The organism is [Clostridium] clostridioforme AGR2157, from assembly GCF_000424325.1.
In the GTDB taxonomy this organism is placed as follows: domain Bacteria; phylum Bacillota; class Clostridia; order Lachnospirales; family Lachnospiraceae; genus Enterocloster; species Enterocloster clostridioformis_A.
Genome location: NZ_AUJR01000026.1, coordinates 1 through 57,671 on the forward strand (window position 1 = coordinate 1; position 57,671 = coordinate 57,671).

General features: G+C 49.5%; 51 protein-coding genes and 5 pseudogenes (1 of these 56 running past the window's edge). 40 read left to right on the top strand and 16 right to left on the bottom strand.

Annotated features, from left to right (window positions below; all coding sequences use genetic code 11):
* From G614_RS32160 to G614_RS0111785, 5 genes and pseudogenes are all read left to right on the top strand, one after another.
* Positions 1-263, top strand: a pseudogene (locus G614_RS32160) (maturase); the annotation flags it as partial.
* A 278-nt stretch (positions 264-541) separates the two neighbouring features.
* Positions 542-1,174 carry a TetR/AcrR family transcriptional regulator gene (locus G614_RS0111770; RefSeq protein ID WP_027642102.1) on the top strand — a complete coding sequence of 211 codons (633 nt, stop codon included), beginning with the start codon at positions 542-544 and terminating at the stop codon, positions 1,172-1,174.
* Positions 1,175-1,209: 35 nt separating this feature from the next.
* Positions 1,210-2,430, top strand: a complete 1,221-nt coding sequence (locus G614_RS0111775; protein ID WP_027642103.1) for a TolC family protein — start codon at positions 1,210-1,212, stop codon at positions 2,428-2,430.
* Between the two features lie 30 nt (positions 2,431-2,460).
* On the top strand, positions 2,461-3,660 hold the full coding sequence (locus G614_RS0111780) for a TolC family protein (RefSeq protein WP_027642104.1): 1,200 nt from the start codon (positions 2,461-2,463) through the stop codon (positions 3,658-3,660).
* A gap of 241 nt (positions 3,661-3,901) precedes the next feature.
* Positions 3,902-4,156, top strand: coding sequence for an HPr family phosphocarrier protein (locus tag G614_RS0111785; RefSeq protein ID WP_027642105.1), 255 nt, complete (start codon positions 3,902-3,904; stop codon positions 4,154-4,156).
* A gap of 95 nt (positions 4,157-4,251) precedes the next feature.
* On the opposite strand, the gene G614_RS0111790 is transcribed toward G614_RS0111785, so the two are convergent.
* Positions 4,252-5,811 (bottom strand): BCCT family transporter, encoded by a 1,560-nt coding sequence (locus tag G614_RS0111790; RefSeq protein ID WP_027642106.1) that lies wholly within the window; start codon positions 5,809-5,811, stop codon positions 4,252-4,254.
* A 186-nt stretch (positions 5,812-5,997) separates the two neighbouring features.
* On the opposite strand from G614_RS0111790, the gene G614_RS0111795 reads away from it, so the two are divergent.
* Both G614_RS0111795 and G614_RS0111800 read left to right on the top strand, forming a co-directional pair.
* On the top strand, positions 5,998-6,546 hold the full coding sequence (locus G614_RS0111795) for a hypothetical protein (RefSeq protein ID WP_027642107.1): 549 nt from the start codon (positions 5,998-6,000) through the stop codon (positions 6,544-6,546).
* A gap of 24 nt (positions 6,547-6,570) precedes the next feature.
* On the top strand, positions 6,571-7,671 hold the full coding sequence (locus tag G614_RS0111800; protein WP_027642108.1) for a ComEC/Rec2 family competence protein: 1,101 nt from the start codon (positions 6,571-6,573) through the stop codon (positions 7,669-7,671).
* 79 nt (positions 7,672-7,750) lie between these two features.
* Here the strand turns inward: G614_RS0111800 and G614_RS0111805 are convergent, their stop codons facing one another.
* Complete coding sequence (locus G614_RS0111805; RefSeq protein WP_027642109.1) at positions 7,751-8,743, bottom strand: zinc dependent phospholipase C family protein; 993 nt, start codon at positions 8,741-8,743, stop codon at positions 7,751-7,753.
* A 171-nt stretch (positions 8,744-8,914) separates the two neighbouring features.
* Here G614_RS0111805 and G614_RS0111810 point away from each other — a divergent pair, with 171 nt between their 5' ends.
* From G614_RS0111810 to G614_RS27335, 3 genes are all read left to right on the top strand, one after another.
* Entirely contained in the window at positions 8,915-10,312 is a 1,398-nt protein-coding gene (locus G614_RS0111810; RefSeq protein WP_027642110.1) for an alanine/glycine:cation symporter family protein, read from the top strand.
* Positions 10,313-10,316: 4 nt separating this feature from the next.
* Positions 10,317-10,484 carry a hypothetical protein gene (locus tag G614_RS31725; protein ID WP_162142752.1) on the top strand — a complete coding sequence of 56 codons (168 nt, stop codon included), beginning with the start codon at positions 10,317-10,319 and terminating at the stop codon, positions 10,482-10,484.
* A 457-nt stretch (positions 10,485-10,941) separates the two neighbouring features.
* Positions 10,942-11,631, top strand: coding sequence for a hypothetical protein (locus G614_RS27335; protein ID WP_242828072.1), 690 nt, complete (start codon positions 10,942-10,944; stop codon positions 11,629-11,631).
* A 138-nt stretch (positions 11,632-11,769) separates the two neighbouring features.
* Here the strand turns inward: G614_RS27335 and G614_RS32705 are convergent, their stop codons facing one another.
* Positions 11,770-12,339 carry a tyrosine-type recombinase/integrase gene (locus tag G614_RS32705; RefSeq protein ID WP_330366865.1) on the bottom strand — a complete coding sequence of 190 codons (570 nt, stop codon included), beginning with the start codon at positions 12,337-12,339 and terminating at the stop codon, positions 11,770-11,772.
* A gap of 252 nt (positions 12,340-12,591) precedes the next feature.
* Between G614_RS32705 and G614_RS31730 the strand changes: the two genes are divergently transcribed.
* From G614_RS31730 to G614_RS0111860, 8 genes and pseudogenes are all read left to right on the top strand, one after another.
* Positions 12,592-12,948: a hypothetical protein gene (locus tag G614_RS31730; protein WP_162142749.1), complete on the top strand. Its 357-nt coding sequence runs from the start codon at positions 12,592-12,594 to the stop codon at positions 12,946-12,948.
* A 253-nt stretch (positions 12,949-13,201) separates the two neighbouring features.
* Positions 13,202-13,318, top strand: coding sequence for a putative holin-like toxin (locus tag G614_RS35020; RefSeq protein ID WP_420341525.1), 117 nt, complete (start codon positions 13,202-13,204; stop codon positions 13,316-13,318).
* A gap of 735 nt (positions 13,319-14,053) precedes the next feature.
* A complete protein-coding gene (locus G614_RS31260) occupies positions 14,054-14,197 on the top strand; it encodes a hypothetical protein (protein ID WP_155245043.1) in 144 nt (47 codons plus the stop codon).
* A 520-nt stretch (positions 14,198-14,717) separates the two neighbouring features.
* The gene (locus tag G614_RS0111845) at positions 14,718-15,020 is read left to right on the top strand and encodes a hypothetical protein (RefSeq protein ID WP_027642112.1); all 303 of its coding nucleotides are present in this window, start codon (positions 14,718-14,720) and stop codon (positions 15,018-15,020) included.
* Positions 15,021-15,491, top strand: a pseudogene (locus tag G614_RS0111850) (IS1380 family transposase); the annotation flags it as partial.
* Between the two features lie 225 nt (positions 15,492-15,716).
* A pseudogene (locus G614_RS29945) lies at positions 15,717-15,846 on the top strand (abortive phage infection protein); the annotation flags it as partial.
* Positions 15,847-15,995: 149 nt separating this feature from the next.
* Positions 15,996-16,911, top strand: a pseudogene (locus G614_RS34395) (PDDEXK nuclease domain-containing protein).
* Entirely contained in the window at positions 16,904-17,332 is a 429-nt protein-coding gene (locus G614_RS0111860) for a hypothetical protein (RefSeq protein WP_027642114.1), read from the top strand. Before G614_RS34395 ends, G614_RS0111860 begins: the two are co-directional and overlap by 8 nt.
* A 1,275-nt stretch (positions 17,333-18,607) precedes the next feature.
* Here G614_RS0111860 and G614_RS0111880 read toward each other — a convergent pair.
* From G614_RS0111880 to G614_RS0111905, 6 genes are all read right to left on the bottom strand, one after another.
* Positions 18,608-19,951, bottom strand: coding sequence for an amidohydrolase (locus G614_RS0111880; protein WP_027642116.1), 1,344 nt, complete (start codon positions 19,949-19,951; stop codon positions 18,608-18,610).
* A 15-nt stretch (positions 19,952-19,966) separates the two neighbouring features.
* Complete coding sequence (locus tag G614_RS0111885) at positions 19,967-21,682, bottom strand: adenine deaminase C-terminal domain-containing protein (RefSeq protein WP_027642117.1); 1,716 nt, start codon at positions 21,680-21,682, stop codon at positions 19,967-19,969.
* A 34-nt stretch (positions 21,683-21,716) separates the two neighbouring features.
* Positions 21,717-22,775 (bottom strand): ABC transporter substrate-binding protein, encoded by a 1,059-nt coding sequence (locus G614_RS0111890; protein ID WP_027642118.1) that lies wholly within the window; start codon positions 22,773-22,775, stop codon positions 21,717-21,719.
* A gap of 79 nt (positions 22,776-22,854) precedes the next feature.
* Complete coding sequence (locus tag G614_RS0111895) at positions 22,855-23,895, bottom strand: ABC transporter ATP-binding protein (protein WP_027642119.1); 1,041 nt, start codon at positions 23,893-23,895, stop codon at positions 22,855-22,857.
* Between the two features lie 13 nt (positions 23,896-23,908).
* Positions 23,909-24,691: an ABC transporter permease gene (locus tag G614_RS0111900; protein WP_027642120.1), complete on the bottom strand. Its 783-nt coding sequence runs from the start codon at positions 24,689-24,691 to the stop codon at positions 23,909-23,911.
* Positions 24,684-25,517 (bottom strand): ABC transporter permease, encoded by an 834-nt coding sequence (locus G614_RS0111905; protein WP_027642121.1) that lies wholly within the window; start codon positions 25,515-25,517, stop codon positions 24,684-24,686. The genes G614_RS0111900 and G614_RS0111905 overlap by 8 nt, the downstream gene beginning before the upstream one ends.
* Before the next feature lie 228 nt (positions 25,518-25,745).
* Here G614_RS0111905 and G614_RS0111910 point away from each other — a divergent pair, with 228 nt between their 5' ends.
* Complete coding sequence (locus tag G614_RS0111910) at positions 25,746-26,672, top strand: LysR family transcriptional regulator (RefSeq protein ID WP_027642122.1); 927 nt, start codon at positions 25,746-25,748, stop codon at positions 26,670-26,672.
* Positions 26,673-26,977: 305 nt separating this feature from the next.
* Here G614_RS0111910 and G614_RS31735 read toward each other — a convergent pair whose 3' ends face one another.
* Entirely contained in the window at positions 26,978-27,322 is a 345-nt protein-coding gene (locus G614_RS31735) for a winged helix DNA-binding protein (protein WP_162142751.1), read from the bottom strand.
* Between G614_RS31735 and G614_RS27355 the strand changes: the two genes are divergently transcribed.
* The 4 genes from G614_RS27355 to G614_RS0111935 all read left to right on the top strand — a co-directional run bounded on the left by G614_RS27355 (position 27,278) and on the right by G614_RS0111935 (position 30,639).
* Complete coding sequence (locus tag G614_RS27355; protein ID WP_242828077.1) at positions 27,278-28,210, top strand: APC family permease; 933 nt, start codon at positions 27,278-27,280, stop codon at positions 28,208-28,210. The genes G614_RS31735 and G614_RS27355 overlap by 45 nt on opposite strands.
* Before the next feature lie 97 nt (positions 28,211-28,307).
* Positions 28,308-29,252, top strand: a complete 945-nt coding sequence (locus tag G614_RS0111925; RefSeq protein WP_027642123.1) for a DMT family transporter — start codon at positions 28,308-28,310, stop codon at positions 29,250-29,252.
* A gap of 36 nt (positions 29,253-29,288) precedes the next feature.
* Positions 29,289-29,807 carry a peptidylprolyl isomerase gene (locus G614_RS0111930; RefSeq protein WP_027642124.1) on the top strand — a complete coding sequence of 173 codons (519 nt, stop codon included), beginning with the start codon at positions 29,289-29,291 and terminating at the stop codon, positions 29,805-29,807.
* An 82-nt stretch (positions 29,808-29,889) separates the two neighbouring features.
* Positions 29,890-30,639, top strand: a complete 750-nt coding sequence (locus G614_RS0111935) for a GNAT family N-acetyltransferase (protein ID WP_027642125.1) — start codon at positions 29,890-29,892, stop codon at positions 30,637-30,639.
* Here G614_RS0111935 and G614_RS0111940 read toward each other — a convergent pair.
* Positions 30,578-31,249, bottom strand: a complete 672-nt coding sequence (locus G614_RS0111940) for a hypothetical protein (protein ID WP_027642126.1) — start codon at positions 31,247-31,249, stop codon at positions 30,578-30,580. The two genes, G614_RS0111935 and G614_RS0111940, sit on opposite strands and share 62 nt — an antisense overlap.
* Before the next feature lie 184 nt (positions 31,250-31,433).
* Between G614_RS0111940 and G614_RS0111945 the strand changes: the two genes are divergently transcribed.
* From G614_RS0111945 to G614_RS0111960, 4 genes are all read left to right on the top strand, one after another.
* Positions 31,434-32,165, top strand: coding sequence for a YesL family protein (locus G614_RS0111945; protein ID WP_027642127.1), 732 nt, complete (start codon positions 31,434-31,436; stop codon positions 32,163-32,165).
* 158 nt (positions 32,166-32,323) lie between these two features.
* Positions 32,324-33,232 (top strand): 4-(cytidine 5'-diphospho)-2-C-methyl-D-erythritol kinase, encoded by a 909-nt coding sequence (gene ispE / locus G614_RS0111950; RefSeq protein WP_027642128.1) that lies wholly within the window; start codon positions 32,324-32,326, stop codon positions 33,230-33,232.
* Between the two features lie 22 nt (positions 33,233-33,254).
* Positions 33,255-33,962 carry a GntR family transcriptional regulator gene (locus tag G614_RS0111955; RefSeq protein WP_027642129.1) on the top strand — a complete coding sequence of 236 codons (708 nt, stop codon included), beginning with the start codon at positions 33,255-33,257 and terminating at the stop codon, positions 33,960-33,962.
* The gene (locus G614_RS0111960) at positions 33,962-34,165 is read left to right on the top strand and encodes a hypothetical protein (RefSeq protein ID WP_027642130.1); all 204 of its coding nucleotides are present in this window, start codon (positions 33,962-33,964) and stop codon (positions 34,163-34,165) included. Before G614_RS0111955 ends, G614_RS0111960 begins: the two co-directional genes overlap by 1 nt.
* 4 nt (positions 34,166-34,169) lie before the next feature.
* On the opposite strand, the gene spoIIR is transcribed toward G614_RS0111960, so the two are convergent.
* Positions 34,170-34,823 carry a stage II sporulation protein R gene (spoIIR, locus tag G614_RS0111965; RefSeq protein ID WP_027642131.1) on the bottom strand — a complete coding sequence of 218 codons (654 nt, stop codon included), beginning with the start codon at positions 34,821-34,823 and terminating at the stop codon, positions 34,170-34,172.
* A 120-nt stretch (positions 34,824-34,943) separates the two neighbouring features.
* On the opposite strand from spoIIR, the gene G614_RS0111970 reads away from it, so the two are divergent.
* Entirely contained in the window at positions 34,944-36,005 is a 1,062-nt protein-coding gene (locus tag G614_RS0111970; RefSeq protein ID WP_027642132.1) for a D-alanine--D-alanine ligase family protein, read from the top strand.
* A 17-nt stretch (positions 36,006-36,022) separates the two neighbouring features.
* Positions 36,023-36,448, top strand: a complete 426-nt coding sequence (locus G614_RS0111975; protein ID WP_002568234.1) for a DUF1934 domain-containing protein — start codon at positions 36,023-36,025, stop codon at positions 36,446-36,448.
* A 123-nt stretch (positions 36,449-36,571) separates the two neighbouring features.
* Here the strand turns inward: G614_RS0111975 and G614_RS0111980 are convergent, their stop codons facing one another.
* Positions 36,572-37,033, bottom strand: a complete 462-nt coding sequence (locus tag G614_RS0111980) for a hypothetical protein (protein WP_027642133.1) — start codon at positions 37,031-37,033, stop codon at positions 36,572-36,574.
* Between the two features lie 325 nt (positions 37,034-37,358).
* On the opposite strand from G614_RS0111980, the gene G614_RS0111985 reads away from it, so the two are divergent.
* Together G614_RS0111985 and rpoC are read left to right on the top strand one after the other, a co-directional pair.
* Entirely contained in the window at positions 37,359-41,243 is a 3,885-nt protein-coding gene (locus G614_RS0111985; protein ID WP_027642134.1) for a DNA-directed RNA polymerase subunit beta, read from the top strand.
* Positions 41,244-41,253: 10 nt separating this feature from the next.
* Positions 41,254-44,967 (top strand): DNA-directed RNA polymerase subunit beta', encoded by a 3,714-nt coding sequence (gene rpoC / locus G614_RS0111990; RefSeq protein WP_027642135.1) that lies wholly within the window; start codon positions 41,254-41,256, stop codon positions 44,965-44,967.
* 310 nt (positions 44,968-45,277) lie between these two features.
* Here rpoC and G614_RS34400 read toward each other — a convergent pair whose 3' ends face one another.
* On the bottom strand, positions 45,278-45,547 hold the full coding sequence (locus tag G614_RS34400; protein ID WP_080664503.1) for a helix-turn-helix domain-containing protein: 270 nt from the start codon (positions 45,545-45,547) through the stop codon (positions 45,278-45,280).
* Positions 45,548-45,628: 81 nt separating this feature from the next.
* Here G614_RS34400 and G614_RS34405 point away from each other — a divergent pair.
* From G614_RS34405 to G614_RS0112035, 7 genes and pseudogenes are all read left to right on the top strand, one after another.
* A pseudogene (locus G614_RS34405) lies at positions 45,629-45,975 on the top strand (hypothetical protein); the annotation flags it as partial.
* A 157-nt stretch (positions 45,976-46,132) separates the two neighbouring features.
* The gene (gene rpsL / locus G614_RS0112010; RefSeq protein WP_002568228.1) at positions 46,133-46,552 is read left to right on the top strand and encodes a 30S ribosomal protein S12; all 420 of its coding nucleotides are present in this window, start codon (positions 46,133-46,135) and stop codon (positions 46,550-46,552) included.
* Between the two features lie 201 nt (positions 46,553-46,753).
* A complete protein-coding gene (rpsG, locus tag G614_RS0112015; protein WP_002568226.1) occupies positions 46,754-47,224 on the top strand; it encodes a 30S ribosomal protein S7 in 471 nt (156 codons plus the stop codon).
* A gap of 48 nt (positions 47,225-47,272) precedes the next feature.
* Positions 47,273-49,390 carry an elongation factor G gene (gene fusA, locus G614_RS0112020; RefSeq protein WP_027642136.1) on the top strand — a complete coding sequence of 706 codons (2,118 nt, stop codon included), beginning with the start codon at positions 47,273-47,275 and terminating at the stop codon, positions 49,388-49,390.
* A 109-nt stretch (positions 49,391-49,499) separates the two neighbouring features.
* On the top strand, positions 49,500-50,693 hold the full coding sequence (gene tuf, locus G614_RS0112025; RefSeq protein WP_027642137.1) for an elongation factor Tu: 1,194 nt from the start codon (positions 49,500-49,502) through the stop codon (positions 50,691-50,693).
* A gap of 123 nt (positions 50,694-50,816) precedes the next feature.
* Positions 50,817-51,107 (top strand): hypothetical protein, encoded by a 291-nt coding sequence (locus G614_RS27365; protein WP_242828074.1) that lies wholly within the window; start codon positions 50,817-50,819, stop codon positions 51,105-51,107.
* A gap of 36 nt (positions 51,108-51,143) precedes the next feature.
* Entirely contained in the window at positions 51,144-52,025 is an 882-nt protein-coding gene (locus G614_RS0112035; RefSeq protein ID WP_027642138.1) for a YitT family protein, read from the top strand.
* Between the two features lie 65 nt (positions 52,026-52,090).
* Here the strand turns inward: G614_RS0112035 and G614_RS0112040 are convergent, their stop codons facing one another.
* Positions 52,091-52,639 carry a CDP-alcohol phosphatidyltransferase family protein gene (locus G614_RS0112040; RefSeq protein WP_027642139.1) on the bottom strand — a complete coding sequence of 183 codons (549 nt, stop codon included), beginning with the start codon at positions 52,637-52,639 and terminating at the stop codon, positions 52,091-52,093.
* A gap of 134 nt (positions 52,640-52,773) precedes the next feature.
* On the opposite strand from G614_RS0112040, the gene G614_RS0112045 reads away from it, so the two are divergent.
* On the top strand, positions 52,774-53,628 hold the full coding sequence (locus tag G614_RS0112045) for a MurR/RpiR family transcriptional regulator (protein WP_027642140.1): 855 nt from the start codon (positions 52,774-52,776) through the stop codon (positions 53,626-53,628).
* Between the two features lie 87 nt (positions 53,629-53,715).
* Here the strand turns inward: G614_RS0112045 and G614_RS0112050 are convergent, their stop codons facing one another.
* Positions 53,716-55,977, bottom strand: a complete 2,262-nt coding sequence (locus tag G614_RS0112050; RefSeq protein WP_027642141.1) for an extracellular solute-binding protein — start codon at positions 55,975-55,977, stop codon at positions 53,716-53,718.
* Between the two features lie 331 nt (positions 55,978-56,308).
* Here G614_RS0112050 and G614_RS0112055 point away from each other — a divergent pair, with 331 nt between their 5' ends.
* On the top strand, positions 56,309-57,671 hold the 5' portion of the coding sequence (locus G614_RS0112055; protein WP_027642142.1) for an ABC transporter substrate-binding protein. It continues 35 nt past the right edge of the window; 1,363 of the gene's 1,398 nt are visible here — the first part of the coding sequence; it begins with the start codon at positions 56,309-56,311; its stop codon lies off the right edge, out of view.

Genomic DNA, 57,671 nt, shown 5'->3' on the forward strand with positions numbered 1-57,671 from the left:
TGATGGAACAGACGGATGAGTGGCTGCGCCACAGAATCCGAGCGGTGTACTGGAAACAATGGAAGAAGGTACGCACAAGATATAAAATGTTGCGGGCGTTACATTTACCAGAGTGGAAGGTGCATGAGATGGCGAACTGCCGAAAGGGAGTGTGGAGAGCGGCGGGAATGCTCAACTCGGCACTCACCAAAAGAATCATAGTGGACAGACTTGGTTATCCCGATATGACTGCCCACTATTTGAAAGTCCGAGTAAACTATTGAACCGCGTAGTACCGAACGGTACGCTACGTGGTGTGGAAGGGGAGGTTAAAATCTCCCCTATCCGATGCGCTATGCGGTTTTGAGAGGTATTATATATGGAGATATAAGGCAGGGGGAATTCCAGCACTTTCTGTTTATGGAAATTTAATTCTTCCTTTCTTGACAATCCATGGCATATGTGTTTATAATTGGGTTCGTGACATATTGTCATAAGTGACATTATGTCACTAAGAGGAATATGATTGTATCATACAAAAGAGGGCTAGGAGGCTGGATTCATGCCTACACAACGATTTTTGAAACTAAAGGAAGAGAAGAAGCAGGCAATACTGGAGGCAGCGGTCCACGAATTCTCAAGGGTTCCCTATTCATCTGCATCCATCAACCAGATTATCAAGGAGGCAGACATATCCAGAGGAAGCTTTTATACATATTTTGAAGATAAGGATGACCTGATGCGGTATATGCTAAGAGGCTTCAGGGATAACTGCCAGGAGAGAATCTTCAGAACCCTGAAGGAGCAGAGGGGGAATCCCTTTGGAACCGCCCTTAAGCTTCTGGAGGCAGTGGTGGATGAGGACCATGGCGGTCTGGGCTATAAGATGTACAGGAACATGCTGTCGGATTTAAGTGTGGTGGACCAGAACCATTTATTTGGAATCAAGGGCTTTTTGCTTCAGGATGAGTTCTATGGTGAGTTCGTTCAGAAGCTTTATGAAGGGATTGACAGGGAACGTTATCCCATTAATGAAGGGACCCTGGCATATCTGGTGGACATGGCCATGCTTATTATCATCAGAGCCGTAACGCTGTATTATAAGAATGTGGTGGACCGGGAAAAACTTCTGGAAGTGTCAAAGAAGGAAATGCTCATATTGGAATACGGTGTCTGCCGGAACATCGGAAGCTGACGTGAAAGGGAAACACAGAAAAGAGGAGAGAAGATATGAAAAATTTAAGGAACAGGAAATATGGGTACAGGGCTGCTGCTGTTCTGTCAGCCATCACCATGGCCGGGGCAATGCCCATGACATCATTTGCAAGGAATGCAAGCAAGCCGGATGATGCCCATGTTATCGCAGAGCCTCCTGCACCGGACATTAACAAGGATTTAAGCCCTGAATTTGCATACAGCGAGGATAAATGGGCGTCCCTCAGGGATAATGTGCTGGAATTCGGGGAGTTAAAGGATTTAGTGCACGAGTACAACCCAACGGTCCGCAGCAACCGGTCTACCTATAAGGATCAGAAGGGCAAGGACCTGAATGCGGCTTACGATGATTATATGGATGACATTGATGCCATCTGGAATAATGCAGACAGCGACGATGACGTGGCATGGGCCACTGCCAGGTTCCAGGTTGGCGTGCTCCAGCAGCAGGCTGACAACAACTATCAGGATGCCGACATGGAAAAGATTCAGTATGACCAGACAGAGGCAGGACTTGTGTATCAGGCCCAGCAGCTCATGGTGACCTATGAGCAGTCACGGTATAATATGGAAAACCTTGAAAGTGCAAGGAATCTTCTGCAGGCCCAGTACGAGGCAACTGTGGCCCGTCAGGCCGCCGGCATGGCAACCCAGGCAGATGTGCTGAGCGCATTAAAGAGCGTACAGGACCAGGATACGGCCATTTTGTCTGCACAGAAGTCTGCTGACAATGTCCACAGAAGTCTTTGCCTGATGCTGGGATGGGCGGTGGACGGACAGCCTGAGATTAGGGATGTGCCGGAGCCGGATTTGAACCGGATTGCTTCCATGAATCCTGAAGCTGATATGGAGACTGCCATTGCAAACAATTACGATGTGAAATATTATGAGAAGAAGGCCGGTAACCTGACCAGCCAGTATCTGATTGAGTCCAATCAGGCACAGCTTCAGGATGCAAAGAATAAGGCGGCCAAATCTCTCAGGACCCAGTACAATACGGTGCTTACAAACCGGGATTCCCTGAACGCGGCCGTGATGGCCCTGGATGTTGCCTCCGTTAACCTGAACACGGCCACGGCCAGGAGGGCAGTAGGCGAAATTACAGAGCTGGAATACCAGAACGTGCTTAACAGCTATGTGTCCGCCAAGAACAGTGTGGAGACAGATAAGCTTCAGCTTCTGCTGGCTATGGAAGCCTATGATTGGAATGTAAAAGGTCTCACAACCTCCAATTAGGCCGGCTGAAAAGATAAGGAGGTTGAACAGATGAACATGAACAGACGAAAAGGCTTCATGGCTTTATCACTGGCAGCCGTGATGGCGGTGGGCAGTACAGGCGCTGCGCTGGCCGATGAGCCGGGTGTGGTACCGGGTGAGACGTACACAGAAGCCATGGCCCGGCTCCAGGACAGCCACATGGAGTACGATGAATTGACAGACCTTATTAAGAATTACTATGCTCCCATAAAAAGCGCATATTCCATGATTGATACCATGGAAGAGGACCAGGGAAGCATTGCAACAGCCATGCGCGTGGTGGCTGATGATTATATGTCCCAGGCAGACCAGCTGGCAGATGTCCTGGGCAGCGGGAATCCTGCGGTCATGCAGATAGTGGGAGGAGCCAGGATGCTGCGTTCCAGCGCAGGCTCCATGGATCGTTCCATTGAGCGCAGCAAGTCCAGCCGGAGCGTGGACCGCCAGGTGAACATGATTGTGTCCGGCGCGGAGACTCTGATGAACCAGTATGAGTATTACCTGGCTCAGAGGACCGTGGTAGCCAAGGCATTGGAGATAGCCCAGACAGCCCAGGCCATACAGCAGACCATGCAGGCCCAGGGGCTTGCAGTGGATGCAGACGTGCTTTCGGCGGCAGCCCAGCTGTCCTCGGCAAAATCCCAGCTGGAGAGTATAGATGCGGGAATTGACCAGATATATAAGACCCTTTGCTACTATACCGGATGGGATAAAGGCGCGGATACTGTCATTGGCCCGGTTCCGGCAGCAGACCCATCGGTTATCGGGACCCTGGATTTGGCATCTGACAAGGAAACCGCGGTGAACAATAACTACAGCCTGATCAGCATGCGGAGCGGTTCAGGGGCAGGAATGAGTGATTTCCAGGTCCGCACCACCAAAGGAATGACGCAGAAGGCCAACAAGATGCGTACCGTAGACTATTCAGAGGCCCAGCTCCGTTCTTATATGCAGACATTGTATGACACCATACTGGAGAAAAAGGCAGCCTATGATTCAGCTTCCACTGCTTACCAGAGCGCCCAGCTCACGTGGAATGCAGCTCAGATTCAGAGGCAGAATGGCACGCTGAGCCAGATTCAGTTCATGCAGCAGGAGCTGGCGTATCTCCAGGCTCAGTCCGGGTTTAAGTGTGCAGACCTGAATCTTCAGCAGGCACTGCGCAATTATCAGTGGGCTGTAAAAGGCGTCAGCGTAAGCGCCGGTTAAATGTAAATTACAGGAAAACCCTATTTTTACCAGTTTTGTTACATTTGCAACAAAATGGCGGTGAAAATAGGGTTTTTCTCTGACTTTTAGTTCTAAATTTACAAAAACTATATAAAATTAGTGCGCTAATCTCTTGAATTTAGAGAAAAAAAATGTTATTCTAAATACATAGGGGCATGTATAATTATTCAGAGGAGGGGGGTAACAAGTAGTCGGTTTTGTTTTGAATTGAGGTGATTCTATGTTAACGAAACAAGTTGACAGCAGGGAACGGGTCTTTAGGCCAATCCCCATTTCTTATTTGATTCAGACGGCAAATCAATTTGACTGCGATATTTTTGTCACCAGCGATAAGTATACAGCGAATGTCAAGCAATACGACGAGGTAAAGAATCTTAGAATGACAGGTTTTCTGACTTTTTACTTTAAGGGAAGTGACGAGACAGAGGCCGAGGACAGGATTCAGAAGATTCTGTGGGAGGATAATGAAGGATAAGGAGAGTACATAATTATGTGTGTACAAAATTAAACGAGGACAGGGAGACCGGTCCTCGTTTATTGCTTTATGATTTTTGCTGTGATTCAATTACATCATTCAATGTTCCGCGTTCCGGAATTCTCTTTGTCCAGGTAGTGCCTGGCGTCCTTGAAAAAGCCCCATACAATCAATACAATGATGAAACCAATGGGAAAGGCTGCAATGATGGATACGGTCTGCAGGTTAGCCATGGAGTTCTCTGCGAAAATCAGGGCTATGGGCAGCAGCATCAGAAGTATGGCCCAGAACAGCTTTACCTGCTTGCGGGGTTCCTCCTCAGCGCCCAGGGACTTATAGGAGTATGAGCTGGCTACCATGGTCAGAGCGTCAAAGGATGTGGCATAAAAGGCAATCATGGTAATGGCCAGAAGAACCAGCCCGGCCTTTGCCAGAGGCATTGTCTCAAATATGGAGATGATGGCCTGGTACAGGTCCCCGGTTTTGGCATAGACACCCATCAGGTCCAGCTTTCCGTGCATCTGCAGTCCCAGCCCGTAATTGCCCAGGATGATGAAGGATGTAAAGGTGCCTGAGAGACCGAAGAAATAGCCTCCAAGCACAGTCTGGCGGATGGTCCTTCCCTTGCTGATGGTGCCGATGAAGAATGGGGTGGCAACACACCATACCATCCAGTAAGCCCAGTAAAAGATGGTCCAGTTCTGGGGGAAGGAGGAGGTGCGCATGGCATCGGTCCAGGTGGCCATGCCCACGAAGTTCTGTACCATATTCCCCACCGCGGTGATGCCTGTCTCGATGATATAGCGTGTCTCGCCTCCGCACAGAAGGAAATAGGCCAGCAGTCCGAAGAACAGGTACACGCAGGAGGCTGCCAGTTTGGCAATGCCCTGCATGCCGAAGTATACGGCCATGGTATACACCACGCAGATGATGACCAGGATGCCGATGGTCAGGAAATTATTCTCAGGCATGCCTAACACACGGCTTATGGCCATGGAGAGAAGGGGCGTTGCCAGGGAAAATGTGGTGGCAGTGCCTGCCAGAAGGGCAAATACCGCTGTCAGGTCAATGAGTTTTCCCAAGAGACCGTCCACCCGTCTGCCCAGAAGCGGCCGGCATGCCTCGGAATACTTTTGTTTGCTCCGCTTACGCACATGAAGCATGAAGCCAAAGGACACAGCCAGAATAATGTAAAAGCTCCAGGGAATGGGGCCCCAGTGAAACAGGGGATAGGTGGATGCCCAGTCCTGCATGGCGCCCATGTCCGTGATATGGGGCTCGCCTGCGTAGAGCATCCACTCGCACAGGGAGTAGAAAAGTATGTCGGCAGCCAATCCCGCCGTAAACATCATGGAACCCCACTGGAAGGAGGAGTACTGCGGCTTTTCAGGATTCCCCAGCTTTATCTTGCCGTAGCGGGAAAATGCCATGTACAGGGAGCAGATTAAGGCGCCCAGTCCAAGGAGCAGATAATAGCTTCCTAACTGGTCTCCCAGAAAAAAGCGCACAGACCCAAGTACCTGAGAGGAGGCGTCCGGGAATATCATAAACAGGGAACAGAGGGCCAGTATGGTCACAAAGGGAATGATGGTTGTGACCCGGTCCAGCCTATTCTTTAATGCGGTATCTATACTGCTGTTTTTATCTTGCTTCATGGCTGTATCCTCCTGAATGTTCAAAAAATTGTTAAAATGAATTATATTGAACATATTATCATCAGTTACTGGAAAAATCAAGAGGAACTTGTAAAAACATCAATAATTTTGTAAGAAAAAAGGACTGTTAAATTATTGTAATCTTAGCTATAATAGTAACGTTGACAAAAGGAGGATTACCATATCATGAGAAAATTAAAGAAGTTATCATTGATATTATTAGCTTCAGCGGCCCTGCTTTGCGGTTGTACTCAGAGCAACATTGTTTCTCCCAGTAACGGTGTGGTTCAGGGGGACGGACAGCCTGACCTGGAGGTTGATAAAAATATTAACATTGACTGGCAGGAGGTAAGGGAAGACCTCAGGGATCAGTTCCTGGATCCTTACGGCGAGTTCGCTGATTATGTGCTGGATCTGGATGCCAAGTATGACGCCGGCAGCAGCAGGTTAGTTGTCCTGCTTCCCGTGACCCATAAGACCACAGGTGACATTGCTGTGATTTATGGTCAGGAGGTGCTGAAGGCAGTGGGTACCTATGTTGCGGAGCAGAACTTCTATTATGAAGCTCCTGACCTGGAGGATACGGACAGCACCTACTATGGCAGTTACTTTGACGAGCACGACGTGCTTGTGCAGGTGTTCCCTTATGACAAAGAGGGGGATGAAAGCGCATACCTGGTGAATGACGTTATGAAGGCAGGGGAACAGAGAGAGCTGACAGCTCAGATTCAGTAAAGAAATGATTAAGGAGATATTGGGATGAGGATTGACAGATACTGGAAACAGGCCGCCGCCGGACTGCTGGCCATCATGACACTGACAATGACCGGAGGGAACCTGGACAGCCTGGCCATGACCAACTCCCAGCCGTTAAAGGCCCAGGGACAGATGCTGTCCTCACCGGACAAAATTATCATCAGGGATGAAGGGGATAATGCCCAGTCATCCCAGGCAGCGGCTGCCAGCCAGCCGGTGATTCAGACTAAGGCTCAGATTGCCGCATTTGGGGAAGTTACCACTCCAAAGACAGATACCACTTCCCTGTTTGGGGCCGGCCGTCTCACCATGCTGGCCAATCATGACACGGCAGCCCAGCTTCTGTCGGTCATCATCGAGACAGGAGAGGGCGGTCTCATCGTAGTGGACGGAGGCTGGACCAATAACGCGGATTATCTTCTGAACCAGATTAAGCAGAAGGGCGGTCACGTCCAGGCATGGCTGCTGACCCACCCTGATTCAGACCATGTGGGAGCATTGGCAGACATTCTGTACAAGCATAACGGAGAGATTACCATTGACGGTATCTACTACTCCTTTGCAGAGGACAGCTGGTATGCTGAGAAGGACCCTGAGGTTGCCAAGATGGTGGCCTATATCAAGGGAGCCTTTGGTCTGGTGCCTCAGAATATCCTTCACGGGGATATTGTATCAGGACAGGTCATCCAGGCAGGTCCTGCCAAGATTCAGGTATTGAATCAGGCATATAAGATGAACAATGACTTTGTCAATAACAGCAGTGTGGCCTATATGGTATCCCTGAACGGGACAAACACCGTGTTCCTGGGAGATTTGGCTAAATCAGGCGGCGAGCAGCTGATGGCCGACCATGATCTGAGCGCCCTTAAGTGCGATATCGTCCAGGTGGCCCACCACGGACAGAACGGCGTAGGCTATGAGGTCTACAAGGCGTTAAGGCCCAGCGTTGCCCTATGGCCCACCCCCCAGTGGCTGTGGGATAATGACAACGGCAGCGGCTCCGGAAGCGGTATCTGGCTTACACAGGAGACAAAGAACTGGATGGTCCGCCTTGGCGTGAATGCAAATTACTGCATCAAGGACGGGGACCAGGTGATCGAATAAAGCGTGAAATAAACGGCGGCAAAAAGCTGCGGCCCCTTTTCCTGAGAATTCAGGAAGAGGGGCCGCAGCTTTTTACTTCTTAATTATCCTTGTCATCTGCACAGGGAAGCCCGCTGTGGTAGGAATAATTCCCCAGCTCAGACAGCAGGTTTTCAAGGGCATTCAGCTTTAAGGGCTGTCCTGTCTCCAGCATGGAGTTAATCATGTAGAAGATGGTGCTCAGCTTCCCCAGGGACTGTCTGAACAGGTCGGGGAAGGAGGACTTGGAAGCAATGCTCTTATCCCATGGATTGCACCATGTCTCATGGTGCAGGTTCAGGCTCCAGGCCGGGTTCTCTACTGTATCAGTAACCAGCTTGCTGGAGGCCACCGGGTTCTTAAGGAACAGGGATTCAAAAAATGCAATCCTGTCCTTTTTCCTGCTGTTAGGGTCTGACAGAGTCCTGCATCCAAAACGGAGAGCCAGGATGGAGCGGTGTATCATGGGAGCCGTGACCTGGTACCGGTTCTTATAGCTCAACGGATAGAATGCCTCGTTGATGCAGTCTGACAGGAACTGGGAAATAAACTGGGTTTCCATTCCATTCAGACAGATGGTTGCTGCCTGGTTGAACTGGGATGGTTTCTTCCTCTTGTACTTCTGGAGAAGAAGGGCGTCGATGTCGTTCTCCAGCTTGGCGTGGAGTCCGTGGTAATAGGAACCCGGGTGGTTGACATCGTATTCAATGCGTCCGTAAACATAGGGGTGGCATATGGAGTCACCGATATAATGGCAGATAAAACCGCACATGTAGGCCAGGCCTTCTTCACGCTGCTGCCTGGAGCCGATTCGGGAAAGCTGCATGAAACAGCAACGGAAAAAGTAATTGACATGGTGTTCATGCATATAGGAACCTACATTGCGGTGGTCTCGATGGCGCAGGATGGGCAGGTTATAAAAAAACATGTCCGGCCCCTGGAGACCCAGCTGATAGAGCCACCGATACTTGGCAATGATAAACTTCAGATTGTTCTGAGGCATATCATTGTATGCTTTCATGCCCAAGACATAGTGAGTTGTAAATCCTGGCATCGGCATACCTCTTTTCTATTGGATTCTTGCAGTTGTTCCTACTTCATATTCTATCATAAACAACTATGAAATGCGAGCCGGAAACAAAAGAAAATTCCTTCCAGTGGTCATAGTCAGGGGAGCTTTGGAATAAGACATTTATAAGAAGTAAGCAGGGCAGGTTGTGCTCGGATGATGAATGTATTAGAGCAGGTCCACCAGATGGTGTGGGGGCCATGGACCCTTGTCATATTCCTTGGGGTAGGTATATTCTTTACCCTGAGATGTCATTTTTTCCAAATCAGGGGGTTTTTATTCTGGTGGAGCCGCACGGCAGGACGGCTCATATCAGGAGAAGCGTCCAGGAAGGAGGACGGGAACAAGACCGGAAAAGGAAAGGGAATCAGCCAGTTCCAGTCGGTCTGCACCGCGCTGGCGGCAACCGTCGGCACAGGCAACATAGCAGGGGTGGCAACCGCGCTGACAGCGGGAGGACCGGGCGCCCTGTTCTGGATGTGGGTATCAGCCCTGATCGGCATGATAACCGCTTATGCGGAAACCATGCTGGGAATCAGGTACCGGTACAGGGATAAGGATGGACATTACATATGCGGTCCGTTTATATATATGGAAAGGGGACTGGGGCTCAGGGGAATGGGAGTGCTGTACAGCTTCCTGTGCCTGATGAGCTCCCTTGGAATGGGCAGCATGGTCCAGGCCAACTCGGCAATCAGCACCATGGAATACACCTGGCATGTACCGGCCCTGGCAGGCGGACTGATATTTACCGGCCTTCTGGTGCTGGTCACCTGGGGAGGAATCCGCAGAATCGGAAATGTGGCTGAAAAGCTGGTGCCTGCGGCATCCGGAATCTATATCGCATTTTCCATGATTGTGATTTTATCCTGTCTGGAACAGATACCGGGAGCCCTGGTGTCCATGGTGTCCTCCGCATTCCTGCCTGAGGCAGCAGCAGGAGGGACCGCGGGATATGTAATCAGCCGTAGCGTGCGTTACGGTATCTCACGGGGAGTATTCTCCAACGAGGCCGGACTAGGCACGCTGGCCGTGCTCCACGGACCCACAGAGGGCACAACACCTCATGAGCAGGGGATGTGGGCCATGTTTGAGGTGTTTTTTGACACCGTGGTCCTGTGCACCCTTACGGCCCTGGTAATCCTGTGCATGACCGGTTCCAGCCCGGAGACAATACCTTATGAGGGAGCAGCCCTTGCGGCCTGGTGTTTCAGCAGACGCCTGGGAATTGTAGGGGAATATCTGGTCAGCGGCTCCATGGTGGTATTTGCCTTTGCCACTATCATGGCCTGGTTTTATCTGGGGAGGCAGGCTGCTGCCTATTTCATCAGGGGATGCGGGTTCGGGGAAAATGCGCAGCGCATGTTTTCGGCCAAGGTATATCCTCTTCTGTTTATCGCAGCCGTATTTTTAGGAAGTGAGGCCAGGCTGGGCCTGGTTTGGCTGCTGTCAGACGTATGGAACGGACTCATGGCCTTCCCCAACCTGACAGCCCTGCTGTTTTTATCCAGAGAGGTGACTCTGCCGGAGGGGTTTTTAAGAAGGCGGGATTAAGGGGATGGTTAATGTTCCAAATCAAAGAGGGGAAACAGGGGCAGGATTCAACTCTGCCCCGGAGCATAGACAAATGAAAAAACGCACCATCCTGGGGATGATACGCCTTCTGGAAAAAAGTATTTTAAAAGGGAGGAGAGCTGATAAATTCTTATCAGCTCGAGTATTATGAAAAAATCTTGTAAGCGTTTTTGGTGTAGCAACTCTTGTTGTTTGCTATGGTTAAAGTATATAGCTCAAACATGAAGAAATAATGTTATTTGTGTAAAAGGTTTTTGAATGAAATATGAACGAAGTGTGAATGCGCAAAGGGGACTTGTTGTTTCCTTCCCACCGGCTCTCAACCTTTTATCCATGAAGCCTGTCAGAGTTTGGACAGGGAGAGTATCAGTTTGTAAGCCCGGTCGATATTCGGAAAGATTATTTTGATGTAGAGTGGGCCACAGACTTTGTGTTGCACCTTGCAGATGGGAGCGTTGGAATCCGTGAGGTTGTTTCGGAAGCTATGTTATCAAAGAGAGCGAACATTGAGAAGTTGGAATTTTCAAGACGGTATTGGTCTGGTTCTAAATCTGTTAAGGATTGGAAAGTTGTACTCATAGAGAAAGGAGCGTAAAGAAATTTACATCATGGACAAACAGGTACGGAATGAGAAAATCAAGGAAATTGCAGAGCGTGAGGAAACCACAGTAAAGCGGATACAGAAATTATATTTCCGTCATCTTGCAGGGCGGTCGCTGGTGGAGGAAAGGAAGCTGCCAGAAAAGCAGGAGACACAGGAGCAGAAAGATTTTCGATGGGCGGTTGATACGTTTTACTATTCCGCAAAGAAAATGAGTTTGCGAAGTGCCTACGATATGATGTTGCTTTCCAGATACACGAACGCAGACGGACGGTTAATGGAGAATCACCCATCATGGCACTGTTTCCGTCATTACTTCTATGAGGGTGGCTATAACGTAAAATCCAGATCAACAATCGCCAGAAACGGATTGACTGATTACCAGAGAAACAAACGCCCTCTTTTTGGTTCTGCTATGAGTTGGAGGGATAAAATTGGAGCGTTTCAGATGGACGCAACACAGGCAGATATTTACCTTGTGTCGAGCGTTGATAAGTCGGCTGTAATCGGACGTCCTAATATCTATATGGCGGTTGATACTACTACACAGTTAATTGCCGGAATCTATGTGGGACTAGATGCAGGAGAACAGGCAGTAATAAACTGCCTTGCAAATGCAGCCACAGACAAGGTTGAGTTTTGCCAGAAATACGGAATTGATATTAAACCGGATGAATGGCCGAACACGGGCATATGACAAAAGAGGAACTTTTCAAGACAGCAAAAGAAACTGTACTCCACGACCGTGTGTTTACGAGTTTGACGGAACTGCTTTGAAAATGGCTGGTGACAGTCTGAAACTGGAAAAAGATGGACTTGCAAACACAATTATACATCACAGATCAAGATAAATTGACTTATACAAAATTTTAAAAGAGGTACAAACACATGAACAATAGAGATGCCACTCAATCCATGAAATTCTGATAGTACCAAAATCAGAAATGGACGATGTGTCAGAAAAAAGGACAATAAGATTAAGGAACTCACAAAGAAGCTGGAGACAGGCGTGCCCACAGACTGATTGAGCGTGGAGCACCGAAGGGAACAGATAACTTTCAGGTTCTGTTTTGATAACCATCGCAATGCAGTACTTTTCCAGCATCGTTGTTAAAGCTGCATCCATCGGGACAATACGCTGCCTGCCGTTCTTGGCGTGACGGATCAGGATAGTCATGCGGGAAAAATTTACGTCTTTTACTCTTGCGGAAAGCGGTTCCCCCAATCGGAACCCGCAGCCCAGGAGCAGCCGTAGCAGCATACAGAATTCCATATCTGTCTGACGTATTTTCAGATCAGCATGCTTGTCAGCCCAGTTCTCAGCATTGGCTAACAGCATTTGTATTTCCTCGTCCGAAAAAATATATGGGATATAGCTGTCTGGCGTTTTGGGGCAGTCAGGCATAAAAACGCTGTAGCCTTTATACCGGAGATGCCTTAAAAATTTTCGGAGACAGCTTACCTTGTCGCTGACTGTTTTGGGAGCATTAGTCTGGATAAGCCTGCCTATCCAGCGGCTGACTGTCTTTTCTGTGATTCCACTGGCATTTTCCTCTGTCAGCAGTACATCAAACGAAAGCAGATCGCCTATGCTTACGAATGGTTGGCTCTCTCTGCCGCTGTCACTTCCAGCCAGAATCAGATAAAAGACGAGGCGGTGATTGCAAAAGTCTACTCCGATTCTATGCTCCAGGTCACAGCCGCCCTTGAAAACTTCATGAAATCCCTGGAAGTTAAAAAGCAGGAGTTGGAGGTATGCAATCCGTTCCTGAATCAGCGACGTAAAGAACTCATAGAGGAAATCGCAAGGACTGAAATGGAGATTCAATCCCTATATGACCGCAGGGACAAAATTTTCAAAGCATACAAAGCAGAACCTACCGACCCAATTTTTCTAGAAGTCATAGAGGATAAGAAACAGAGAATCGCTTTTCTAAAAGGTGAACAAACCAAAATCAACACAGAGTTTTGGACTTTGGTGGAGGAGAACGTGGGAGGACTTCACAAAAGGTAAGTTAAAAGAGCATTATCAAGAAAAATTCAATCAATCCATATGGGAGAAAGCAAAAGCACAGGCACCGGATATCCCGGAGGTGGAGGGAACTGGAATCAAAAATATAAAATCTTACAGACGATAAGAATTATAATTGAAAAACATATGTTCTTGTGCTAAAATGGATATTAGGAAAGCACTCACGACAGGAGTGGCAACCTCCCAACCCTAAGAAACCGGCTTGCCGGAATACATAGGAAAGGAGGTAGCGCCCATGACAGCATACGAGATTATTTCAATCTTCTTAGGGATATTGGCTTTGCTGATGTCCTTTGGTAGCTTGATTGTAGCGATTATCGCCTTTCTCGATAAGAGAAATAAGCGTAAATAAAATGCTCACCCTGTCTGTCCACAGAGTGAGCGGTGTCCATAAGGACATGTAGCGATTTACTTTGGGAGCATCCACTTTTGGAGTGGGTGCTTTCTTTTACACTTCTATTATAATCAATCCATCTATGAAATTCAAGTGATTCTTAAAAAATCCTCATTAAATCCTCACGCCGGCGAGAGCAATCCACCTGTTTTTCACCTCATATCCACTAAAACCGCCCTGTTTTCCAGCCGCCGCCCACGAAGCAGCCCTTGAATGAATTGTCAGTCGGCTTATAATATTTCTTCCATAAATCAGATAATATACGCTTTCTTAAAAACTGTCTGATTCTGGTAGATGTTCACGGACTTTTACTACTTGTATGCAGAATACAGAAAATCTATCCATCAAAATCAACGGCTCCTTTATACAGCTGCTATTATTTATAGAAGAAAGTACTTTGTTTCCAAGTTATTCTGAGGAGTAGCAGAATAGCAATTTTTCATCTTTGTGTAGGTTGCACAGGCTCCCTAAAAGTCAATGCGCTTTTTGCCCTGACCTTATCAAAATAAAAAGTTTAGCTCTTTTAAAAATTGTCCGGCTATTAAGCCAGCGGGTCACCGCTGGGCCATCTAAACACAGCAAAATCAACGGCTCTACATAAAAATACACAGACACGAAGATGGATTTTCAGTGGTTCTCCCGGCTGTCCCTGGTCTTGTTACAATAGTAAAATTAGAGCGGCGCCAATATTTTATGAAGGAGGTGTTAGAGATAGAGCAGTACAACTACATGGAAAGTGAGGATATTGCGGACAACATTCTGGTGGAGGTTGAAAACCTGGACAATCGGCAACGTCTGGCCCTGCATGAAGTAATTCAAAAAATTAAACGGGATTAAGAAGCGGAAAAGACAGTTCAGCACATGAAATGGTAGCCTGTTTACGTAATCCGAAAGGGCTTGATATTTCAGAAAATTGTCACTGTTTATACATGGCTCTGCTTATGGCGGTACAGATATGTATAGATTCAGACGCAGACGAGGCCGTGTTAGCATTGACCAGTGCTTCGAGGGAGTGATATATCTACGGAAGAAGCCAGGGCAAACTATGCAGCATTTTGGATAAACCTGGTGATTTACCTGGATATTCGTGCGAGGGAGATGTTTGGTTTGGAAGAAGCATTTCTCTCATATTGTACCACTTATAAAGAAAAGTGTTTCAAAACAGAAAAAGGAGACATTTTCATGTGGGTGTCAGGCAAACACCACTTAATGAATATAGATACTCTGATGGAGGTAGCAGAAACACCAGAGGAGATAGAACTTGTCTCAAAAGTAATGATAAGGTATAGCAGACATTGCAAGGAAGGCTATTGGTTTGACGATATGAAAGAACCAGAACTTTCAATGGTATTGCTTCGTGCAGACTCAGGGCGGTGCCGGTTTTACAGCACCTCTTGCAGAACTGCCGCTTTTAGCTGAAAAGATTGATAATTTTTATAACAGTCATATCGTTACCTATGAACTTGCGGCTCAAAATCTGAAAGAGGCAGAAGAAAAGTCGCACAGAATCGTGTTAGAACCATATAAGACAGTGGGAGAGCAGGTACAGACCCTAAACAGGGCACAGTATTATGATATACTTTTCTTTGATGAATGTGTGTTTGGTGAAGGCGAGGGATATTACGATAGAAGCGGTACGATTCCATTCGGTATCATGTAGCATACCCCTGAGTTTTTACGGGAAACCATCCGTATGTGCAGGGAGATCACGGATGAACCGCTCCTGATCCGCCTTGATTCAGGAAACGATGCCGCAGAGAATATCGGTATCCTGGTGGAAGCGGGCTGTTATTTCATCATAAAACGCAACCTCCGCAGGGAAAGCAAAGAGGACTGGCTGCAGATGGCACAGGAATACAGCCAAGATATCGAAACTCCCCGTGAAGGGAAAACCGTCTATATCGGCAGCGACTGGAAACCGGTTTCCTATAAAACAGCGGATGATGCGGAAAAAACCATCACCGTCCGTGCCGGGTACGAGATCATAAACCGTACCATTGATAAATATGGCCAGTTCCTTCTGGAAGGCGACATTGAAGTCAATACCTGGTGGACAAACCTTGGAATGACTGACCGCGAAGTCATAGGACTCTACCATGCCCACGGCGAATGCGAGCAGTTCCATAGCGAGAACCTGTCCCTTCTGCCTTAAAAGCAACCCATTTTCCACGTTTTATCGAGCAAATTAGAAAGAAAAGCTGAAAAGGAAAACACCCGGAAACAACGTATTTACAAGGAAAATTCAACCTAAAGACCAATTCAAACAAAATTCAAGCTGTTTTTGTTCTTGCTCTTTGGCTGTGACAGTCTCAAATAGTGTGGCTGATCGAAAGCCGGAAAAAGAGCAGAGAACAAGGAGAACTTCCAAGAGGCGTTAAAAGCGTATGCCCGAAGAAAAGACAAAGACCTGCGGACTTTAATGCGGTATGCTGGGATGTTCCGGGTAGAAAAAAATTTTGCGGCTGTATTTGGAAGTGCTTTTATGATAAAGATGGAAAGGCAATTAAGGTCAGAACAGAGTGTACGGATAAATGATAGTTCCTATGCTATTTTACTTTCCCTTAAAAATAGGATATACTGATAATAAAAATACTCTGCCGCTAAATGCGGGCAGCTTTAGATAAGGAGTGTGTATATGGAAAATCAATTAACTCCAAACAGCTCAATGATTCTGGAAATTCGGGAATTACTGGAAAAATCAAGAAAAAATGTTGCCCAGCAGGTTAATACCCAGCTGCTGACAACTTACTGGCAGATTGGCCGGATTATCGTGGAATATGAACAGCAAAACCAGATTCGCGCAGAATATGGAAAACAAACATTAAGGGAGCTTTCCAAAGAACTGACGCGGGAATTATGACAGCAAGCGCAGTTTTTATGAGAAGGAATCCATCAATTCCGGCTGGTCCGTTCGGGAACTGAAACGCCAGATCGACAGCTCACTCTATGAACGGTTGCTTCTGTCCAGCGGTGACGCCAACAAGGAGAAAGTTCTCTCGTTGGCACAGAAAGGGATTGAGATCAGCCAGCCCGCCGACATCATCCGTGACCCCTATGTGTTTGAGTTTTTGGGTGTACCAGAAAACAAGCCTATGCTGGAGAGCGATTTGAAAAAAGCCCTTGTCGCACAGATTGAGAAGTTTTTACTGGAGCTGGGGCGCGGCTTTATGTTTGTTGGAACCCAGCAGCGTGTTACGCTGAACAATACCCACTATTATGTGGATATGGTGTTTTATAATAAGATACTTCGGGCGTATGTGCTGATTGAACTGAAAACAAAAAAACTGACGCCGGAGGCTGCCGGACAGCTCAATATGTACTTAAACTATTACGCGGCAGAAGTAAACGATCCGGACGACAACCCGCCTATTGGCATTATTCTCTGCACCGACAAAGACAGCATCGCTGCGGAATATGCTTTAGGCGGACTTTCCAACAATATTTTTGCATCCCGTTATGTCCTGTATATGCCGGATAAGGATCAGCTGATTGCTCAGGTTGAGGCTGTCTTGAAAAACTGGCATGAAAAGAATGATAACAGCCATGAATGAAAAAGAACTGATTAGTAAAGTACATTCATCTGTCTATCATCAATGCCAGCGGCGGGGCTATGCAGCTCCTGTAGATGTGCTGATGGAAGTTGGCGTTCTTCCAAAACCAAAATATGAGGACTGGCGGTTTGGACGTGTGGACTACTTGGAACGGGTCTGCACCGTCAATCTGCGGAAACTTTCTTTTATCATGCACCAGATACGGGTGTACGCGCAGAAAACCGGACTAAAGTCATCTTTCTGCTATTACAAGCAATGGGGCGTAAAAAAGAAAAACGGTCAGGGACACAAGCCGGTGATTCCACTGCGGTTCAGCAAAAGTGGGAATCCTGAAATCGAAAAATGGTATGCAACCCATTTTGTAGATAGCAAACGGATAGCAACTCTAAAAGCACAACAGAATATTGAAAATTCAGATTGATAAAAGGACAGCTCTCATGCAGCTGTCCTTTTGTTTATAACTTCTGGGAATCTCAATGAATGAGGGTCCATCTGACTAAATATCGAGCAGGAAAAGAACCGGATTCAGATCAATAAAAGGGGAGATGTTTTCCCGTCGGCAGTATTCATAGACAGCATAGGCATCATGAGCGGAATCCAGAAGGAGCTTTTCCATATGAAATTCCGGCAGATACGCTTTCATGGTGAAAAACGAGTGGAGAAAAGAAAGCATGTCGTGTCTGGAGGCCCGCTCTAAAAGAGGGAACACGGGAAGGTCGCTATGGGAATCGGAAGCCACATACATGTAGAGATGGCCAGCGTTCCAGCAGGGGAATGAGTTTTGAAGCCACGCTGGAAGAGTCGCAGGGAGTTTTCTCCCCTTTCTTCTTCCCTTTGGGAGGTTTCATTTTAGGGAACCGATCCTTTGGAGAAAGATTGTTGGAATCGCCTTTCCAAACTCGGGAAAAGAAATCATAAAAAGAACCGATTTGAGGAATTCGGATACGAAAGAATCCTGATAGAAAAAAGTGGGTGATTTTTTAAAATAGGGGTCTGAAAGCCTTATGAAATCAGGGCTCAAGATTCCGAGAAGTTATAATACATAGAAATAGGTAGCGCCTATGACAGCATACGAGATTATTTCAATCTTTATAGGGATATTAGCTTTCCTGATGTCCTTTGGTAGTCTGAATGTAGCGATTATCGCCTTTCTCGATAAGAGAAATAAGCGGAAATAAAATGCCCACCCTGTCTGATCCGCAGGATGGGCGGTGTCCGTAAGGACATATAACACCTTAATCTAGGAGCATCCACTTTTGGAGTGGGTGTTTTCTTTTTTACACCTCTATTATAATCAATCCACTCTATAAATTCAAGTAATTTCACACAAAATCCTTGAAAACTCACCCGCCAGCGTCACAAATCCGTCCATTTTCACCTCAAACCGCCCTCTTTCCTGGCCGCCGCCCACCAAGCAGCTCTTAAATTGAATGCTTTTTCAGGCAATTAATGGTTTAAGGCTGCGAATATATTGTGGACAATTCATTCTCAACAATGACTGTAAGCTGGCTTGCAATGCCGGCCAGGAAGACATCTGCTTTTGGGGTGATGTGATTATAGCCTGGCAGATGGGTTCCGTGTAATCGACCATGCGTTCAAACATCAATTCCAGGTAAGGGAGGAAGTTCTGTTTGAAGCGTGTGAAGAGCGGAGCATCAGGAACTTATACATGCATGTCAACACCTATTTGTTTCCCCTAAACCAGATTGCCCATATCACCAAAAGCAGTCTGATTCATTTCCTGCCGCAGGTCTTCCCTTATCTGCCGGAAATCCCGGGACACTAATTGCTTGTCCTTTACCAGACACCGGCCTGCCACGAACACATCCCTTACATTGTCTGCGCGCGCACTGTACACAAGGGCGGAATAAGGGTCGTATACGGGAAACATGTTGGGCGAATCCGTTTCCACCACCACCAGGTCCGCCTCTTTTCCCGGTTCCAGGGAGCCGGTTATCTTGTCCAGGCCTAAAGCCCCGGCTCCCCATATGGTTGCCATTGAGACTATATCCTTTGCAGGAAATACACTTCTGTTCCCGGTCTCATTTTTGTGGAAATTGGCGCAGAACCTCATCTGCGTAAATAAGTCCAAGGTGTTGCCGCTGGCCGGTCCATCCGTGCCAAGCCCCACTGCCAGCCCCTGTTCCAGCATGGAACTTACAGGCGCCACCCCTTTGGCCGCCTTGGTATTGGAACCGATGCAGTGGGCCACGCTGCTGCCGGACTTTGCCATCAGGCTTATATCCTGTTCTGTAAGGCGTATGCTGTGTGCGGACAAGGTATGGCTGTCAAGGACTCCCAACCGGTCCAGATATTCTATGGGCGTACATCCATATTGTTCCTTCAGATATGACATTTCATAATCCATCTCAGCCACATGAAGGGTAAATGGCACGCCATATCTATGATTTACCTGATGGATTTCCTGAAGCGTACTGCTGCTGCACGTTGTTGTTCCGTGAGGCGCAATGCAGCCCTTTATCCGCGGGTGGTTCCTGTAACGCTTAATCAACCACTCCCCCAGCGCAATGGCCTCCCGGGGCGTCCCCGCATCACAGGATGCTTCCTCCATTACGGTCTGGCCGGCAATCCCTCTGATTCCCATCTGGTCCATGACCTCTGCCACCGCATCCTCAAAGTAATACATATCCATGACCGTGGTGACACCGCTTAAAAGAAGCTCGCAAATAGCATACCTGCTGGAAAGGCTGGCCAGTTCCCGGTCCATTGCCCTGGACTCCATGGGCAGAAGGAAAACCCGAAGCCTGTCCTTGCAGTCATCCCCTAACCCCCGGAAGGGAATCATCCCCATATGGCAGTGTGTGTTCACCATGCCGGGCATGACAATGCCGTGTCCTGCATCTATGATGGAAATGCCCTCCTGCCTGCCATGTCCCCACTCCGTCATCCGGCGCCCCAGCGCTTCCATGGGGCCAACCTCTGATATCCTGCTGTCCTCCACGATTACATATCCGTCCGGATACATATCCATATTCCGGTTCATGGTAATAATGATGCCATTGGTGATGACTGTCTTCATCTGATAACAACTCCCTTATTCAATATACTCCTCAATGAGGGGAACCGGTTCCTGGGTCTTTACATCCAGCAGCCCGTAATCCGTCAGCTTCAGTTCCGGCGACACCGAAAGCCCAAGGGTGGACATGGACATGATTTCATTATTGTTTTCATATCCCATTTCCCTCATTGCCTGCCTGACCCTGCCCAAATCAGACGCCAGCTTCTCCACCGGACCGTCATATATGATTCCGCCCACAGGAAGCCTGGCCTCAGCTGTCACAAGTCCATGTTCTGCAGCCACATAACCGCCCTGCAGTTCCATGACCCGGTTCTGGGCCGCCGCCATATCCCTTTCACAGGTCCCCAGTACCAGCAGGTTATGGCTGTCGTGGGACCAGGTGGTCGCAATGGCCCCTTGTTTCTTTAAGGCGCCCTCCACCAGTCCAAAGGAAATGTTCCCGTTCTTCCCATACCGTTCAAACATCACTGCCAGGGAAAGCCCTGCTCCCTTCCAGCATATAAGGCCGTCTTTCACATCCAGCTCCCTGATTACCCTGGAGGTGAAGGTGCCGTGAGTCTGGATTTTCATCACATTGACTTTAACCTTAGAATACGGTTTATCTGTTTTCAGGTAAAAGTCCTCTTCCGATGCCCTGATACAGTTCACGGAGTGGTAAAATGCTTCAGGTATAGACGCATAACTTTTCCCATGCACCTTTCCCCGGCCCTCCCCATACACCAGCTTCCCCCGCTTGAACACCGCCGCCGGCTGAAAGTTTTCCAAATCCTTAAGCAGAACAAGGTCCGCCAGCTTTCCAGGCCCAATCATCCCCCGGTCATCCAGGTGCATCCTTCTGGACGGCGTATAGGTTGCGCAGTAGACTGCCTTTTCCACAGGCATCCCATTCTTGACCGCATGGCCCACTATCCGGTTTAACTGTCCCTTTAAAAGCTGGTCCGGCATGGTATCATCCGTGATAAGGGCCACATTTTCATAAAGACCATAACGGCAGACCGTGTCCACCACCTCCGGCGTAAGGGACTTATGCTGCAGTTCCATGAACATGCCCATATCGGTTTTCTCCAGCACGGATTCCGGCGTCTGCTGGGTATGGTCCGCATCCACCCCTTCATAGATAAAACGGCAAAGGTCCTCCCCGCTGATTTTGGGACAGTGGCCTTCAATCCGCATGCTGTCCCGGATTCCTTTCCCCCTGCAGATACCCACCAGCCGTTTGATTAACGTATCCCCATCCAAGGTCAGTTCCTTAAAATTCATGACTTCCCCAAGGCACAGTACCCTGCTGTCACCAGCCAGTTCCCTGACTTCCTGTTCCCCAATCCCTGCGCCGGATGTCTCCAGGCTTTCATTGGTTGCGGGCACACTGGAGGGGATGGCATAGAATATATCCAGCAATGTCTCCTGTCCCATGAACCACCTGATACCGTCCATACCGAATACATTGGCAATCTCATGGGCATCCGCCACCACGGTCGTAACGCCGTAAGGCAGGGTGATACGGGAAAATTCTGCCGGATACGTCATGGAACTCTCAATATGCATATGGATATCAACCAGCCCAGGAATCATATACATCCCGCTGCCGTCAATTATTGTTGCGTCCGGATAGCAAATCGCAGGGGAAACCCCGTAAATCTTTTCCCCTGCAACCGCAACATCCCTTTTCTCAAAGCACTGCCTGTATGTCAGGAAGACCCAGGCGTCCTTTACCACGAAATCAACCTTCATAGCCACTCTCCAGGGATTCTTATTCATTTTCTGATTAATTATTAATGATACGGTTCCACTGGTCAATCCAGCTGTTTAACTGCGGGTTCACAAAGGAGTAATCCAGCACCTTTGCATTGGCGGCCTTGTCGCCGTATGTCATGTTCTTAGACTCTTGGTCCGTGAATTCAACCTTTTTGTTGGTGGGCGCCTCGTTCAGGGCCCTGCCTGTCTTGGTCTGAAGCTCAGGGCTTAAACGGTAGTTGAGATATTCGTAGGCCAGATCCTTATTCTTACAGTTCTTGGTAATGCTGATGGTATTAAAGTTGGCATATGTGATGTCCGGTGTCACATAAACAAGATCCGGGTTGGCTGCCTGGATGGTAGGAACACCAAAATCACCCACAACAGCAACCGCCACTTCACCGGAAGTAAACATGTTAATCAGGTCGGCGGACTTGGCGTATGTCTTAACCAGGTTCGGCTTTAACTCCTCAAGGGCCTTAAATGCAGCCTCAGCGTTGTCGCTCTTAATGTCCACGCCTGCATGGTCGCTTGCCATATATACCATGGCCGGCCCAAAGGTAGTGGTAATCTCCGGAAGGGATACCATGCCTTCCAGTCTGGCATCCCACAGGTCGTCAAAGCCCTTAATCTCAAAATCAACTGCATCCGGATTGTACATGATACCGATGCTGTTAATGGTGTAAGCCACGCCCTGTCCTGCATCCGCCATGGTTTTTGCAGCCGTAATCATATCGGCCGCATTCTCAATCTTACTTAAATCAATATCCTCGAACAGCCCTTCCTCAATCCCCTTTGCAGTCATGGCCTGGGACAGTTCAATCACATCGATGCTGGATTCACTGTCCGCAGCCAGCTTGGTATAACGGTCATTGGTGCCCCCTGTCTCTGTGACGATTTCACAGTTGAATTTCTGCTCAAAGGGAGCGTAAACTTCCTCAGCGGAAATATCCTCGCTCAGCCCATAGGTGGAAAGCACCAGCTTCTGCTTTCCGTTCGAATCCGCCTTGGAGTCTCCTGTGGCTGCGCCGCCCCCGCAGGCGGTCAGTGTCAATGCTGCGCAAAGTGCCATTGCAATTGTCTTTTTCATAAAAATCTCCTCTTTCTTCCCTTCATAGGGGTTTTATTCATATAACATCCGTCCATATACCTGACCGGCGCTGCATTCCTTATCTGCGGACCAGGACCAGCTTATCCTTTGGCAGATACAGCCTGATTACCTCACCTTCCTTAAACAAATGGGACGTATCCATATTGACCTTCAGCACCCCGGCAGCCGTATTCACTTCATACTGATAACTCTTTCCCAGGAAGGTGCGCACACCCACTGTCCCTGTAAGGACATTTTCCTGCTGCCCCTGCTCTGCCAGCCGTATATCGTCCGGCCGGATGGTGCCTGCAAATGCCTCCTCTGCGCAGTCCATCTCCGCCTCAAACCGGCTGCCGTCCGGCGCCCGGTAGGCATGTGCGCCGTCCCGTTCCATCTCAAGAAAATTCTCAAACCCGATGAACCTTGCCACGAACTCGGTTGCCGGCCTTCTGTAAATATTCTCAGGCGTGTCAAACTGCTCTATCACGCCGTTGTTCATGACAGCCACCTTATCGGATATGGAAAAACATTCCTCCTGGTCATGGGTGACGAACAGGGTTGTGATACCCAGCTTTTTCTGAAGGCGTTTGATTTCCACCCTCATGCCAAGCCGCAGCTTTGCGTCCAGGTTGCTTAAGGGTTCATCCAACAGCAGGAGCTTTGGCTCAATCACAAGGGCCCTGGCCAGGGCCACCCTCTGTCTCTGGCCGCCTGACATCTGCTTTGGAAATCTCTGTGCAAATTCAGCCAGTCCGCAGACCTCCAGAATATCCTTTACCTTTTTATCAATGGTTTCCCTGTCCATTTTCCTGGTGCGCAGTCCAAAGGCCACATTATCATACACGCTCAGATGCGGAAACAGGGCATAACTCTGGAATACCAGGCCAAAATTCCTCTTGTGCACAGCCACCCTGGTCATGTCTTCCCCGTCCAGGGTAAAGGAGCCGCCCTGAGGGTCAATGAAACCCGCCACCACCCTGAGGGTCGTGGACTTGCCGCAGCCGCTTGGCCCCAGAAGGGATACCAGCTCCCCCTTTTCCACTTTAAGGTCAAGACCTTTTAAAATCTGCTTCTTTTTATCGTAGCTGACATCAATCTGATTAAGGGTCATAAATGCCATTTTCATCCTCCTCCTATTTAGCCAGGGCTGCAATGCCCAGTGTCCTGTCAATCACTACCATGATGATTACGGTTGCTGCCATAAGAAGCACGGATACGGCAGAAACAGTAGGGTCATAATTATATTCAATATAGTTCATGAGGGTGGAAGGGAAGGTGCTGACTCCCGGCCCTGACAGGAACATGGATACAGGTATGTTATTAAAGGAGTTGATAAATGCAAGCATGAAGGCGGATGAGATTCCCGACGTCACATTGGGAAGCACCACCTTGAAAAATGCCGCCTGTTTGGGACATCCCAGACTCCAGGCAGCTTCCTCAATGGAGAAATCAAACTGTTCCATGGAAGATCCCACCACACGGATCACATAAGGAAGCGTTACCATGAAATGTCCGGCCAGAAGGCTTACAAATACCGGAATCCTCAGTGTAAGGATTAAAAACTGATACAGTATAAAACCAATCACGATTCCCGGCACAATGGTGGGCGAGAGGAAAATGGACTTAAGCATCTGTTTTCCCTTTACCTTGGAGCGGGCCAGTGCATAAGCTGCCGGGATACCCACCAGCAGCGCGATAAGGGTTGCCAAAAGCGCCACCTCCAGGCTTGTGAGGAAGGAACGGCGGAAGGATTTCAGTGCAAACACATTGGCAAACCATTTAAAGGAAAATGATTCAATGGGAAAGGTGATGGCGCTGCCGCCGCCAAAAGCCGTAATGGTAATGATGACAAGCGGAATCACCAGAAATGCAAATACCAGGACTGCATATGCAGTGAGCAGTTTATTCTTACGCATAATTCCCTCCCCTCCGGTCCAGCCGTAAAGCCAGGGCATTAAAGCCCTTTATCACACCCAGTGTCAGTATGATCATAATGAACGCAATCACAGACGCCCCGGTCCAGTCTCCCACGGACATGGCCCTCTGGTAAATCAGGGTAGCCATCACCATGTTGCTGTTGCCTCCCAGAAGCTGGGGCGTGGTGTAAGCTGTCAGCGTCCCTGTGAATACCAGGATGCCGCCCACAATGATTCCCGGAAGGCTCATGGGGAAGATGACCTTCATGAATGCCTCCATCCTGGCAGCGCCCAGGCTTTGTGCTGCTTCCATCATATCGTCGTCAATATTTTCCATGACGCCTGTAACCGTCACAATCATCAGCGGCAGGAACAGATAGATGGAACCAATGATGATTGCAAAGTCCGTGTACAAAAGCTTGGCAGGTTTATCCACAAAACCAGCTGTCAGAAGAAACTTATTCACAATTCCATTGCTTCCCAGTATGTTTATCCACGCAAAGCTCCTGATTACAGAGTTGGTCATCATTGGAAAGATGGATAACGCCAGCAGCAGTCCCCTGTACTTTTTAGGACAGCGGCTGATAAAATATGCCGTAGGGATACCGCCCGCCATGCAGAAAGCAGTGGTAATCACGGCAATCTTAACCGTCCGCAGGAATATTTTCATATAATACCCGTCCCGAAAAAAATCCGTGTAAAAACTGAACGGATAATTTCCGGAGAAAATACTTGGCGCCAATACCCGCAGTAAAGGGATGGCAAGGCACACCAGCAGGATGACAAGGCCGGGTACCAGCATAATTAATGCACTGCTCTTTTTCATGATTTTCGCGCTCCATGCTGAATCGCAACAGTTCAGTCCGGACTGTTACGTTGAATCAATAGATTTATTAAGGTTACTTATTTTAGGCTTTACGTTTATTATAAAAAGTAATATAATATACGTCAAATATATAAATTCTATATTTTTTATGCAGTAAAGCTATATTCACCTGTTTTTTTACAAATCATTTCCGTATATTTACAGAAATGCCCTGTCAGGAGGTTTTTTATGGAACTAAAAGAAGCACGCTATATTCTGGCCATTGCCAGGCAAGGAAGCATTGGTAAGGCCGCCGAATCCCTGTTCATTTCCCAGCCCTCCTTAAGCAAGTATCTTAAGAACCTGGAAAACCAGCTGGGCGGGCCGCTTTTTTACCGCAGGGACAACTGCTACACCCCAACCTATATGGGTGAACGATATCTTCACTATGCGGAGCAGATTGCTGCTTACGGGGAGCAGTGGGACCGGGAGTACGAGGACATCAGCCACAGGAAATACGGACGCCTCAATATCGCCATCCCCATCATGATGGGAAGCACCATCATCCAGCCCACCCTGATGGAATTCCACAGCCGCTACCCCCATGTGACCATCAATGTGATGGAAGCCGTTAACTTCATAGCCGAGACAAGCTTAAAAGACAATTCCATTGACCTCACCTTTTATAATGTCCATGTATTCCCCAAATTATTGGACTATGAGGTCATGCAAAGGGAAGAAATTGTATTGATTTTATCTGAAGGACATCCTCTGGCCTCCAAGTCAGTGGATAAACCGGGTTTTAAGCATCCCTGGGTTGATTTAAGCCTGTTTTCAAGGGAGAACTTCATCCTACTCTATCCGGACCAGAACACGGGCGGCATTGCCCTTAAACTGTTTAAGGATTACGATATGGATCCGCCTGTGCTCCTGCACACACGCAACAGCGAGATGTCCATCAAACTGGCCATGGAAGGGCTTGGGATTGCATTTGCGCCGGAAAGCTACTATCATATGGCCGCATCCCATGGCAGCCAACCGTCCCTCTGCCTGTCCATAGGAAAAAGTCCCATTGTCACAACAACCATTGCGGCCTATCCAAAGGGGCGGTATCTGCCGCAGCATGCACGGGATTATATGGAGATCATACGGGAATATTGCGCGCGGAAGCTGTAGACTATAGGCGAATAGGGTTTTATAAGATATAATGGAATTGCTGTTGACTCTATCCAGCGGGATGGGGGGTGGGGGTAATGCAATACATACTATCTTTCTTCACCGGTTATTCTACCCCAAAAGAAAAGGAACCCCCGGAGAGCGGCAACTCTCCGGGGGTTCCTTATGTGACATAATGCACATACTATCATCTTTTCCACTTCCATGATAAATCGGCCGCCTGGTTTTGCCAAGGTCATTCCACCAAAACGATAGGTAAAATGAATCCCCTTCTTCCCACCGCCGTCCTATCCGCGCCTTCATATTCATCCTTTCAACAACATGGTATAATAACCCAGAACTTTATAAAAGGCTGTCAGTTCCTCCTCCGTACAATACTGCGTGAAGAAGTCCAGTGTATTCTTTAAGTTCCTGGCATCATACATCTTATGGGCCAGACTGAGTTCTACCCCCTTACTGGTAGGATACAGATGGACATTCTTATTATTATTGCCTTCCTTTTTCTTTATGAGATAACCATTCTCGTCCAGGTTCTTAATCACCTGGGATATGGACCCCTTGGTCCTGACCCATTCTTCTGCCAGTTCCGTAACACCCTTGTGATGATGGTCAATATAATCGGTGTTAAAAACGCATCCATTGTCCAGCATGTACTCGTTGTATGCCTTATGATTGCCCTGGCCGTATTTACCGCATTTGGTATATTCCGCGTAGACTTTAAGGCCTATGTACAGCCACAGGGATTCCTTACGGACGGCCCCTTAGGTTTCTGCAGCGCGGCGGCCATCCTGACCTTTGCCTGCGGAGGCGCACAGAATATCATCAATTTCTCTGCCGAGGCAAAGGATCCCACTAAGGACATGCCATTTGTCATCATACTCTCAACTGTTGTCGTGGCCGTCTTCTATGCATTCATGGCAGTGGTTGCTACCGGCGTGCTCCCCATTGATGTGGTACAGGGACAGCCCCTTTCATTGGTCGCTGCCGAGATACTTCCGGGACCGCTCTATGTGTTCTTCCTGATTGGGGGCGCCATGTTCGCTCTTATGACCACCCTTAACGCCCAGATGGGCTGGTGCACAAAGCCATTGCTTCAGGGCTGTGTGGACGGATGGCTGCCGAAAAAGTTCGGCGCAATCAACAGCCGGTTTAAAACACCTCACAACCTTATCCTGTTCTTCTACCTGGTTGGACTGCTGCCATTAATTTTCGGCTTTAACATGAACACCATCTCAGGCACCGCTGTCTTTGCATCCAATATCATGGACGTTCTGCTGGCTATTTTCGTGTTCCGTCTGCCCCAGGTCATTCCCACGGAGTGGAACCGCTCACGCTGGCACGCTTCCACCCGCGTGCTTTGGTTCTGGACCATTGCGGGTACTTTGGCAAGTATCTTCGGGGCATACATGAGTCTTCGTACCATGACCTGGCCCAAGATGGCTGTCAATCTCTGTGTGTGCGTGGCTGCCCTCCTGTTCGGGTATTTCCGTGAGAAGAGCGGCAGGGTAGATATGGAAGTGAGCTACGAAGCCCAGTAATACCCCAAAGACATACAAGGCAAATGGAGCATAACTCAGATGAGATTATGCTCCATTCCTATGGTAAAATCATAAACAAACGAATTGAGGAATAAACGTGCTATATACTTTAACCGCTATCCTGTCAGGGGCTTTCATTGCTTCACAAAGCAGCTGCAACGGCCTGTTATTCCCAGCATTGGGAATCATAGGCGTGGGCTTCATAAGCCAGTCACTGAATGCCCTTACCATCTTCCTGTACCAGCTTCTGGCAAAAGGTAAATTCCCCTCCTTTAAGGGGATTCCGTCCTATGCCACCTTAGGCGGCATCACCGGCGTCTTTGTTATCGGATTTACCGGATTATGCGTCAACATACTGGGCACCGCGGTCACGGTCTGCCTTTCAGTCGCAGGACAGCTTATTATGTCTGCAGTCACTGACCATTACGGATGGCTTGGTGCAAAAAAGGTCCCTTTTAACCGGCTGCGGCTTTTGGGGTTTGCACTTATCATTGCCGGTATAGTTGTCATCAACAGCGCCGGGCTGGCAGATATACGGCTGACAGGCAGCTATCTGGCCCTGACCGTATTACTGCTGCTGGCCGTTATCCTGGGGTGTTTCACCGTAATCACACGCATGCTCAGTTTTCTGGCCTGCCAATATGCAGGACTGCTTAATGGCTCTCTTGCCAATGTGGCTGTGGGAGGTGCCGCTTCATTTATCCTTTACTTTGCCATATCCGGCTTCCGCCTGAATCTGGCTGCTTTTACCATGTCCAATCCGGCCGGATACCTGACCGGCCCCCTGGGCGCACTTGCCTGTGTACTTAACACGGTTGTATATGATAAGCTGAAGATATTTAAGGCAACCATCCTTATCATCATCGGACAGATTGGAACCGGTATCCTTACCGACCTGTTCCTGATGGGCAGCCTGCCCCCGGGCAAGCTTACCGGAATTGCTGTGGTATGTATGGGAATTGCCGTGGATAAACGCCTCACCCGTCAAGAGAGACGGATAAAGATAAGCCGTGCTGGACAAAGCCGGCGGAATTTGCTATAGTGGATAAAGATTCTAATTGAAAAAGGAGAAAGACAAATGGCAAATCCTATAGTTACCATAACCATGGAAAATGGAGATGTAATGAAAGCAGAGTTATACCCTGATACAGCTCCTAATACAGTGAATAATTTTATCAGCCTTGTAAAAAAGGGATATTATGACGGACTGATTTTCCACAGGGTCATAAGCGGCTTCATGATTCAGGGCGGCTGCCCTGAGGGCACAGGCATGGGCGGCCCGGGCTACTCCATCAAGGGAGAATTCGCACAGAACGGCGTTAAGAACGACCTGGTACACACAGAGGGCGTACTTTCCATGGCAAGAGCCATGCACCCCAATTCAGGCGGTTCCCAGTTCTTTATCATGCATAAGGCATCACCGCACCTGGACGGCTCATATGCAGCCTTTGGAAAGGTGACAGAGGGCATGGATGTGGTGAATAAAATCGCGGATGTCCAGACTGATTACAGTGACCGTCCCCTGCAGGAGCAGAAGATTAAGTCCATGACAGTGGAAACCTTCGGGGTGGACTATCCGGAACCGGAGAAGTGCTGACAGGAATTGTCATTCACGGTATCCGGCAGCAAAGCAGAGGCCATACGTCAGCGAAACAGCAATATGACAATGAGGCGGTAATATGGTAACAGAGCGCAGCATCTGTTTAGATGGAAAGACCTGCACAGCAGTCATATCAGACGAACCTGAGGCCCTTCTGGCGGCGAAAGCTGCCGGGAGGGCCGTTGTTGGCGTTGAGTGTGAGGGGGCGGGTATCTGGGATATGAAGGGAATTCCCTATGTGATTCCGGATATTGAGGATGCCACGGATGAGCTGCTGGAGCTGGTAATACGCCGCCATCTGGGGCTTCCGTGGACTATATGCAGGACGTCCAGGCTGCTCATACGGGAGCTGACCGCGGATTATGCCTGTTATATTCCGGAGGAGGAGTACGGACCTCAGGAGGCCATATTCCGTTCAAGGGAGACGCTGGAACTGTACTGCAGGAACCAGTACGGCTTTTTTGAGTATGGTACATGGGCCCTGGTACGCAGGGAAGACCAGGTTCTGGTGGGGCTGGCGGGAGTGTCCAATCCCAAGCTTGCAAGGGAGATGGAGGAATGTCTGTACTCCCTGGGACAGTCCGTTCCCTGGCTGGAATTGGGGTACCATATCTTCCTGCCTTACCGGCAGCGGGGATACTGCGAGGAAGCTGTGTCAGCCATTGCCGGTTACAGCCATGAGGTGCTGGGGGTTCGGCTCTGCGCTCTGATTCACAGAGAAAACCAGGCCTCCCGCAAGGTGGCGGAAGGCCTGGGAATGACGTGTCTTATGGAAACAGATACTCAATCATCTGAAGGGCAGCTTCTTTATGGGGAGTGCCCTGTATGATGGCCAGGTAAGGGGGAGCCATGACGATGCCTGTCTTTTCTTTGAAGGCGGTATTCTCCAGGGACAGGGCAACAGGCGTAAGGTTTCCCTCACCGTCCTTTGCCTGGTAGATATGGTCCTTCACCCGCGCATAGAGCTTTGGGGAAAGTAATTCCTCCAGGTTCTGATATGCGGATATGGTCTCGTAGTGGTCGATGGCGGACTGGTCTCCGATGACCACGTCCAGGCTTTTGCTGGCTACCAGGGCGGAAATTTTGGCCAGGGTGGCATATCCGTACTGGGAGGTGGATTCCTCATCAAAATCCACCATCAGGCCCTCGTTTATTTCAATCAGGTCCTTTTTGCCGCATCCCAGATATTCCCGCAGATCTGATTCCAGCTGAGCGCTGGAGCCGGCGCCTCCGGAGCGGTCGTTGATAATGGCCACGGACAGGCGGGTGGTAAAGGTCTGGCGGTATATCATGGTGCCTATGGTGCTTAAGACCCCGATGGTAAGAATCACAGCCAGGAGGTGGAACTTATAATACTCCCACACATACCAGGCCCGGTCCTTCCAGGACATGTTTTTCAGTTTCTGCCGTTCGTTTTCTGCTTCTTCTCTGATGGACATAGCTTATGCATTCCTTCCGTTTCTCTCTGCTGTATTTGCACGGACAGGCCGTTTCATGTAAGTATACCACATCCGGCCTTAAGGAGAATATAAAAATTTCATGAAACCAGAGCAGCCCTTTGCATTTTCCGCTTAATATGATAGAATATCACCAGGTGTATTTACAGAAAGAAGAGGAATACTTATGTTGCAGGGTATATTTAATTACGATAATCCGGTGTGGCGGTTCATAGGAAAGCTGGGAGACTTAATCATACTGAACATTTTGTGGATTGTCTGTTCCATCCCTGTGTTTACAGCCGGTGCCTCCGCCACAGCCGTCTATTATGTGACCTTAAAACTGGTGCGGGATGAGGATGATTCCGCCATACGGTCTTTTTTTCGGTCTTTTAAGAGCAACTTCAAGCAGGCAACGGCCATCTGGCTTATCCTTCTGGCGGCAGGAATCGTGCTGGGCTTTGATTTCTGGTTCTTTGTGTCAGGGCAGATGCCTTTAAACGGCGCGGCCAAGACAGCCATGACGGCGGTCTCTGGCGGATTGCTTCTGATTTACCTGTTTATCATTACCTATGTGTTCCCGCTCCAGGCCAGGTTTTATAATCCGGTTAAGAGGACCATGTTCAATGCATTCTTTATGTCCGTGCGCCATTTGTTCCAGACAATCGGGATTCTGGCCACTGATTTGGGAATCGTGGCAGCCACATATTTCGGACTGTTTTATTTCCCGCAGTTTGCCATGCTGTTATTCCTGTTTGGGATGCCTCTCATTGCCTTTGTGAACTCATACTTCTTCACTGCCATTTTCAGGAAGTACATGCCTAAGGAGGAAGAGCAGAATCGCACGGATGCCACTCCTTTGCTGGGAGAAGAGGATGAGGAGATGAAGGAAGCAATTCGGAATCTGAAGGGGAAATAATCTGATTATTACCATTATTAAAACCGGCCGGAAAATTTCTGCCGGTTTTCTGCATTTTTCTGCAATTTCCACTTGCAAATAAAGTGAAAGTATTGTATACAATATAATGTATTATAAAAACAGAGATACGAACAATGTACATAGAGAGGGAGTCCTGGATGATAAGACACTTACGCTTAAAAGCATATGGAAAGATTAACCTGGCTCTGGATGTGCTGGGGCGGAGGGACGACGGCTACCACGAGGTGCGGATGATCATGCAGACCGTGGGGCTTCATGACCGGATTGACCTGTACGCCACCCAGGAGCCGGGCATCAAGATAGAGACCAACCTGTTTTATCTGCCGGATAATGAGCAGAACCTTGCCCATAAAGCGGCCAGACTGCTGATGGAGGAGTTCGGCATTCGCCAGGGCCTGTCCATCCATCTGCGCAAGTTCATTCCCGTGTCAGCCGGCATGGCCGGCGGAAGTACGGACGCTGCCTCCGTTCTCTTTGGAGTCAATAAAATGTTTGACCTGGGCCTGTCCGTCGGGGAACTGATGGAGAGGGGTGTGACCCTGGGAGCGGATATCCCTTACTGCCTTATGCGGGGAACCGCCCTGTCCGAGGGGATTGGCGAGAAGCTGTCGCCCCTGCCTCCCATGCCCCAGTGCCAGGTGCTCATAGCCAAGCCGGGTATCAGCGTGTCCACCAAGGTGGTATACGAGAGTCTGGACGCCATGAAGCTTGCGCCTTCGGACCATCCAGACATAGACGGCATGATAGACGCCATCCGCAGCCAGAATCTGCGGGAGGTGGCAGGCAGGTTTGGGAACGTGTTAGAGCTGGTCACCGGAGAGAAGTATCCGGCCATTTCAGGGATTGAACAGGTCATGCGTGACTATGGGGCTTTGGGGGCAATGATGAGCGGAAGCGGTCCGACGGTATTCGGGCTTTTTGCCAATCCAAGGGCGGCCCAGGCTGCCTACGAGGACCTGCGGTTCGGCAGGGCGTCGGAGCTGGCAAAACAGGTGTACCTGACCAATTTCTTTAATGTGAAAAGGAATGGACAGGACAGAGTATAATGCAGGAAAGGGACATTTTTAAATGGAAAATAATTTTAAGGTTAATATGAACGAGTATCTTCCGCTTCGGGACGTGGTGTTCAACACCCTGCGTCAGGCTATACTGAAGGGGGAGCTGGCTCCGGGGGAAAGGCTGATGGAAATTCAGCTGGCTGAAAAATTAGGCGTCAGCAGGACTCCGATCAGGGAAGCCATCCGCAAGCTGGAGCTGGAGGGCCTGGTGCTTATGATTCCCAGAAAGGGCGCTGAGGTGGCCAAGATATCAGAGAAGAGCCTGCGGGATGTGCTGGAGGTGCGCCGCTCCCTGGAAGAACTGGCCATTGAGCTGGCCTGCCAGCGGATGTCGGAGGACGACATGGCTGAGCTGGAGCGGGTGCAGGGTAACTTTAAAAACGCCATTGACCGGGGTGAGGCCATGAGCATTGCCCAGTCAGATGAGCAGTATCACGACGTTATCTACCAGGGAACCCGCAACGATAAGCTGGTGCAGATGCTGGGCAACCTGCGTGAGCAGATGTACCGCTACCGCCTGGAATATATCAAGGACGAGGACAAAAGGCAGGTGCTTCTGGTTGAGCACGAGCACATTCTGAACGCCCTTAAGAACCGCAACATAGCCGAGGCTAAGAAGGCGGCCAGGGAACATATCGACAACCAGGAGATCACGGTTTCACGCAACATCAAGGAACAGGAGCAGGAGCCGGCCATACCGGCGCGGGTGAGGAAATGATGGAGGAAGGAACCTTTAAGGAGCGGTATCTGTCAGGGGAGATTCCCTTTGAGGAGATTTACCGGTATGTAAGCCGTTGGAATAACAGCGACGACCCCCGCACTCTGGCCCAGTATCTGGGACTGAATGCGGAGGAAGAGGATGTGTGGATTGACGTGAGCGACGAGGCGCTTCAGGACATGCTGGACAGCCGGAAGAAATAGAATCTCAGCCCTTTTTATGAAATAAATCCATGAGCCGGAACCGTACGCGGACCTCCGGCTTTTGCTGGGGCTGTTTTGTCCTGTCCAGGGGGGATAACAGGGCATCGTAGTCATCTTCCGCCAAAAGAGACGACAGGGTTTTTTTGGAGGAATCAGGCACCACTGCGTGGATGGCGTCGGTGTAGCAGAGGGAGGGATAGAGCACGCACCACCAGTTGTGGCCTTTTCCGCTTCCAATGGTGATGCGGACCGCGTCATAGGTGCCGCAGGGAAATACCATGTCCCCGTAAGCCTTGGTGGGAAAGTAATCCCTTGTTAATTCCAGCTTTACGGGATAGGAGACCCCCTGGTCTGCCAGCCAGTCCTGGGCCATGGTTTCGATGCTGGTCTTGTTGCCTTCTATCCACTGTTCAAGCTGTTCCTTGTCCGTATCCTCAGGTACCTGGCTGTGGATGTAGTCCAGGACCAGCCCCTTTACCCCCAGCTTCAGATTCTGGTCCCTGGCGCTGTCGCTTTCCGCCAGGACGTGAAACCGGAGGATTTCAGGGGCAATGCGGGATGCCAGGGCTTCCTCGCCGGTGGTGCGGGATGCCATGAGAATGAGGAATGCAGTAAAAAAACAAAGTGCGGATATGCACAGGCTTATTTTGTATTTCATATGATTTAAGACCTCCTTGGCCGTTGATGCAGTTTTAATTTCTGTTTGTAATTATTGCCACATATGTTATACTATAAACGTAGAACAATCACTAAAATAAGTGAGTTTAAGGAGACTAGCATGGGTAAACTTCAGGCGGCAGTCATATTTGGCGGCCAGTCATCAGAACATATTGTGTCCTGCATGTCGGCTGTCAATGTCATTGAGCATATAGACAGGACGCGATACGATGTATTACTTGTAGGAATTACAGAAGATGGACACTGGATTAAGGCAGAATCAACGGAAGATGTAAAAAACGGTACCTGGAGGGACGGGACAGTATCAGCCCTCCTGCTGCCGGACGCAACGAAGAAGTGCATCCTCCTCATGGACGGAAATTCGGTCCGCGAGGTCAGGGTGGATGTGGTGTTCCCGGTTCTTCACGGGCTGTACGGGGAGGACGGTACCATCCAGGGCCTTTTGGAACTGGCTAAGATTCCCTATGTGGGCTGCGGTGTCCTTTCTTCCGCAGTGTCTATGGATAAACTGTACACCAAGATTATCGTGGATGATCTGGGAGTGCGCCAGGCAGCATACGAGGCAGTGTACAGGGAACAGCTTGCGCATATGGAATCGGTGGTGGAACGGGTGGAAAGGCATTTTTCATATCCCGTATTTATTAAGCCGTCCAATGCAGGCTCCTCCAGGGGCGTGACAAAGGCGGAGGACCGTCAGGCCCTGGAAGCAGGACTATTAGAGGCGGCCCGGCATGACCGTAAGATGCTGGTAGAGGAAACCATCATAGGCAGGGAGATCGAGTGCGCTGTATTCGGAGGCGGACTTAAGGAGGTGGCAGCATCCGGCGTAGGAGAGATACTGTCCGCGGCAGAGTTCTATGACTTTGAGGCCAAGTATTACAACGAAGAATCCAGGACAGTGACGGATCCGGAACTGCCGGCAGGGGCGGCAGAGAGAGTACGCCAGGCCGCTATGGACATATTCCGTGCAGTGGACGGCTATGGACTGGCCAGAGTGGATTTCTTTGTGAAGGATGACGGAGAAGTGGTCTTCAACGAGATTAATACCATGCCAGGTTTTACCGCCATCAGTATGTACCCCATGCTGTGGGAAGCCAGAGGGATTACTAAGGACCAGCTGGTGGATATGCTGATGGCCCATGGGATGGAACGATACACTTAAGGGAAAGAGGAAGGAATATGACAAAAGACGTGCTGATTACAATCAGTGGCATCCAGATGATAGACGAAGAGGACTCCGATGTGGAGATGATAGTAAGGGGAGATTATTATCAGAAGAATGGAAAGCATTACATCCTCTACGAAGAGATGATGGAAGGCTTTACAGGTAAAGTCAAGAACGTAATCAAGATATCCCCTTCCGGAATGGACATAATTAAAAAGGGAATCGCCAACACCCACATGCAGTTTGAGAAGAACAAGAAGAATCTTTCATGCTACACCACTCCCCTGGGCGATATGGTGGTAGGCATACAGGCCAACCGGATTAAAATTAATGAAGAGCCGGACAGTCTGTTGGTGAATGTGGATTATTCCCTGGATATCAATTATGAACATCTGTCCGATTGCAGCATCCGCCTGGATGTCCAGTCCTGCCCGCAGTGACAGGGTACAGGGTACCAATACACAGCGTGACGACGTGGAATGAAACGATAAGAGCAGTAAAAGAAACTGCAGAAGGATATTGTAAAAGGATATAAAAAGAAGCGGCGTGACTGCCGCTTCTTTTTATTTCTTATCTTTCTTATCCTTTTTAAATCTGGCGAAGAATCCCTTCTTCTTTGGCGGAGTCGGAATCGCGCCGCCTCTCACGCTTTTGATCTCAGTGATGTAGATACCGCTGATGACAACCTTGGCCTCGGTCTTCACCGGCAGGGAGTCAAATACGCGTCCGTCTGCAATGAGGGTCATGATCTTGGGACCAATCTTGGCTTTGACCACAGGGACCTTTGCCCAGCGCATATACCTGGGCGTCTGGTCAGTCACTGCTTTGGGAAGCCCGGCCTGGGTAATCTTCATCTTTTTCTTGTCAATGACAAGAATGGATGCGGTCTGGGCGGCTGCATCTAACAACTGCTGCTGTTCTACCTGGCGCTTCTGGAGCTTGTTTCCCAGAAAGTAGAGAACAACCAGGGCAACAAGAGCAATGACCAGAATGACAATCAGTACATTTAAAATAGTCTGAGCCATGGGGTTTACCTCCAACCTATGTAATTATAGTACCATTCCCCCCGTTAAACAATCTACAACCCCAGGGGACATTCTATAATAGTATATCATTTTAGACGGTAAATTGCAAGCAAAAATCCTTGACACCTTGACAGGTCTGTGTTATTATGGAGTGTGCACTATTGTGGCGACGTGGGCTTTTTGCGCCCTCACGTACGGTTTTACGTTGTATGGCGCCCAATTACAGAGAACGACAGTGATATTTTGCTGCATCTGGCGTCCGGTTCGGCGTCAGATTGAGATGGAAATATTGCGAACCAAATTAGAAAACAGGGGTGAAACGTCAATGGAGAAAAGCAGAATACGTCCGGTACCGGCCGGGAAAAGCGTAAGAATGAGCTATTCAAGACAGAAAGAAGTTCTTGAAATGCCTAACTTGATTGAGATTCAAAAAGACTCCTACCAGTGGTTCTTAAAAGAAGGACTGAAGGAGGCATTTGATGATATCTCTCCCATAGCGGACTTTGCAGGCCATTTGAGTCTGGAATTCGTTGACTTTACATTGTGTAAGGATGATATAAAGTATACCATCGAAGAGTGTAAAGAACGGGACGCAACTTACGCTGCACCACTTAAGGTAAAGGTAAGACTGTACAATAAAGATAAAGATGAAATGAATGAACACGAGATTTTCATGGGCGACCTGCCCCTGATGACAGATACCGGTTCTTTTGTGATTAACGGTGCTGAGCGTGTTATTGTCAGCCAGCTGGTACGTTCCCCTGGTATCTACTACGGTATTGGCCATGATAAAGTGGGTAAGGAACTGTATACCTGTACTGTCATTCCCAACCGTGGCGCATGGCTGGAGTACGAGACAGACTCCAATGACGTATTCTATGTACGTGTAGACAGGACCCGTAAGGTGCCTGTGACTGTATTGATTCGTGCCCTGGGATTCGGAACCAATGCGGAAATCCTGGAACTCTTCGGCGAGGAGCCAAAGCTCTTGGCCAGCTTCGGAAAGGACACCTCCGATAATTACCAGGATGGCCTTCTGGAATTATATAAGAAGATTCGTCCCGGCGAGCCGTTATCTGTTGACAGTGCAGAAAGTCTCCTTAACAGCATGTTCTTTGACCCCAGAAGATATGACCTTGCAAAAGTCGGCAGATACAAATTTAATAAGAAACTGTCCTTTAAGTACCGTCTTAACGGACAGGTACTGGCAGAGGACGTGGTGGACACCGCCACAGGCGAGATTCTGGCAGAGGCAGGCACCAAGCTTGACAAGGAATCTGCCATGAAGATTCAGAACGCGGCAGTTCCCTATGTATGGGTGGACGGTCCTGACAGGAAGCAGAAGGTCCTTTCCAACATGATGGTGGAGCTTTCCGCCCATGTGCCCTTTAATCCGGAGGAAGTGGGCGTTACGGAGTTAGTATATTACCCGGCCCTGGCTTCTATCCTGGAAGAAGCTGGCACCGATGAGGAGTCTCTTAAGGAGGCTGTCCGCAGGAATATCCACGACCTGATTCCAAAGCACATTACAAAGGAAGATATCCTTGCTTCCATTAACTATAATATGCATCTGGAGGAGCAGGTGGGCAACGCAGATGACATCGATCATCTGGGCAACCGCCGTATCCGCGCCGTAGGCGAACTCCTTCAGAACCAGTACCGCATCGGTCTGTCACGTATGGAGCGTGTGGTAAGGGAACGTATGACCACCCAGGATATGGATGGCATCACGCCCCAGTCTTTAATCAACATCAAGCCCGTGACTGCGGCTGTGAAGGAGTTCTTCGGAAGTTCCCAGCTGTCCCAGTTCATGGACCAGAATAACCCGCTGGCAGAGCTGACCCATAAGCGCCGTCTCTCCGCCCTGGGGCCTGGCGGTCTGTCCAGGGACCGTGCCGGATTCGAGGTGCGGGATGTACACTACACCCACTATGGACGTATGTGCCCCATCGAGACGCCTGAAGGTCCTAACATCGGTCTGATCAACTCCCTGGCAACCTATGCGAGGGTAAACCAGTATGGTTTTATCGAGGCTCCCTACCGCGTGGTGGATAAGACCACGGATCCGGCGAACCCAAGGGTAACGGATGAGGTAGTGTACCTGACCGCTGACGAGGAAGATAACTTCGTTGTGGCACAGGCAAATGAGGCCCTGGATGAGGAAGGCCACTTCATACACAACAACGTATCCGGACGTTTCCGTACAGAGACATCCGAGTTCCAGAAAAAGACCATTGACCTGATGGACGTATCTCCTAAGATGGTATTCTCCGTTGCTACGGCCATGATTCCTTTCCTGGAGAACGACGATGCCAACCGCGCCCTGATGGGTTCCAACATGCAGCGTCAGGCAGTGCCCCTTCTGACCACAGAAGCCCCTGCCGTGGGTACGGGTATCGAGGCCAAGGCAGCTGTTGACTCCGGCGTGTGTGTGGTAGCTAAGAATGCAGGCGTGGTAGAGCGCTCTGCTTCTAATGAAATCATCATCCGCAGGGACAGCGACGGCAACCGCGATGTGTACCATCTGACCAAATTTAAGAGAAGCAACCAGAGCAACTGTTACAACCAGAAGCCTATCGTATATAAGAATGACCACGTGGAAGCCGGCGAGGTAATCGCAGACGGCCCATCCACCTCCAACGGTGAGATTGCCCTTGGAAAGAATCCGCTTATCGGATTCATGACATGGGAAGGCTACAACTACGAGGATGCGGTCCTGTTATCCGAGCGTCTGGTTCAGGAAGATGTCTATACCTCTGTCCATATTGAGGAGTATGAGGCAGAAGCCCGCGACACCAAGCTGGGACCGGAAGAGATCACCCGCGATGTGCCGGGCGTGGGCGAGGATGCCCTGAAAGACCTGGATGAGCGCGGCATCATCCGCATCGGTGCGGAGGTCCGTGCAGGAGATATCCTGGTAGGTAAGGTAACGCCTAAGGGCGAGACCGAGCTGACCGCGGAGGAGCGCCTGCTGCGCGCCATCTTCGGCGAGAAGGCCAGGGAAGTCCGCGATACCTCCCTTAAGGTGCCTCACGGCGCATACGGCATTATCGTGGATGCAAAGGTATTTACCAGGGAGAACGGAGACGAGCTGTCACCAGGCGTGAACCAGACAGTCCGCATCTACATTGCCCAGAAACGTAAGATTTCCGTGGGTGATAAGATGGCAGGACGTCACGGCAACAAGGGTGTTGTTTCCCGCGTGCTTCCTGTTGAGGATATGCCTTTCCTGCCAAACGGTCGCCCTCTTGACATCGTGCTTAACCCTCTGGGCGTGCCTTCGCGTATGAACATCGGACAGGTGTTGGAGATTCACTTAAGCCTTGCAGCCAAGGCCCTGGGCTTCAACGTATCCACCCCTATTTTCGACGGCGCAAACGAGAATGACATCATGGATACCCTGGAAGTGGCCAACGATTATGTGAACACATCCTGGGAAGAATTTAAGGCTAAATATGAAGACCTGCTGAAGCCATCTGTAATCGACTACCTTGGCGCTCACTTAGAGCACAGGGAGCTTTGGAAGGGCGTGCCCATCAGCCGTGACGGTAAGGTTCGCCTGAGAGACGGACGTACCGGCGAGTACTTTGACGGCGCTGTTACCATCGGGCACATGCACTACCTGAAGCTGCACCATCTGGTTGATGATAAGATCCATGCACGTTCAACCGGCCCATACTCCCTGGTTACACAGCAGCCTCTGGGCGGTAAGGCTCAGTTCGGCGGACAGCGTTTTGGAGAGATGGAGGTTTGGGCACTGGAGGCATATGGCGCTTCCTATACCCTGCAGGAAATCATGACCGTTAAGTCCGACGACGTTGTGGGCCGTGTGAAGACCTATGAAGCCATCATCAAGGGAGAGAATATCCCTGAGCCGGGTATACCGGAGTCCTTTAAGGTGCTCCTTAAGGAGATGCAGTCCCTTGGCCTGGATGTACAGGTACTGAGGGATGACGGCACCGAGGTCGAGATGAATGAGAACATCGATTACGGCGATACAGAGCTGCGCGCCATGTTAGAGGGCGAGCACCGCTTTGAGGATAAGGAATCCTATGCACAGTTTGGCTATCAGGAACAGGAATTCAATGATAGCGAGCTGGTAGCTGTGGAAGAGGAAGAAGAAGTAATCGCCGATGATTACACCGAAGAGGCTGATGACGAGGATGATTTATTCCTGGCTGAAGCTGCTGACGGTGAAGACGAAGAATAGAAGGGAGTAAATGCTCATGCCAGAAACTAATGAAACTTATCATCCAATGACATTTGATGCCATTAAGATTGGTCTGGCCTCCCCTGATAAGATTCTGGAGTGGTCCCATGGCGAGGTGAAGAAGCCGGAGACCATCAACTACAGGACACTTAAGCCCGAGAAGGACGGTCTGTTCTGTGAGAGAATCTTCGGGCCTAGTAAGGACTGGGAGTGTCATTGCGGTAAATATAAAAAGATTCGTTATAAAGGTGTTATCTGCGACCGCTGCGGCGTAGAAGTGACAAAGGCAAGTGTCCGTAGAGAGCGTATGGGCCACATCAAGCTGGCTGCTCCCGTATCCCATATATGGTATTTCAAGGGAATTCCCAGCCGTATGGGGCTGATTCTGGACATCTCCCCCAGGACGCTGGAGAAGGTGCTGTACTTTGCATCCTATATTGTTCTGGACCCAGGCTCCACCAGTCTGCAGTATAAGCAGGTCCTGTCCGAGAAGGAGTACAGGGAGGAAGTGGAGAAGTACGGCGGCACCGGCGGTTTCCGTGTGGGAATGGGTGCCGAGGCCATTCAGGAACTGCTTAAGGCCATTAATCTGGAAAAGGATTCCACAGACCTTAGAAGGGCGCTGGCGGATTCCACCGGACAGAAGCGCGCGAGAATCATCAAGAGGCTGGAGGTAGTGGAGGCATTCCTTACCTCAGGCAACCGCCCTGAGTGGATGATTATGGATGTGATTCCTGTCATCCCCCCGGATATCCGCCCCATGGTACAGCTGGACGGCGGACGTTTCGCAACCTCTGATTTAAATGACTTATACAGAAGAATCATCAACAGGAACAACCGTCTGGCAAGACTGCTGGAGTTAGGCGCTCCCGACATCATTGTACGCAACGAGAAGCGTATGCTCCAGGAGGCAGTGGATGCCCTTATTGACAACGGACGCCGCGGCAGGCCTGTGACCGGCCCTGGCAACAGAGCCCTTAAGTCCCTTTCCGATATGCTAAAGGGTAAGCAGGGACGTTTCCGTCAGAACCTGTTAGGCAAGCGTGTGGACTATTCCGGCCGTTCCGTTATCGTGGTTGGACCTGAACTTAAGATATACCAGTGCGGTCTTCCAAAGGAAATGGCCATTGAGCTGTTTAAACCCTTTGTTATGAAGGAGCTGGTTTCCAACGGAACCGCCCACAATATAAAGAATGCCAAGAAGATGGTAGAGAGACTGCAGCCTGAGGTATGGGATGTGCTGGAGGATGTTATCAAAGAGCATCCTGTCATGCTGAACCGTGCCCCTACTCTGCACAGACTGGGTATCCAGGCATTTGAGCCTATCCTGGTAGAGGGTAAGGCAATCAAGCTGCATCCTCTGGTGTGTACGGCTTTCAACGCTGACTTTGACGGCGACCAGATGGCTGTCCATCTGCCGCTGTCCGTAGAGGCCCAGGCAGAGTGCCGTTTCCTGCTCTTAAGCCCTAACAACCTGTTAAAGCCTTCTGACGGCGGCCCTGTGGCTGTTCCTTCCCAGGATATGGTGCTTGGTATCTATTACCTGACCCAGGAGCGTCCGGGAGCAAAGGGCGAGGGCATGATATTTAAGAGTGTCAACGAGGCGATCCTGGCATATGAGAACCAGGAGGCAACCCTTCATTCACGCGTCAAGGTGAGGGTCAGCAAGACCATGCAGGACGGCACTGTGAAGACAGGGACCATTGACTCCACCATCGGACGTTTCATTTTCAATGAAATTATTCCTCAGGATCTGGGATTTGTGGACAGAAGCATCCCGGAGAATGAGCTGAAGCTGGAAGTGGATTTCCACGTTGCCAAAAAGCAGTTAAAGCAGATTCTTGAGAAGGTCATCAACGTACACGGCGCAACCCAGACTGCCGTTACCCTGGATGACATCAAGGCCATTGGTTATAAATATTCTACCAGGGCGGCCATGACCGTATCCATTTCCGATATGACCGTGCCTGAGAGCAAACCAAAGCTGATTGAGGAAGCACAGGCAACCGTGGACCGCATTGCGAAAAACTACCGCCGCGGACTTATCACTGAGGAAGAGCGCTACAAAGAGGTTATCGAGACATGGAAGACTACCGATGACCAGCTGACACATGACCTGCTGACCGGCCTGGATAAGTACAACAACATTTACATGATGGCTGACTCCGGAGCCCGTGGTTCTGATAAGCAGATTAAGCAGCTGGCAGGTATGCGCGGACTGATGGCAGATACCACCGGCCATACCATCGAGCTTCCTATCAAGTCCAACTTCCGTGAGGGACTGGACGTATTGGAGTACTTTATCTCGGCTCATGGAGCGCGTAAAGGTCTGTCCGATACGGCTCTGCGTACGGCTGACTCAGGTTACCTGACCAGACGTCTGGTAGACGTATCACAGGATTTGATTATCCGCGAAGTGGACTGCTGCGAGGGCAGGGATATCCCATACATGGAAATCAAGGCTTTCATGGATGGAAATGAAGTAATCGAGGACCTGGAAGAGAGAATCACAGGACGCTATATCGCTGAGACCATCACTGACCCGGATACGGGCGAGGTCGTGGTCAAGGCTAACCATATGTGTACACCTAAGCGCGCCGCAGCTGTCATGAAGGTGCTGAATAAGACAGGACGGGGGTCCGTGAAGATTCGTACTGTCCTCAGCTGTAAGTCCCATATCGGTGTGTGCGCCAAGTGCTACGGCGCCAACATGGCAACAGGCCAGCCTGTACAGGTGGGCGAGGCTGTCGGTATCATCGCGGCACAGTCCATCGGTGAGCCTGGTACACAGCTTACCATGCGTACGTTCCATACGGGCGGCGTGGCCGGCGGCGATATCACACAGGGTCTTCCCCGTGTGGAGGAGCTTTTCGAGGCCCGTAAGCCAAAGGGTCTTGCCATTATCACCGAGTTCGGCGGCGTGGTGCAGATTAAGGATACCAAGAAGAAGCGCGAGATTACGGTAACCGACAATGAGAGCGGCAACGCCAAGACCTATCTGATTCCTTACGGATCCAGAATCAAGGTAATGGACGGCCAGGTGCTGGAAGCCGGCGACGAGCTGACAGAAGGCAGTATCAACCCACACGATATCCTGAAAATCAAGGGTGTCCGTGCGGTACAGGATTACATGCTCCAGGAAGTACAGCGTGTATACCGTCTCCAGGGTGTGGAAATCAACGATAAGCATATAGAGATGATTGTTCACCAGATGCTTAAGAAAATCAAGATTGAGGAGAGCGGCGACAGTGATGTGCTGCCGGGCGTATCCATGGATGTTCTGGATTACAACGAGATGAACGAGGCTCTGATTGCTGACGGCAAGAAGCCGGCAGAAGGCAGACAGGTCATGCTGGGTATCACCAAGGCATCCCTGGCAACGGATTCCTTCTTGTCAGCAGCATCCTTCCAGGAGACCACCAAGGTTCTGACCGAGGCAGCCATCAACGGCAAGGTTGACCACCTGATTGGCCTGAAGGAGAACGTTATCATCGGTAAGCCGATTCCGGCAGGTACCGGCATGAAGCGCTACCGCAAGGTGAAGCTGGATACGGACGATTTGATTTCAGATGAGATCATGCTGTCTGATGACGATGAACTGGTAGTCTCTTCCGAGGATGAGAGCGGCAGCGGACTCACAGAGGACAATGTTGCCGAGGAAGTCCTGGGAATGGACGATATGGCTGATGTGGATGAGGAAGACGATGCCGTAGAGGAAGAATAGATAGAGACCTCATATTAATCATGCTCTGGGAAGGAACAACGTATGTTTCTTCCCGGAGTTTTTTGTGGACGTCCATGAGATGGTATGATTGCAAAAGGCACTTGATAAAATCAAGTTCCTCATGTATAATCAGAATAGAAAGGTAATCAGATACAGAATCTGATACCCTCAGTTGAATATTACCTTATGGAAATAGCATCCAACTTGGTTAGGGCGGGATGCTATTTCTTATTATGTCTATCGTCTATGTACGATAACGCCGCGAAGATAACGAGAAGCAAGGTCAAGACTTCCAGTGTATTCATGGGCATCACCCTCCTTTATAAACTAGAGGGCAGCATAATGATTGGGCAAAGATACATTCCTTTTCTGTCAATTTATTCAATGTCTCGCTTAATTCATCAGTATATTCACCAGGCTTCTTTTGAACACGGCAGGTATCCCACTTTCTGCCTACCAGGTCATCCAGGGAAATGTTGAGTGCATCGGCAATCAGGATGGCATTGCCGATGGTAGGACTTTTCCTGCCGTTTATATATTCGGACAGCTGGCAGCTGCCCTGGGGCTTCCTCTGAATGATGTGATTTCACCTGTTTATTATCCATTTTCCTTTGCGGTCAGGAGAAATGAACGGAAGGAGGTGAGATGCCCTCTAGTCAATATCATCCACGAACTGCCTGTATTTTTCGGAGGTCTGCCCATTCCCCTTCCCATGGTATTTGCCCTGATATTTTTCTTCGGCACCATTATCAGCGGTTCCAATGCCATCATACCGCTGTGCATGCCCATGGCTATGGCTGCCATGCCGGACGCGGGCGTTCCCCTGCTGGTGCTGCTAATGAGTTCTGCCTATGAGCCATGCAGGTATCCCCTACCAATGTATGCCTGTTCATTGCCGCGGAATGCTTTAAGGTGGATATCGGCGCTCTGGTAAGGAGAAACATTCCCATGATTCTGGTGTTTTTCGCAGTCACGCTGGCATATACAGCCCTGCTGGGTGTGTTTTAGGGCCTTTGATGCCGGAAATTGCGAAAAAATAAAGAAATTCCTTGACAGAATTTTTTTGCATGTATATAATAATATGGCGTGCTGAAACACGTAATGTTTTCGTGCGCAAAAAGCTGATATACAGCAACCGCAGACAATATCACAGGAGGTGAAAAGAATGCCAACATTTAACCAGTTAGTGAGAAAGGGAAGACAGACCAGCGTTAAGAAGTCTACTGCACCTGCTCTGCAGAGGGGTTACAACTCCTTACAGAAGAAGGCTACAGAGGTTTCTGCTCCGCAGAAGCGTGGTGTGTGTACAGCTGTTAAGACAGCTACCCCTAAGAAGCCTAACTCAGCACTCAGAAAGATTGCCAGAGTACGTCTTTCCAATGGCATCGAAGTTACAAGCTACATTCCAGGAGAAGGTCACAACCTTCAGGAGCATAGTGTTGTACTGATCCGTGGAGGAAGAGTAAAGGATCTTCCGGGTACCAGATATCATATCGTAAGAGGTACACTGGATACGGCAGGTGTTGCAAACAGAAGGCAGGCCCGTTCCAAATACGGCGCTAAGAGGCCAAAAGAGAAGAAATAATTTAGTTAGACCGCAAATTTGATTTGTAGGAATTATGCCGGAATGATGATATTGACCTGTAGGTTGCAGGATTATATATTGTAGTACCGTGCATGAACGCATTAGTGGGCAGCCACTCAATGTGAGTACCTATGATCTAATGAAACGCTGTAAGGGATCTGCAGCGCAGGTCTTTGCAGTTCTATTAAGGAGGGAAGTAACGTGCCACGTAAAGGACATACTCAGAAAAGAGACGTTCTGGCAGACCCAATCTATAATAACAAGGTTGTTACCAAGCTGATTAACAACATTATGTTAGATGGTAAGAAGGGTGTTGCGCAGAAAATTGTATACGGCGCTTTTGACCGTGTTGCAGAGACAACCGGCAAGGACGCTATGGAAGTTTTTGAAGAAGCAATGAACAACATCATGCCTGTTCTGGAAGTTAAGGCAAAACGTATCGGTGGAGCTACCTACCAGGTACCTATTGAGGTTAGGCCTGAGAGGAGACAGACTCTGGCTCTTCGCTGGATTACCCTCTACTCCCGTAAGAGAGGCGAGAAGACCCAGAAGGACAGACTGGCAAATGAAATCATGGATGCTGCCAACAACACAGGTGCATCTGTAAAGAAGAAAGAAGACATGCACAAGATGGCAGAGGCAAACAAGGCATTTTCACATTTCCGTTTCTAATCTTTGGAATGTGTTTAACCTGTTTGATTATTTAAGGAGGAAAATCCCTTGGCTGGAAGAGAATATCCATTGGAGAGAACCAGGAATATCGGAATAATGGCCCATATCGATGCCGGCAAGACCACAACGACTGAGCGTATTCTGTATTACACTGGTGTAAACTATAAAATTGGCGATACCCATGAAGGTACTGCTACCATGGACTGGATGGCTCAGGAGCAGGAGAGAGGTATCACCATTACTTCCGCTGCAACCACTTGTCACTGGACCCTGCAGGAAAACTGCAAGCCGAAGCCAGGTGCATTAGAGCATCGTATCAACATCATTGATACTCCAGGACACGTTGACTTCACTGTTGAGGTTGAGCGTTCCCTGCGTGTGCTGGACGGCGCTGTGGGCGTGTTCTGTGCAAAGGGCGGTGTAGAGCCCCAGTCTGAGAACGTATGGCGCCAGGCAGACACTTATAACGTACCTCGGATTGCCTTCATCAACAAGATGGACATCCTGGGTGCAAATTTCTACGGCGCAGTAGAACAGATTAAGACCAGACTTGGCAAGAATGCAATCTGTATTCAGCTGCCAATCGGTAAGGAAGATGATTTCAAAGGAATCGTCGACCTGTTTGAAATGAAAGCCTACATCTATAATGATGATAAGGGCGATGATATATCCATCATTGATATCCCGGAGGATATGAAGGATGATGCCGAGTTATACCGTTCCGAGTTAGTAGAGAAAATCTGCGAGCTGGATGACGATTTAATGATGGCTTATCTGGAGGGCGAGGAGCCTGACAATGAGGACCTTAAGAAAGCTTTAAGGAAAGCTACCTGCGAGTGTGCCGCTATTCCGGTATGCTGCGGTACTGCTTACAGAAACAAGGGTGTTCAGAAGTTACTGGATGCAATCATTGAGTATATGCCGTCTCCATTAGACATCCCTTCCATTAAGGGAACGGATTTAGAGGGAAACGAAGTGGAGCGACACTCTTCTGATGATGAGCCGTTTGCCGCTCTTGCATTCAAAATCATGACTGACCCATTTGTTGGTAAGCTTGCATTCTTCCGTGTGTATTCAGGAAGCCTGAATTCCGGTTCTTACGTACTGAACGCAACTAAGGGTAAGAAGGAGCGTGTTGGACGTATTCTTCAGATGCATGCCAACAAGAGAAACGAGCTGGATAAGGTTTACTCCGGTGACATTGCGGCTGCGGTTGGTTTTAAGGTGACTTCCACCGGCGATACCATCTGTGATGAGAGGAATCCGGTTATCCTGGAGTCCATGGAATTCCCGGAGCCGGTTATCGATATCGCAATCGAGCCAAAGACCAAGGCAAGCCAGGATAAGATGGGCGATGCGCTGATTAAGCTGGCAGAGGAGGACCCAACCTTCCGCGTGCGTACCGACGAGGAGACTGGCCAGACCATCATCTCCGGTATGGGCGAGCTCCATCTGGACATTATTGTTGACCGTCTGCTGCGTGAGTTCAACGTTGAGGCAAACGTAGGCGCGCCTCAGGTTGCTTACAAGGAGACATTTACCAAGGCCGTTGATGTTGACAGCAAGTATGCGAAGCAGTCCGGCGGACGCGGACAGTATGGTCATTGTAAGGTTCACTTCACGCCAATGGAAGCAAACGCAGAAGAAACCTTCAAGTTCACTTCCTCCGTTGTGGGCGGTGCCATTCCAAAGGAATACATCCCTGCTGTCGGAGAAGGTATCGAGGAAGCATGCAAGACCGGTATCCTAGGCGGATTCCCAGTGCTGGGCGTTCATGCCGATGTATACGACGGTTCTTACCATGAGGTTGACTCCTCTGAGATGGCATTCCACATTGCCGGTTCCATGGCATTCAAGGAAGCTATGCAAAAGGGCAGCCCAATCCTGCTTGAGCCTATCATGAAGGTTGAAGTAACCATGCCGGAAGAGTACATGGGTGATGTTATCGGTGATATCAACTCACGCCGTGGACGTATCGAGGGTATGGAAGACATCGGCGGCGGCAAGATGGTAAAAGCATATGTACCGCTGTCGGAAATGTTCGGTTATTCTACGGATCTCCGTTCCAGAACACAGGGACGCGGAAACTACTCCATGTTCTTTGAAAAGTATGAGCCGGTTCCGAAGAATGTACAGGAAAAGGTACTTTCCGACCATAAGAAATAATTAACAAAAGGCTTGTAAATCAAAGGAAAATAGAATATAATGATTGATAGCCTGACATTAACTATAATAGCCCATTATAAAGGGTGCAAATTAAGGAGGACGTTATAAAATGGCTAAAGCTAAGTTTGAAAGAAACAAACCTCATTGTAACATTGGTACCATCGGACACGTTGACCATGGTAAAACAACTTTAACCGCAGCAATTACAAAGACTCTTCATGAGAGATTAGGTACCGGCGAGGCTGTTGCTTTCGAGAATATCGATAAGGCTCCAGAGGAGAGAGAGCGTGGAATCACTATCTCTACTGCGCACGTTGAGTATGAGACCAAGAACCGTCACTATGCACACGTTGACTGCCCAGGACATGCTGACTACGTTAAGAACATGATCACTGGTGCTGCTCAGATGGACGGCGCTATCCTGGTTGTAGCTGCTACCGATGGCGTTATGGCCCAGACAAGAGAGCACATCCTGCTGTCCCGTCAGGTAGGCGTTCCTTATATCGTTGTATTTATGAATAAGTGCGACATGGTTGATGACCCAGAGCTGCTTGAATTAGTAGAGATGGAAATCAGAGACCTGCTGAATGAATATGAGTTCCCAGGCGATGATACTCCTGTAATTCAGGGGTCTGCTCTGAAGGCTCTGGAGGATCCTTCCGGCGAGTGGGGCGACAAGATCCTTGAGCTTATGGATGCTGTTGACTCTTGGGTACCAGACCCGGTTCGTGAGACAGACAAGCCATTCCTGATGCCTGTAGAGGACGTATTTACCATTACCGGCCGTGGTACTGTTGCTACCGGTAGAGTAGAGCGCGGTACTCTGCACCTGAATGACGAAGTTGAAATTATCGGTATCCATGAGGATGTTCGCAAGACCGTTGTTACTGGTATCGAGATGTTCCGTAAGCTGCTTGACGAGGCTCAGGCTGGCGACAACATCGGCGCTCTGCTGCGTGGCGTTCAGAGAACTGAAATCGAAAGAGGACAGTGTCTGTGCAAGCCAGGTTCCGTTAAGTGCCACAACAAGTTTACCGCTCAGGTTTACGTTCTGACAAAGGACGAGGGCGGCCGTCATACTCCTTTCTTCAACAACTATCGTCCACAGTTCTACTTCAGAACAACTGACGTTACTGGCGTTTGCGATCTGCCAGAGGGTGTTGAGATGTGTATGCCTGGCGATAACGTAGAGATGACCGTAGAGCTGATTCATCCAGTAGCTATGGAGCAGGGTCTTCGTTTCGCTATCCGTGAAGGCGGAAGAACCGTTGGTTCTGGTAGAGTTGTAAACATCATTGAATAATTTCGGCAAGCTTATACGCTAAAATCATAAATTAATATATCTGAATTGATATTGTGCCCAAACAGTAATATTCCCCGGAAGATTATCTTCCGGGGTTTTTTGTAATGTCTGGAATGGAAATAAATGACAGATATATTTCGCTGCCGGCCGGAAACTGCATCCGTGGTTTTCAAAGAGTCTCTGGTACTCAGGTTTATCACATGGGATGAACGGATGGAAGGGGCTCTTGACAGGTTTGGGGAAACATGCTACCATAAAACGCAGGATTCATTATACGAAACAGAGAGCGGACAGAACATGATAGCGTTTAAAGCATACAGGGAAGGCCCCGGCGGAACCGGGAGTCTATATATACTATATATAGAAGGTTTGAGACGTCAGGACGGCAGAAAGATCTGCCGTCTTTTAATTTAGGAATTCATTCCGGTGCAGTGAGAAAGGACTAAAATCATGGAAAAGAAAACAACGGCGGCTAAGATTGTATTCAGCCTGGGAGAAATTGTGTTGGGAAATATGATGTATGCGGCGGCAGTGGTGCTTTTCATTGTGCCAAACGGACTCATTACCGGAGGGACCACGGGGCTGGCCCTCTTTGTGAACCATAGCCTTGACATCCCAATCAGCCTCTTTGTCAGCGTGTTTAACGTGACCATGTTCCTGCTGGGGGCATGGGTGCTGGGAAAACAGTTCGCTCTGACAACCGTACTCAGCACCATTATCTACCCGGTCATACTGGGCGTGCTGGAGGGAAGCGGATTCGGGGGCTTTGTGCTGGAGGAGAAGCTGGTGGCAGTGCTCTATGCGGGACTGCTTATAGGCGGGGGAATCGGCATAGTGATGCGGGCCGGTGCCTCCACAGGGGGCATGGACATACCTGCCCTGATGCTTAAGAAAAAACTGGATGTGAATGTGTCCATGACCCTGTACCTCATGGACTGTGTGGTTCTGGGGCTTCAGCTGATTGCGGCTGATTCCCATGCCATTCTCTACGGTATCATACTGATTATTGTATACACCATGGTGCTTAACCAGGTCCTTATGGCGGGAAATGCCAGAATACAGGTGAAGATTGTCAGCAGAAGGTATGAGGAAATCAACCGCCTCATAGCGGAGCGCATTGACTGCGGAACCTCCCTGCTGCATATGGAGACCGGTTATCTCCACAGGGAACAGGAAATGATTCTGGCGGTAATCTCCAGGCGGGATTTGCCCAGGCTGAACAACCTGGTCATGGATGAAGACCCGGAGGCTTTCATGATTATCAACCAGATTAATGAGGTGAGAGGCAGAGGCTTCACCCTTAAGAGAGTGTATAAGGAGGCGCGGCAGTAAAGGGCATGCTGTCCCTGCCGTATGCTGACTCTGCCGCACACTGACCCGGTCACATGCTGACCCGCTCACATGCTGCGAAATACCGGTATGTAGAGAAGCAGGGTAATGAGCATGGCTGCCGCACACAACAGAATCAGTATATTGACCGTAACCAGGGACATGTGGGGGAAGAGCAGCAGGAGGAAAAGCACCACGAACAGCAGCGCGGTACAGCATTTGCCGAACCACTTGGCGCCGTTTAACTTCTTGCCTTCCCTGAGCTTGATGGCGCCCATGACCAGCATGAAGCCTTCTTTCAGCACAAACAGGACCAGAAGGAGCAGAATCAGTGGATAACGGCTCCACAGACAGAGCAGGATGGCCCCGTGGGTCAGCTTATCCGCAAGGGGGTCCAGAAATTTACCGAACTCTGTAATCATATTGAATTTTCTGGCGATCATTCCGTCGAACATGTCTGTGATGGAGGATATGCCCATGACGATGGCAGCCCTGTAATATTCTGCGTCCGTGGAAGCCTTCAGGTACAGCCACACAAATACAGGAATCATGATTAAACGGAAATACCCCATCAGGTTGGGGATGGACAAAAGCTCTTTTTTTGAAATACACCTCATAATACAGCCCCCCTCTTTGAAAATGGCAATTATTTAATTTAATTTTACTACATTTCTTGCTAAAAGAAATATTTTTTTTTATAATAAGAGTAAATTTATTTTTCACAGGGCGGGCCGCATAAGGAGGAAGGAAAATGGCAGAGGATTTTTTGTTGAAAATAAGAGGCGGATATAACCAGTTTACAAAGGCGGAGAAAAAGGTGGCTGATTATATCCTGAGCAGCCCCAAGAAGGTTCTGTTCATGTCCATCACTGAGCTGGCCGAGGCCTGCGGGGTGGGGGATACCAGCGTGTTCCGCTTTTGCAAGACCATGAACTGTAAAGGATACCAGGAATTTAAGATGCTTCTGTCCCTGAGTCTCCACGAGGGAAAGCAGGGATTCGGACAGATGGAGAGCGACATAAGCCTGGAGGACTCATTTTCCCAGGTGGCGGAGAAGGTGCTGAGTTCCAATATAAAGGCCCTTAAGGAGACCCACTCCCTGTTAAAGGAGGATGTGTTCCGGCGGGTCATTGAGTGCTTCCATAAGGCCGGACGCATCTGTTTTTACGGAGTGGGTACCAGCATGACGACTGCCATGAAGGCGGCTGATAAGTTCCTTAAGATTGAGCCAAAGGTCTATTGCTCTCCTGATTCCCACATGCAGGCCATGATGGCCTCCACCATGGCCAGGGGCGAGGTGGCTGTTATCTTCTCCTATTCCGGGGCCACCAAGGACACCATCCATGTGGCCCAGCTGGCCAGGCAGGCAGGCGCGGCCATTGTCTGTGTGACCCGGTTCATCAAATCGCCTCTTACGGCCTACGCGGACCTGACGCTCTTGTGCGGGGCCAATGAAAGTCCGCTGCAGGCAGGCTCATCCTCGGCGGAAATCAGCCAGCTCTTTCTGATTGACATGCTGTATACGGAATATTACAGGACATACTATGACAAGTGCAGCGTGAATAATGAAAAGACCTCGGCATCTGTCATGGCAAAGCTGTGCTGAGACAAAGAAAAGCGCGCCTTAAAATAAGCGTTCCAGGCCGGCTCCCTCAAAGGGATGCCCGCCTGGAACATGTGTTTTAAGACACGCTTATATATTGGTGCGGCAAAACTGCTCTTCATAGAGCTTCTGGGCGTAGTTCAGGGCGTCCTCCGGCGTCATGACCTGGCTGTAGGCATTTTTCACTGCCATGCCTATGATGCTGAGGAAGCTGCGCTCATCAAAGGGCTGGGTGGAGAACTCAGGGGTACGGCGACCATGGGCCAGGCCGAATCCGTCCTTGGCCAGGCTCAGCCAGGGGAAGGTGTTGAGTATCTCGTAATTGTCATAGGACTTACGGCAGGGGGATACGCTGCCTAACAGCGTGGCCGCGGAGGCCACGGGTTCGCTGCACATCCATTTGATGAAGGAAAGGGCGTCCTCAGGCCGTTTGGTATATTTGGCAACTCCCAGGGAGCCGCCTCCGATAACAGGATTGCTGCCAGGCGTCAGGGCGTATCCGATATTTCCCGCTACCCGGGAGGAGTGGCTCAGAAGATCCGAGGCATAGTTGCTGTAGAGGATGGCCATGGCCACATTGCCCCCTGCGAAGGTGGTGGCTGTGTTGGTCCACCAGGAACAGTACTTGGGATCAGAGTATTCCTTCAGGGCGATGAGCTCCTTAAGGGAACCAATAGCCGCGGGGGAATTCAGGGTGACCCGGCAGTCCTCGTTATAAAGATTCTCCTGGTGGCTGAACAGGCGGGCCAGGTATTCGGAACCGGCCACTCCGGTGGAGCCAAGGGTCATGGTGGCCCCATATTCCACGGGGGAGGATGGGGTGCATGCCTTGGTGAAGAATCCGGCAATCTGGTTGAACTCTTTAAAATCCTGAGGCGGCCGGAGCTCCTGACGGTATGTTTCGTGATACATCCTGCGGTAGATAGGGCTTTCAAACAGGTCCTTCCGATAGTACAGCAGCTGTACGCTGGGGGTGGACGGCAGGGCGTATACCCTGCCCCTCACTATGGAATACTGGTTGATGGTCCCGTCCAGAAAGGTGTCTAAGCAGCTGGAGATGTCAGGGTCAATCTGGTCCAGGGGCTGCAGAATCTTGTCCGCAAACCAGGACAGCCACGTCACGTCCAGACGCAGTACATCAAAGACGGAATCATGGCGCATGTGGTTGAAGGCCTCGTATATCTCCTCATAAGAATAGATGGTGATGTTCACAGGGACCCCGGTTTTCTTGGTGTAGATGCGGGACAGGTTGCGCATGGTATAGGCGCTGGGGCTGTCCAGGGTCAGCACGTTTAAGGGCTTTTTGGAGGATGGGATAAGGATGCCCGCAAACCAGTCTCTGAAGCCGGAATTCTCCAGCAGCAGACAGGGCTGTCCGCTGTCCTGGCCGGTCCGCTGTTCCGATTCGTCCATTTCTTCCGGACCATTCTTTTTCACCTTTTTTTCTTTTGATATGTCCTTGATCAGGCACTCCGCCGCAATTTTTCCCAGCTGCCGGTAGTTCAGCTCATATTTCTGGAAGTCATTTTCCGGCATGGTGAACATGGGGGATACCGTGTAAATTTCCGGACTGTCCCCGGAATAGAAGGTGTTCCATATATCCTTGACGCTCTCCGCAAAGCCGTAGTTGGAGATGAAGATGGCCTGGGGAGCAGCGCTGCCGAACATCTGCATGATATTCTGCAGCTTGCGGTAGGGGTCTGTCTGGATGTGATTTACCCGGCAGCCGGATGAACCCACGACGCCCATGAACCCGCTGCAAAAGTCGGATTCATTGGGCAGCTGGAGACTTCCGGTGAGAAGGCACAGGTTGGAGAAGCCGCGCTCCATAGCCCTTAAAGCCAGCTCGCTTCCCGCTCTGTGGTAGTCAAAGCCTACATAGGGAGCCGGGAAGGGAGGACGGCGTTCCGCAAATACCACATGGTCTGCCAGCATGCCCTGCTCGTCCAGGTAGGGATTCGCGTCGGTGAAGGAACAACAGGAGACCGCTGCCATGCCCTGGGCCATGGAGGAACGGACCTCCTGGATGGCTGCGTATTCCGCTTCCCGGTTGTCATCACTGGTCAGGTACTGGGACACGCTGTAGCCGTGATTTTCCGCATATGCTTTAAAGCTCAGATAAAAGTCTATATATTGTTTGGAACGGATGTTGGGGAGAATGACCGCAAGGGTATTGGACCTGCCCTTCCTTAGCAGCTTGGCCCGCTCATTGGGCACGTAGCCAAGGGCAGAGGCGGCATCCATGACCTGCCGTATTTTCTCGCTGCTCACATTTCCCTTCCCGTTGAGAACGTTTGATACGGTGCCCTGGGCCACTCCGGCCGCCCTTGCAATGTCTTTGATGGTAGTCATCTGCCGGCTCTCCTTTCAAATAATGCATTTCAAGTAATGTATTTCAAGTGATATATTTGGTTCAATTTTACCATATGGCGAGCAATTTGTAAAACTGTTGCAGATACGATTCAATATAAGCCGGAATATGCAGATGTGACAGCTTGATAAAAATACGTTAAAATGTAAAAAACATGCAAAAAGTAGAAAAAATTCATGTAAAAACCGGTTTAAATATAGGATAAATGTGCAAAATGCCTTAAAATAATATTGACACGTTTCAAATACGATGCTATGATGAAATTACAGAACATATGACAAATTCACAATAGTTTAAGAGGAGGTATGTATTGTGAAAAAAACAAAGAAGATTGCGGCAGCTGTCCTGGCCATGACTATGGCAGCAGGCCTTGCCGTCACTGGATGTTCCGGACAGAGAGGAAATACGGGCACGGATGCGGCGTCGGCAGAGCGGTCTGAGGAAACCGCCGGAAGTGCCGGTGACACCAAGGATGATGCAGCCAAGGCTGATGACGGCGCACTTCACCTTACATTTTATTACCCGGTCAATGTAGGCGGTTCCGCAGCACAGCTGATTGAGAAAATCTGTGCGGACTTTAATGCGGAGAACCCTGATATTTTCGTGGAGCCTGTCTATACAGGCAATTATGACGATACCGTGACAAAGATTCAGACAGCCATGCAGGGAGGAACGCCTCCGGATGTGTTTGTAAGCCTTGCAACCCAGCGTTTTACCATGGCCTCCACAGGCATGGCCATGCCTCTTGACGAACTGATTGAGGCTGACGGAGATGAGGGAAAGGCTTATATCGATGATTTCCTTCCGGGCTTCATGGAAGATTCCTATGTGGACGGTAAAATTTACTCCATTCCATTCCAGAGAAGCACCATGGTACTGTATTACAACAAGGATGCCTTCAAGGAAGTGGGCCTGGATCCGGAAGCCCCTCCTGCCACCTGGGAAGAACTGGCTGAATACGGCCAGAAGCTGACAGACGACGGCCGCTATGGCGTGGGAATCGCGCTGAACTCCGGTTCCGCACAGTGGGCATTTACAGGCTTCTGCTTACAGAACAGCACCGACGGACAGAACCTGATGAGCGAAGACGGCAGGAGCGTATATTTCAATACACCGGAGAATGTGGAGGCGCTTCAGTTCTGGCTGGATCTTCAGAACAAGTATAAATGCATGGCAGAGGGCATCGTACAGTGGACTGACCTGCCCACCCAGTTCCTTGCAGGCGAAGTGGCTATGATTTACCACACCACCGGCAATATGGCTAATATCCATGACAATGCGGATTTTGATTTCGGAACAGCCTTCCTTCCGGCTCACAAGAGAATCGGCGCGCCTACAGGAGGCGGCAACTTCTATATCTCCAGCAACATTTCCGAGGACAGGGTGCAGGCTGCATGGAAGTTCATCAAGTTTGCGACCTCCACGGACAGGGCGGCGCAGTGGAGCCTGGATACAGGTTATGTGGCCACAAGACAGTCATGCTTTGGCACGGACCTGATTAAGGATTATTACGCAGAGGTTCCTCAGGCGTCCGTTGCTTATGAGCAGCTTCCATACGCAAAGCCTGAGCTTACTACATACAATGCGGCAGAAATCTGGAGAGTGTTAAACGACAATATTCAGGCAGCCGTGGTTGGCGATATGTCTGCCCAGGAGGCGCTGGACGCAGCCCAGG

What these genes read in the sequence shown, in the direction of transcription:
- G614_RS0111960 (WP_027642130.1), top strand. Translation starts at nt 33,962, where the DNA reads ATGGAGGAAGGAACCTTTAAGGAGCGGTATCTGTCAGGGGAGATTCCC.
- spoIIR (WP_027642131.1), bottom strand. Translation starts at nt 34,823, where the DNA reads ATGAAATACAAAATAAGCCTGTGCATATCCGCACTTTGTTTTTTTACT.
- G614_RS0111945 (WP_027642127.1), top strand. Translation starts at nt 31,434, where the DNA reads ATGTTGCAGGGTATATTTAATTACGATAATCCGGTGTGGCGGTTCATA.
- G614_RS0111905 (WP_027642121.1), bottom strand. Translation starts at nt 25,517, where the DNA reads ATGAAAAAGAGCAGTGCATTAATTATGCTGGTACCCGGCCTTGTCATC.
- G614_RS0111985 (WP_027642134.1), top strand. Translation starts at nt 37,359, where the DNA reads ATGGAGAAAAGCAGAATACGTCCGGTACCGGCCGGGAAAAGCGTAAGA.
- G614_RS0111780 (WP_027642104.1), top strand. Translation starts at nt 2,461, where the DNA reads ATGAACATGAACAGACGAAAAGGCTTCATGGCTTTATCACTGGCAGCC.
- G614_RS0111900 (WP_027642120.1), bottom strand. Translation starts at nt 24,691, where the DNA reads ATGCGTAAGAATAAACTGCTCACTGCATATGCAGTCCTGGTATTTGCA.
- G614_RS0111785 (WP_027642105.1), top strand. Translation starts at nt 3,902, where the DNA reads ATGTTAACGAAACAAGTTGACAGCAGGGAACGGGTCTTTAGGCCAATC.
- G614_RS0112035 (WP_027642138.1), top strand. Translation starts at nt 51,144, where the DNA reads ATGGAAAAGAAAACAACGGCGGCTAAGATTGTATTCAGCCTGGGAGAA.
- G614_RS0111810 (WP_027642110.1), top strand. Translation starts at nt 8,915, where the DNA reads ATGATGAATGTATTAGAGCAGGTCCACCAGATGGTGTGGGGGCCATGG.
- G614_RS27355 (WP_242828077.1), top strand. Translation starts at nt 27,278, where the DNA reads ATGGTCAATATAATCGGTGTTAAAAACGCATCCATTGTCCAGCATGTA.
- rpsL (WP_002568228.1), top strand. Translation starts at nt 46,133, where the DNA reads ATGCCAACATTTAACCAGTTAGTGAGAAAGGGAAGACAGACCAGCGTT.
- G614_RS35020 (WP_420341525.1), top strand. Translation starts at nt 13,202, where the DNA reads ATGACAGCATACGAGATTATTTCAATCTTCTTAGGGATATTGGCTTTG.
- G614_RS0111910 (WP_027642122.1), top strand. Translation starts at nt 25,746, where the DNA reads ATGGAACTAAAAGAAGCACGCTATATTCTGGCCATTGCCAGGCAAGGA.
- G614_RS0112040 (WP_027642139.1), bottom strand. Translation starts at nt 52,639, where the DNA reads ATGAGGTGTATTTCAAAAAAAGAGCTTTTGTCCATCCCCAACCTGATG.
- G614_RS31725 (WP_162142752.1), top strand. Translation starts at nt 10,317, where the DNA reads ATGGTTAATGTTCCAAATCAAAGAGGGGAAACAGGGGCAGGATTCAAC.
- G614_RS0111775 (WP_027642103.1), top strand. Translation starts at nt 1,210, where the DNA reads ATGAAAAATTTAAGGAACAGGAAATATGGGTACAGGGCTGCTGCTGTT.
- G614_RS0111790 (WP_027642106.1), bottom strand. Translation starts at nt 5,811, where the DNA reads ATGAAGCAAGATAAAAACAGCAGTATAGATACCGCATTAAAGAATAGG.
- G614_RS0111955 (WP_027642129.1), top strand. Translation starts at nt 33,255, where the DNA reads ATGGAAAATAATTTTAAGGTTAATATGAACGAGTATCTTCCGCTTCGG.
- G614_RS0111880 (WP_027642116.1), bottom strand. Translation starts at nt 19,951, where the DNA reads ATGAAGACAGTCATCACCAATGGCATCATTATTACCATGAACCGGAAT.
- G614_RS0111890 (WP_027642118.1), bottom strand. Translation starts at nt 22,775, where the DNA reads ATGAAAAAGACAATTGCAATGGCACTTTGCGCAGCATTGACACTGACC.
- G614_RS0111935 (WP_027642125.1), top strand. Translation starts at nt 29,890, where the DNA reads ATGGTAACAGAGCGCAGCATCTGTTTAGATGGAAAGACCTGCACAGCA.
- G614_RS0111895 (WP_027642119.1), bottom strand. Translation starts at nt 23,895, where the DNA reads ATGGCATTTATGACCCTTAATCAGATTGATGTCAGCTACGATAAAAAG.
- G614_RS0111805 (WP_027642109.1), bottom strand. Translation starts at nt 8,743, where the DNA reads ATGCCAGGATTTACAACTCACTATGTCTTGGGCATGAAAGCATACAAT.
- G614_RS0111980 (WP_027642133.1), bottom strand. Translation starts at nt 37,033, where the DNA reads ATGGCTCAGACTATTTTAAATGTACTGATTGTCATTCTGGTCATTGCT.
- G614_RS0112050 (WP_027642141.1), bottom strand. Translation starts at nt 55,977, where the DNA reads ATGACTACCATCAAAGACATTGCAAGGGCGGCCGGAGTGGCCCAGGGC.
- rpoC (WP_027642135.1), top strand. Translation starts at nt 41,254, where the DNA reads ATGCTCATGCCAGAAACTAATGAAACTTATCATCCAATGACATTTGAT.
- G614_RS32705 (WP_330366865.1), bottom strand. Translation starts at nt 12,339, where the DNA reads ATGCCTGACTGCCCCAAAACGCCAGACAGCTATATCCCATATATTTTT.
- G614_RS0111885 (WP_027642117.1), bottom strand. Translation starts at nt 21,682, where the DNA reads ATGAAGGTTGATTTCGTGGTAAAGGACGCCTGGGTCTTCCTGACATAC.
- G614_RS31735 (WP_162142751.1), bottom strand. Translation starts at nt 27,322, where the DNA reads ATGCTGGACAATGGATGCGTTTTTAACACCGATTATATTGACCATCAT.
- G614_RS0111795 (WP_027642107.1), top strand. Translation starts at nt 5,998, where the DNA reads ATGAGAAAATTAAAGAAGTTATCATTGATATTATTAGCTTCAGCGGCC.
- G614_RS0111940 (WP_027642126.1), bottom strand. Translation starts at nt 31,249, where the DNA reads ATGTCCATCAGAGAAGAAGCAGAAAACGAACGGCAGAAACTGAAAAAC.
- G614_RS0111860 (WP_027642114.1), top strand. Translation starts at nt 16,904, where the DNA reads ATGAATGAAAAAGAACTGATTAGTAAAGTACATTCATCTGTCTATCAT.
- ispE (WP_027642128.1), top strand. Translation starts at nt 32,324, where the DNA reads ATGATAAGACACTTACGCTTAAAAGCATATGGAAAGATTAACCTGGCT.
- G614_RS0111970 (WP_027642132.1), top strand. Translation starts at nt 34,944, where the DNA reads ATGGGTAAACTTCAGGCGGCAGTCATATTTGGCGGCCAGTCATCAGAA.
- G614_RS27335 (WP_242828072.1), top strand. Translation starts at nt 10,942, where the DNA reads ATGGACAAACAGGTACGGAATGAGAAAATCAAGGAAATTGCAGAGCGT.
- tuf (WP_027642137.1), top strand. Translation starts at nt 49,500, where the DNA reads ATGGCTAAAGCTAAGTTTGAAAGAAACAAACCTCATTGTAACATTGGT.
- G614_RS27365 (WP_242828074.1), top strand. Translation starts at nt 50,817, where the DNA reads ATGACAGATATATTTCGCTGCCGGCCGGAAACTGCATCCGTGGTTTTC.
- G614_RS0111930 (WP_027642124.1), top strand. Translation starts at nt 29,289, where the DNA reads ATGGCAAATCCTATAGTTACCATAACCATGGAAAATGGAGATGTAATG.
- G614_RS0111800 (WP_027642108.1), top strand. Translation starts at nt 6,571, where the DNA reads ATGAGGATTGACAGATACTGGAAACAGGCCGCCGCCGGACTGCTGGCC.
- G614_RS0112045 (WP_027642140.1), top strand. Translation starts at nt 52,774, where the DNA reads ATGGCAGAGGATTTTTTGTTGAAAATAAGAGGCGGATATAACCAGTTT.
- G614_RS0111975 (WP_002568234.1), top strand. Translation starts at nt 36,023, where the DNA reads ATGACAAAAGACGTGCTGATTACAATCAGTGGCATCCAGATGATAGAC.
- G614_RS31260 (WP_155245043.1), top strand. Translation starts at nt 14,054, where the DNA reads ATGAAGGAGGTGTTAGAGATAGAGCAGTACAACTACATGGAAAGTGAG.
- G614_RS0111770 (WP_027642102.1), top strand. Translation starts at nt 542, where the DNA reads ATGCCTACACAACGATTTTTGAAACTAAAGGAAGAGAAGAAGCAGGCA.